This is a genomic window from Photobacterium arenosum (assembly GCF_014841115.1).
GTDB lineage: Bacteria > Pseudomonadota > Gammaproteobacteria > Enterobacterales > Vibrionaceae > Photobacterium > Photobacterium arenosum.
Genome location: NZ_JACYTP010000003.1, coordinates 346,029 through 403,699, shown reverse-complemented (window position 1 = coordinate 403,699; position 57,671 = coordinate 346,029). Strand labels below are relative to the sequence as shown.

Genomic DNA, 57,671 nt, shown 5'->3' with positions numbered 1-57,671 from the left:
CAGCGGTACTGAATTTGATTTGACAAGCAGCAGCCTGAGTTTAGTGTCACATGTGGCGGGGGCTTTGGCTGTCGGTGCAGTGCTCGGGCGTGGCGCTCGCTGGCTGCTGACTTTACTGCATGAGCGGCATTACACCTTAACAACCAATATCACGCTGGCATTGGCATATGGCAGTTTTGTGCTGGCAGAAGAAATGCATTTTTCCGGAATTCTGGCCGTGTTTGCCGCGGCACTGGCTTACGGTTACAAGCCTTATCAGGATGATGCCAATCATCTTGCGCATCAGGAGATCTGGGAGTATCTGGATTATGTTGCCAACGCGATGCTTTTCTTCCTGCTCGGTTCCAGCGTGTTTACCCTGCTATCTCCCGATACCCTGTCCGCCGTTATCATACTGTTATCCATAGTGCTGCTTTTTTCGGCGCGGTTTATTTCGCTTTGGCTGATGCTGCCTGTCCTGCGTATAGATTCGAAAAAACTGTCGCGGCTTGATTTCTGGTTGCTGAATTTCTCAGGTGCACGCGGTGCGGTATCCATTGCCCTGATCCTGATGCTGCCGGCAGACTTCAGCTACAAGCCTTTGTTTCTGACGATGGCAATCAGCATGATTCTGTTTTCTCTGATTGTTTATCCGGTTATTACCAAGCGTATGCTGGCACAGAGCAGCACCATCCGTGAGTCGGTGTCATAACACCCTCTTTACCACCGTCCGCCCCGCGAATGCGGAGAGGACGGCAGGTGGTGGTGTTGAGAGAATCAGCATGAAAGTACTAACCAGGCTGATTCTCTGGTTTAGCCCTCACGGCCCGGCAACGGGACGCTGTGGAATAAGCGATACAGCACAGGCACCACAATCAGAGTCAGTATGGTCGCAAAGCCCAGGCCGAACATGATGGTTACTGCCATCGGCTTAAAGAACACATCCGGCAAGAGCGGAATCATACCCAGAATAGTGGTGATCGCTGCCATACAGACTGGACGAACCCGGCTGACGGCGGCATCTACCACCGCCTGGTATTTGTCTTTACCGCTGCTGATTTCGATTTCGATCTGATCCAACAGCACGATACCGTTTTTCACCAGCATGCCTGACAAGCTCAAAAAGCCCAGCAGCGCCATAAAACCAAACGGGGTGTTCAGCAACAACAGGCCGGAAGCCACCCCAATCACCGCCAACGGCACAGTCGCCCACACAATCAGCGCTTCCTTCACCTTGTTAAACAGGAAGATAGTGATCAGGAACATCATCAGGTAGCCCATTGGCATCGAGCTGAACAACGACGCTTTCGCATCGCCGGATGACTCGTACTCCCCGCCCCACTCCAGCGCATAGCCCGGTGGCAAGTCCAGTGAATCAATCGCTGGCTGAATTCGCTTTTGCACCGTCGCGGCAGTTTCATCCCCGAGCGGATCGGGGTCAGCCATGACTGTCAGTACCCGCTTTCTGTCTTTACGCGCGATGAGCGGATCTTCCCAGCGCAGATTCACAGCCGAGACCACTTGCTGCAATGGCACATAGCCCTGTACCGCCGGACTCCAGATTTTCATACCTTCAATGGTACTGATATCAACACGCTCCTGCTCCGGCAGTCGGGCAACAATCGGCATCAGGGTAGTACCCTCGCGGTAGATACCTACCGACAGGCCGGAAAACGCCATTTGCAGCAGATCATCGACATCTTTTTTGGTGATACCGTAACGGCGGGCCTGACTTTCATTGAAGACCGGCTCCAGCACTTTGGTGCGCTCTCGCCAGTCATGACGTATGTTGGCTGTGCCTGCATCAGCCCGCATGATATCAGTGACTTCTTTAGCCAGACCGCGAAGCACAGTCGGATCGGGGCCGATCAGGCGGGCTTCAATTTTGGCGCCAGAAGACGGGCCAAGCATGATTTGCTTGAGCTTGTATTCGACATTCGGGAAACCCTTGCCAATGATCTCCTGAACCTGAGACATAGCCGGCAACACATCATCAAACTGCTTCACCCGAATAATCAGCTCACCGTATGCGGCATAACTTTTTTCGGGTGAATAGGTCAGCATAAAGCGCTGCGAGCCTTTACCCGCACTGGTGCTGACATAATCAATACTGTCATCTTGCTCAATTTGCTGCTGCAGTTGTTTCAGCGCATCATTCGTCGCCCGGATATCTGTCCCTTCTGGCAACCAGATATCCACCATGAACATAGGCGACGTTGAAGCGGGGAAGAAAGATTGCTTAATCAGTGTGAAGCCGTACAGGCTCACCCCCAGCATGACCACCAGCGATATCACAGTCAGCCAGGCGCGCCGCATACAAAGCTCAAGGAACTGTCGGTACAAGACAAAAAACTTGCCTTTGTACGGGTCGTCATTTTCTTCGTCACTTTCAGCCACTTTTTGCGATTTAAAGAACAGATCAGCGAAGAAAGGCGTCAGAGAAATAGCCGTGAACCAGCTCAGCATCAGAGAAATAAGCAGTACGGTAAACAAAGTACGGGTGTACTCACCGGTCGAATCCTGCGATAAACCGATGGGCGCAAACGCCATGACAGCAATTACGGTCGCGCCCAGGAGCGGCCACTTCGTTTGTGTGACTATGTCAGACGCCGCCTGCAGTCGGGTTCGCCCTTTCTGCAAACCAATCAGTATGCCTTCAACCACCACAATGGCATTATCAACCAGCATCCCCAGGGCAATGACCAGCGCCCCCAGTGAAATACGCTGCAAGTCGATAGCCATCCATTTCATAAACACAAAGGTGGCAAGCACGGTTAACAGCAGAATCAGTCCGATAAGGAGACCGGAGCGCAATCCCATGAAGAACAGCAGGACAACAATAACAATCACAACGGCCTGGCCCAGGCTCACCACAAAACCGCTGACCGATTTATCCACTTCTGTCGGCTGGCTGTACACCACGCCGATATCTATGCCCACCGGCTGCTGCACTTTCAGTTCAGCCAGGCGGCTCATTACACGCTTACCGCCTTCGACCACATTGATACCGGAAACAAAAGAGATCCCCAGGTTCAAGGCTTGCTTACCGTTATAGCTGACCAGGTTATCCGGGACTTCCTTGAATCCGCGTTCAATCGTGGCGACATCTCTGAGGTAAATCAGCCCCTGAGAGCCGGAATCTTTGATGATCAGATCGCCCAGCGCATCCACATTCTGGAATTCACCTGTGGTCTGAACACGGATATATTCATCCCCGACGCGAATGGCGCCGGCGCTGGTCACCAGATTCTGCTGCTGCAAGGTGCCATAAATCGTCTGCGGTGAGATACCCAGATTACTGAGCCGCTGCATGGAGATTTCGATAAATACCTGCTCCTGCTGCGTGCCCGTGACCTGTACTTTACCCACACCATCGACCAGCTCCAGCTCCCGGCGAAGGTAATCCACATAATCGTTTAACTCACGGTAGGTATAGCCCTCCCCGGTCACAGCCAGCAGAATACCGTACACATCACCAAAGTCATCCACCACTTTTGGGGTGCCGACACCGGGTGGCAGGCTGGGTTTCAGGTCATTAACCTTACGGCGCAGTTCATCCCAGATCTGCGGCAGATCGTCCGGACCATAATTATTTTTCATGGTCACTGTGATCTGAGACAGATCCCGGCTTGAAATGGAGTTCACTTCATCCACGTAAGGGAGCTGGCCGATGGCTTTCTCTATCGGATAGGTCACCTCTTCCTCAACCTGCTGTGCTGTCGCACCAGGATACGAAGTCACCACCATGGCATCTTTGATCGTGAATTCAGGGTCTTCCAGTCGGCCTAATTCCAGAAATGCCATTGTCCCGCCGATCAGAAAGATCAGGGTCAGCATCCAGCTGATGACTTTATTTTTAATAAAGTATGTAGCTATATCCTGTTTCATTATTTGGCTGCCTCCTGATCCACAACAGTCACATGCTGACCATCACGGAGGCGATTAACGCCTTCAGTCACAATCACGTCGCCTTCCTGTAATCCGGACACAATACGCACACCATCCGGGACGACTTTATCTGTCACAATCTGGCGCTTTGTCACTGTATTACCATCATTGACTATCCACACGAATTTATTGGCAGGGTTGATAGCATCGCCATCTTCATTGAACACGGCACTGAGCGGGATCACCGCTTCATCCGAGCGATAAATCTGCATTTTTTGTCCGTCCACTTTTACCTCAACCGAAGTGCCATCAAGAATGAATTGCTCTGTCGGCATAGGCATAGTGAGTGTCACCTTGAAAGAGCCCAGCTCTGGATCCGGCTCTGTCGTAAACTCTTTCAGATGCGCCGTGTATTCTGTCCCGTCATCCAGCGTGACTTTTATTCCTGGCTGCTTATGATGCACTTGCCTGGCGGTGTTTTTTGAATAAATCATGTCCGGAGCCTGGATCAGAATATCCACGTCAGTCGCGCTATGGATATTCATGACAGCCTCGCCCACCTGGACATTTTCAAACTGCTCAACAGGCACACGAGAAATCACCCCGCTGAAAGGGGCGTGTAATGTCGTAAAGGTCAGACGCAACTTGGCAAGATTGAGCTTTGCCAGCGCAATTTGCCTTTGAGCAGCCAGTTCATCGAACTGCGACTGGGCCAGATATCCCTGCTTAACCAATTTTGCCGAGCGGCGATACTGACTGTCCGCCAGACTGAATTTCGCCTGCGCATCATTGACTGTCAGCTGGTAATCAGTCGGATCAAGTTGCGCCAGCAACTGGCCTTTTTTCACAAACTCGCCTGGCTTCACGTTGACCTTGATCACTTCACCGGAGAGACGGAAAGACAACACAGATTTATCCGCAGCAGCAGCGACAGCCGGGAAAGATAAAATCGGTGAACTTTGTTCCAGTCCAACCTGATGGACACTCACAGACTGTGAAGCCTTAGACTCAGACTGCAACTCCTGACCACAACCAAAGAGTAACCACGGCAATACCCAGAAAGCTGAACGTAATAAGGTTCTTTTCATCTCAGAGACCCCGCTCCTTCACCCATTCACGTACAATCTGGCCTTCTTTTAGCTCAGTCACACCAGACGCCACAATAACCACTCCGTCTTCTAATCCACTGACTACACGGGATTGTTCATCCAGCACCACTTCAACTTTGCTGACTTTGCCACCGTCTGCCACCTGCCATACATAAGTACTGCCGTTTTCCCTCACAATCGCCCGCGCTGGTAATGAACCGGCACCTGTTTGCGGTAACGCGATTTTCACTTGCGCTGCCATGCCGGGAAGCAGGTTTTGATCAACGGGTTTTTCCATGGTAAGTGTGACCTGGTAACTGGAGGTTTTAGTGTCGGCTTCGGTGTCAATTTCCTTCAGGTTAGCCAGGAACACCTGATCCGGGATGGTATCGAAGATCACCTGAGCAGAGCGATCATCGCCGGATCGCATACGGTTAAGCAGTTGCTGGGGTAACTGGAAACTGACATTAAGCAACCCTTCGCTCTGAATATGCATCATAGGCTGCTTCGCTGAGACATACTCATAATTGTTGGCCATTGAAATAGAGACAACCCCATCGTATGGCGCAATCAGGGTGGCGTACTTCAGGTTTGCTTCCTGTTTGTCCAATTCTGCTTTGGCCTGATTTCTGGCTGCCGTTGACTGGTCAAAATCCAGTTCGGACACCACATTGGTTTTCAGCAATTCTGCATTTCGTTTGTACTGAACCTGAGCAAGGTTGTAATTGGCTTTGGCCTGTTCAACCAGCAAGGTCAGCTCATCGGTTTTCAGCTTCGCCAGACGCTGGCCTTTTTTCACCTCTTCGCCATCGCGTACATCCACACTTTCCAAAACTCCCGATACCCGGAATGCCAGCACCGCTTTATCGCCGGCTTCCACCTGGGCAGGAAATGTCCGGTAACTCTGACTGTCACCGACATCAACAGTTAACAATTTAACCGGTCGGGATACAGGTTCGGGCACAGATTTTGTTTCCTCACTGCAACCGGTGAGCATGCTCACCGACAGAGCCAGGACCAGCAGAGTGAACCTCATTCAATGCCTCTCCAATTCAATAGGTCTGATTTATTCAACATTTTGTATTTAGCTGCGCGTTAACATAGCAAAAAAGAACGTCATTTTATTGCTTACTTCCTTAATCAAAGGTTAAACCAGTGCAAAAAAAGGAGCCAAACGGCTCCTTTTTTTGCAAAGTATTTCAGCAGATAACACTGCAAGCGTGTTACGCATCCATTTCAGCAATTTTGACTTTCCAGATATCAGGGCCGGTCTGGTGCGCATTCACACCGTCTGAATCGACGGCGACCGTGACAGGCATATCCTGCACTTCAAATTCATAGATAGCTTCCATGCCCAGGTCTTCAAAGGCCACAACGCGCGATTTCTTGATCGCTTTCGCCACCAGGTACGCCGCGCCACCCACTGCCATTAAATACACTGCTTTATGATTTTTAATTGACTCAATAGCCACAGGACCGCGCTCTGCTTTACCTATCATGCCAATCAGGCCGGTTTCAGCCAGCATCATGTCGGTGAACTTATCCATACGGGTGGACGTTGTCGGGCCGGCCGGCCCCACAGCTTCGTCGCCCACTGCATCCACAGGACCTACGTAATAAATGAAGCGGTTATTGAAATCCACACCATCAGGCAGGCCCTGTCCGCTGTTCAGCATTTCCTGAATACGCTTATGGGCAGCATCACGACCTGTCAGGATTTTACCGGACAACAGGACAGTTTCGCCGGACTTCCATTGTTGAATTTCCGCTTTGGTGATGTTGTCAACATTGACACGACGCACATTCTGGCCCACTTCCCAGGTCACTTCCGGCCAGTCTTCCAGTTTAGGGGGAGTCAGCTCTGCCGGACCGCTGCCGTCCAGAGTGAAGTGCACATGGCGGGTTGCCGCACAGTTCGGGATCATGCAAACCGGTTTAGAGGCCGCATGCGTTGGTGCGGTCTTGATTTTGATATCCAGCACGGTCGTCATGCCGCCAAGGCCCTGAGCACCGATACCCAGCTTGTTGACACGATCATAAATATCCAGACGCAGTTTCTCTTCCGCATTTTGCGGACCGCGTTCTATCAGCTCATGAATATCAACTGCTTCCATCAGCGACTCTTTCGCCAGTACCGCGGCTTTTTCAGCCGTGCCGCCGATACCGATTCCCAGCATACCCGGCGGACACCAGCCTGCGCCCATCAGAGGAACCGTCTTTTCAACCCACTCGGCAATATCATCCGACGGGTTGAGCATCACCATTTTGGTTTTGTTCTCTGAGCCGCCACCTTTGGCTGCCAGCTGAATTTCCACTTCGTTGCCCGGTACCATGTCAATATGAACAACCGCAGGGGCGTTATCTTTGGTATTGATACGCGCTCCGGCAGGATCCGCGACAACCGATGCCCGCAGAGGGTTGATCGGGTTGTTATATGCCTGACGCACACCTTCATCGATCATTTCCTGAACGGTCAGATCGCTCTCCCACTGTACGTTCATACCAATTTTCACGAAACAGGTCACAATACCTGTGTCCTGGCAAATCGGGCGATGGCCTTCGGCGGACATACGAGAGTTAATCAGAATCTGTGCCATGGCATCTTTCGCGGCCTGGCTCTGCTCTTTGTGGTAAGCCTTTTCAAGAGCCTGCACAAAGTCCAGCGGATGATAGTAGGAAATGTATTGCAGCGCGTCTGCCACACTGCTGATCACATCTTCTTTACGGATGACGGTCATAGTTGCCCTCGTTGCTTATTGTCGTATACGCGCCTGCAAATTGACGGGCCTGACCCGGACCTTATGCATGGTAGGGTGTCAGAGGCAGACCGAAATCTTGAGCTGAATCATCAATGCACCGGAAAAGTCGCGATGCAGACGTCGTATTTGTTTCTATGATACTCTTGCCCGCAATCTCGCGCTATGCGCCAATCGAACACCTGTCACAAAAAAGAAAATGAAATATTCTGCTGTCTCTCAACTCCAGGTCATGCATCTGGACTATAGCCAGAATGCTGTTCTGGACTGGTTCGAACCTCTTTCTGCCTCCCCTTGGGCTATGCTGCTGCGTTCAGCGGCACAAGGCCACCCTGACAATCGTTATGACATTCTGGTTGCCAGCCCGCTGGCGACCATTGAAACCCGCGACGGTGTCAGTGTGATCACCCATACAAGCGGCCAGCAACACAGCTCAGAACAAGACCCGTTTTCATTACTGCACGCGCTGCAGTCGGAATTATTACCTGTCTGTCCGGCCATTGACGATCTGCCTTTTACCGGCGGTGCTGTGGGGTATTTTGCTTACGATCTTGGCCGGCGGGTCGAAAAGATACCGGCCTTGGCCATTCAGGATATCAAAGCGCCGGATATGGCGGTGGGCTTATATGACTGGGCGTTAATTGCTGACCACCATACCCGGCAACTTTCGCTGGTGTCGCCAGATACCTCAACGCGGTTGCACTGGCTGAAAGCGCAGCAGTCAACGCAATCTGACCCGACAAATACCTTCCGGCTAACCTCCGACTGGCAGGCCAATATGACGCTCGACAGCTATATCGGGAAATTTAATCAGGTTCAGGATTACCTGAATGCGGGCGACTGCTATCAGATTAACCTCGCACAGCGTTTCAACGCCGGTTATCAGGGCGATGAATGGCAGGCTTACCAGAAGCTGGAGAGCCATAATGGCGCGCCCTTTTCAGCCTTTATCCGTCTTGATCAGGCCGCGGTGCTGTCTGTGTCGCCGGAACGTTTTCTGAAACTCAAAGACAACAAGATTGAAACCAAGCCGATTAAAGGCACCCGCCCCCGTTCTGCCGATCCTGTCACCGATCAGGCCAGTGCCGATGATCTGAAACACGCCAGCAAAGACAGGGCGGAGAATTTGATGATAGTCGATTTGCTGCGCAATGACATCGGCCGCGTAGCATCACCGGGCACGGTGCGTGTCCCCAGCCTGTTTGCCATTGAAAGCTTCCCGGCCGTGCATCACTTAGTCAGCACAGTCACGGCCGACATGGATCCTGCTCACTATTGTGCAACGGATCTGCTTAGAGCTTGTTTTCCTGGCGGTTCTATTACGGGAGCGCCGAAAGTCCGCGCCATGGAAATTATCGAAGAACTGGAGCCGCACAGACGCAGCGTGTACTGCGGCAGTATAGGTTACATCAGTCGCTGCGGTCAGATGGATACCAGCATCACTATCCGAACCCTGATCGCGGTCGACAAGCAGATTTATGCCTGGGCCGGCGGCGGTGTAGTGGCCGATAGCGAAGCTCAGAGCGAATACCAGGAAACGCTGGACAAGCTGAGCAAAATTCTGCCAATCTTATAACATACCCTCAACAAATTGCCGGGAGGGGGCGCCATCGGGAATACCACATGATAGTCCAGCATCACATGCTCAGCCGCTTCCTGCTTGCGCAGCCGGGCCAGTATGATCGCAGCCATCAGAGACGTATCAAGCAGTTGCTGCCCAACAGCAGCCGCTTTAAACCCGCGGCAGTGATGATCCCTCTGGTGGCAAGGCCTGACGGTTACCATGTGATACTGACTAGGCGGGCAAACCACCTGAAACACCATCCGGGTCAGGTCGCATTCCCGGGCGGGCGCTTTGAAAGCGAAGACGTCGAACTTATTAATACCGCCATCCGGGAAACACAGGAAGAGATCGGCATTCTGTGTGATAAAAAAGACATTCTGGGCACATTGCCCGCCCTCCCGACTCTCAGCGGTTATATGGTTACACCGTTTTTAGCGACTGTTGCAGCCAACTACCGGCCCGTGCTCGATCCCAATGAAGTCGACAGCATATTTGAAGTCCCTGTTACCTTCTTGCTCAATCCCCGCAATATGCGCACCCAGCGTTTTACCTTCAAAGGTAAAGAGCACACCATTTATGCCATCCCTTACCAGGAATATTCCATTTGGGGCGCAACGGCTCAGATAGTCAAAGCCCTGTCACATCAAATCTGGGTAGACAATCGCTGAACCTTTCACCACCTGAGACACAAATGGCCATTCCTTTGGTGATCAAACTCTCATTTCCTTGCAACAAATGTTAAATAGTGAGCGAGTTTTTTCACAGATCATTTTTTCATGCCCTAAATAAGCGAAAATACCCAGATTCCTGTTCCCTATTAAATGTTGGACTAACTTATGCAAACGAAAACTGCATCTGTATCTGCTGCATCCGCTGCTGCCAAAAGCCGCTGGACTGCACAAGATACGACCTGGGTGCTTTCCCTTTTTGGTACGGCAGTTGGTGCCGGTATCCTGTTTCTGCCAATCAATGCGGGTATGAGTGGCTTCTGGCCACTGCTGGCGATGACACTGCTGATTGGCCCGATGACTTACTTCGCTCACCGCGGTCTGGCGCGTTTTGTCCTGTCTTCCGCGAAACCCGGCAGTGACATTACTGAAGTGGTGGAAGAACATTTTGGCGCCCGTGCCGGTAAATTAATCACCCTGCTCTACTTCTTTGCTATTTACCCGATTGTGCTGATTTATGGTGTCGGTATCACCAATACTGTCGATTCCTTCATGGTCAACCAGCTTGGTATGGCATCCATGCCACGGGCTTTACTGTCCATCATTTTGATTCTGGGCATGATGTCCGTCATGATTGCCGGTGAAAAACTGATGCTGAAAGTCACTCAGTTTCTGGTTTATCCTCTGGTAGGTATTTTGCTGTTTATGTCGGTATATCTGATCCCTGAGTGGAATCTGTCTTCCGTCAGCCTGAGCACCATGCCTTCACTGGGTGATTTTGCGGTCACCTTGTGGATTACCATTCCTGTACTGGTATTTTCGTTTAACCACAGTCCTATTATCTCGGCTTTCTCGCAGGCGCAAGCGCGCGAACATGGCGAGCTGGCAGAAGAGAAAGCGTCCCGTATTCTGGCGCGATCTGCCGTTATGCTGCTGGGCTTTGTGATGTTCTTCGTGTTCTCGTGCGTACTGAGCCTGAGCCCTCAGGATCTGGCGCAAGCAAAAGCGGAAAACCTGGCTATTCTGTCTTACCTGGCCAACAAGCATGACAGTCCATTTATTTCATATCTGGGCCCGGTTGTAGCATTTGTAGCTATCGTTTCATCTTTCTTCGGTCATTATCTGGGTGCGCGAGAAGGTCTGAATGGTCTAGTTTCTAAACAATTAAAGTCGGCTGGTAAGCAAGTTAACGAAAAGAATATTGACAAATTTACCGTTGTCTTCATGATTGCTACTATCTGGTTGGTCGCGACAGTTAATCCTAGTATTCTTGGGATGATTGAAACATTAGGCGGCCCGATTATTGCGACAATCTTGTTCCTGATGCCTATGTATGCCGTACATAAAGTACCGGCAATGCAGAAGTACAAGGGCGCGGTAAGCAACGTATTTGTCACACTCATGGGTCTGATCGCGATTTCAGCCATTATGTACGGGCTATTTTTCTAACATCTCGCCCGTATTGCATTACTGACAAAATACGTAAAAGAACCGATACTTAAGAGCAGGGGAGCTTTCAGCACCTGCTCTTTTGTTTTGACTATACTCGCCAAGGAAGGGGCGGGAGTTCATAAAAAGATAACAGTCACGGCCGAGGCAAGATCGCTTCCCCGACTGAGGTACTACGCATGATCAGTATTTTTGATATCTTCAAAATTGGTGTGGGTCCTTCCAGTTCACACACTGTAGGTCCGATGAAAGCAGGTAAAGAGTTTGTCGATAACCTGCGTGAAATGGGCAAAATCAATGATGTGACAAAAGTCACCGTTGATGTGTATGGCTCTCTGTCTCTGACAGGTAAAGGCCACCACACAGACATTGCCATTATCATGGGCCTGGCTGGCAACAGCCCTGAAACTGTTGATATCGACAGCATCCCTGGGTTTATCGCCAGCGTTGGTGAAACCGAGCGTCTTCCAATTGCAGGTAATATTCATACCGTTGATTTCCCACGTGATGGCGGGATGAATTTCCATAACACCAACCTTTCCCTGCACGAGAATGGCATGAGTATTCATGCATGGGCTGGTGAAGACAAAATTTACAGCAAGACCTATTACTCTATCGGTGGCGGCTTCATTGTTGATGAAGAAAACTTCGGTAAAGAAGAAGAGTCTGAAATCAAAGTCCCGTACCCGTTTACCTCGGCACAAGAACTGGTTCAGCACTGCAAAGAAAGCGGTCGCTCAATGAGCTCTATCGTCATGGCAAACCAACGTGCCATGAACACTGAAGACGAAATTAAAGATTACTTCGCCAAAATCTGGAAAACCATGCAGGACTGTATGGACCGTGGCATGAACGAAGAAGGCATTTTGCCTGGCCCACTGCGTGTGCCTCGCCGTGCTGCCGCACTTCGCCAGCAGCTCATCACCTCCGAGCGTACCAACACCGACCCGATGACAGTGGTTGACTGGGTTAACATGTACGCATTTGCAGTGAATGAAGAAAACGCAGCAGGCGGCCGGGTGGTCACCGCGCCAACTAACGGTGCTTGCGGTATTATCCCTGCAGTACTGGCTTACTATGATAAATTCATTCAGCCGGTCAGCGAGAAAGAATATATCCGTTACTTTGCCGCTTCTGGCGCAATCGGCGGTCTGTATAAGCGTAATGCTTCTATCTCTGGTGCTGAAGTAGGCTGTCAGGGTGAAGTGGGTGTCGCTTGTTCAATGGCCGCTGCCGGTCTGGCTGAGCTGATGGGCGCAAGCCCTGAGCAGGTCTGTATGGCCGCGGAAATCGCCATGGAACATAACCTGGGTCTAACATGCGACCCGGTGGCTGGCCAGGTGCAGGTACCTTGTATCGAACGAAACGGTATCGCAGCAGTTAAATCCATCAATGCTTCACGTATGGCTTTGCGTCGTGCTTCCGAACCTCGGGTCTCGCTGGATAAAGTAATCGAGACCATGCTGGAAACCGGTAAAGACATGAATGCCAAGTATCGCGAAACCTCCCAAGGCGGATTGGCGATTAAAGTGATCTGCTGATCCTAAAGGACAATCAGATTGATACATTAAAGGAGGCTTAAGCCTCCTTTTTTTATTCCCTGTATTCTCGGTCCTCTGCATTCCCGCTCTCAACAACCTGCCCATTAGCCTGCGTTCTTTAGCTTACAACACATTAAACCTGCCATTATTTCGCCTGCAGCCAGACTAAGGTCTCACCGCAGCCGGGCTAACGGCGTCCGGCTTTCTTCATCGCTGCGATGCAACACCAGCCAGCAACCCGCATAAAAAAACCCCGTACCTCACGGCACGGGGTAAGCAGTAAATATAGAGTTGAACTAAGTTATGCCGCTGCTTTCAGAGGCTCCACAGCAGCCACTTTACGCTCACCAATTGGCAGAACAGTACGGCCGAACTCATTGTTCAGTACCTGGGCCATCGCAAAATAAATCGCACTCGCGCCACAGATGATGCCTTCAAAACCCGCAATGGTACCAATCAGGGTACTGCCAGTGAAATCACGTGCAGCCAACAGGAAGAACAACACAGTCAAAGAAGCAAATACAAATTGTTTGGCGCGCGGATAATTGAGTGAACCAACAAACATAAAGGCAGTAAAGACGCCCCACAGCAGCAGATACCATGCCATGAACTCTGCAGGTGCAGCAGGCAGCCCCATGTACGGCATCACAATCAGACCAACCAGTGTCAGCCAGAACAGACCGTAAGAGGTGAAAGAGGTAGTACCGAATGTATCACCACGCTTAAAACACATCATGCCGACAAGGATCTGAGCCAGACCGCCATAAAAAATCCCCATAGCCAGAATCATAGAGTTCAGTGGAAAAAAGCCTGCATTGTGGATGTTCAGCAAAATGGTGGTCATACCAAAGCCCATCAATCCCAAAGGTGCTGGATTTGCAAAATTCGTAGACATTTTATTCCCCTACAGGAAAACTTAAATAAAAGTGATATTAATTAAAATAATTGCGCAATCTGGCGCGGCGCGAATTCTAATCTATGTCCTGAGGGAAAACAATGTCTCAGCCGTACAAAAACCAAGCACCAGACAAAAAAGCATGATTAACCATAAAAAAGTAAATACAAAAAATATGTCAAAACCCATGAAAGATGTAACACAATACATCAAAAGCTATCAGCAGCCTGTAGTCACTGGCCATTTTAACAGCGGCTCTATTGTAAATAGCGTATGAATAACGCAGCATAAACTCCTGTTTTTATAGTAAGAATCAGATAGCCTAGCAAAGAGAGTCATGGTGATATCAAACAATCACCGAAGAAATTGTGTACAAAAAAACCGCTGTCGCTGCAGCGGTTTTTTACTCAGATGTAACCGTATGACGAAGGCGCTACTGCATGACGGCAGATCCGGTTTCGCCAGTATCGCTCGGCGGCTCAGTTAAGGTGGCATTGGAGTCGGGTGCTTCGCTCGGCGCCGGTAAAGACACTGAAGGCAGCGTCTCCTTGCTAGCAGACAGTTTAGACTGCAACAGGCTTATCTGACGCTGCTGACTCATTACCAATGCATTAAGGTCGCGGATGTACTTATCTTTATCCTTCAGCACCTCATCTGCCGGCGGCTTGCTGGCTGTGGCCTCCCTTACATTGATAGCACCATCAATGATTAATCTGGCCTGTTCCTGAATGGGTTGATCACGCAAATCTTCCTCTTTCAAAGCTTTGGAGATTCTCAGCAGCTTATTTTCGAAATCCAGAATATAAGACTCGTAATCATCTTTACTTAAATCGCGTAAGCGCTGCACTTCCAGCGAAATATGCTGAGCATGGGCAAGCTCAAACTGTACCGCACTCGCCGCCTGCTGTATGGCATCAAAATCGCGGGGGGTACGCTCAATTAATGCTTTACCGGCTTCGATACGCTGCTCAATCTGTGCGTAGCTGTTTGGCGCATAGTCATTCACATCCTGACGACGCAGTTCAATCATCATGGCTTCCAGCGGCGCAATATAGATTTTTTTGATCGTTTTAACTTCCAGACTATGGCTGCGCGAAAGGAACTCGTCCTGCTCCTCTCTCGCATCACTCAACTCATCATCTTCTACCAGGGTAAACAAACTGGCATACAGGCGATGTAAGCGCGTGTACTCACTCCGGTAGTATTGTTTGGCGTCCAGAGAGTCCAGATACTGCATCTGGGTTATTGCTGGCGACAGCACATCATCGGCGACTTTCTGTAACTGCTTCAATTGATTCAAAGAGACTTCAACCTGATTCAGCTCTAACTGTATCTGCTGTAAATACGTGGTAGAAGAAAATAAAGAGTAACTTTTATACGCCGTCGACGGCGTTGCGGTGATCTCTTGATAAATTTTTTCTGCATTTTCCCAGCTGGTTATCATGAGCTGATAAGCATCCGGTGAATAAATGGCCAGTTCGCTGGTATGTTGCATTGACTGCTGCCAGTGCCGGTAAGCAGACAATACCCGCTGAAATTCTCCCTGTTCAGAGATAGCAGTATCCGACTCACTCATTTCAGGCGTGCTTGAGCAAGCACCCAGTAACACGGCAAAAAACACCATCAGGGCTGAAAGGCCCGTTCTTTTCATAAAAAATTCCGTAATAATTTGATTTTACAGCCAATCCACTCACAATTATGGAAAGCTATGTCTGTAAAGCGGCAGAAGTCCTACCAGTATGAAATGACACTCCCCCAGCATCAGCATGATAAGTACTCGTTTAGGCCACTTTCTTATTAAATTACAAGCAGAAAGTGGCCCTTTATACAAATCGGTAAGGCAAAAATGAGTGAATACTCAAATAGTTTAACTGATGCCTACCTGGTACTAAAGCCTTTACTGGTAAGGAAATCCTTCATAAAGGGCCGGGCTTCTTTGGTTAAAGTCGCGGTAATCTGTTCTGACCAGCTCATATCTTTATTGCCGCCAGTTCGCGACTGGTAATACTGGCGCACTTTTTCGTCATATTCTGCCAGCTGATGGCGATCCAGCTCCTGCTGATAGCTGTTTTGGTGAATGACCAACGACTGCGGCAGGCGCGGCTTAGATTCAGGATTTTGATCCGGATAGCCCAGGCACAGTCCAAAAACGGGCATGACATGCTTAGGCATATCAAGCAATGCAGCCACCTCTGCCGGATTATTTCTGATCCCGCCAATATAGACCCCACCCAAACCCAAAGATTCAGCCGCTAACAAACAATTTTGTGCCATGAGCGCAGCATCGACGGCACCAATCAGCGTCTGCTCAGTAAAACCAAGCTGTGCTTCAGGATGAATTTGCAAATGGCGGTGGAAATCCACACAGAACACTAAAAATTCTGCCGCTGAAGCAACATAGGGCTGATCACCGGTCAGATGGGCCATCTGAGTGCGTTTGTCTGTATCAACCACCCGTATCACGCTCACGCATTGGATGAAACTGGAAGACGAGGCTGCAATTGCGCAGTCAAGCAGGGTCGAAAGTACATCCGCCTGAATAGGTTCAGAGGTAAAACGTCGTATAGAACGGTGTGCCAGTATCGTATCAATTGTCTGATTCATTATTCTCTTCATCCTACGGTTCAGCTTGAAAACACCATCAATTGCTTACCAATAACAAAGATTATCTGGGGCAATTTATGCACTCTATCATAAACAACCAGATGATCTAGATTGCACACTATGACTGGCCGGTAAGCATGCAAGTGGAGTAATTCATTGATAAATAATGTTTCGCTTTCATCAAAGTGACTTTTGAACAACATTTTTTTGTCATATTCACCTTCTATCCTGCAGCCCATCAAAACAGCAATGAAGCACTTGATACCTACCTAGGGGAAAAAGAAATGAAAAAAACTGTTTTAGCATCGGCATTGATTACTGCTTTTGTTTCTGGCTCAGCTGCTGCTGCAAACGTTTATGACAAGGATGGGGCAACCGTTGATTTGTATGGCCGTGCAGTAGGTATGTACTACAGCTCGGATGACAACAGCGAAAAAGGCGATCAAAGCTACTTCCGCTTTGGTGCCAAAGCGAAGTCTGAAATTAACAGCAACCTTTACGGTGTCGGCCTGTACGAAACTGAAGTGAACGCCTCTTCTAAAGACGAAGGTCTTGAAACACGTAAAGCTTATGCCGGTCTGGGCGGTAACTTCGGTGAAGCCACCTACGGTCGTCAGGAAGGGTCGTTTACCCTGATTTCTGATTACACCGATACCCTGGAAGAATTCGGTGCAGATGCAAGTGGTACAGGTACCGACCGTTTCGGTACAGGTAAGACCAGCTCAGTGCTGAAATATGCTGGCGAATTCAGCGGCCTGACTGTTGAAGCAAGCTACCAGCTGGACAACAACGCCGTTCAGCAAGTAAACGGCGACACCTCAACCTCTTACGGTGTTGCTGCCTCTTACGCACTGCCTGTGGGTGTGAAATTTGGTGCCGGTTATAACTCAGGTGAAGGCCTGGATGGCACTGATGATGCAGAAGTGACTGCACTGTCTGTTGCGTACGACGCCAACAACATCTATGCCGCACTGCTGTACAGCATGGGTGAAAACTGGAAAGACAAGTCAGGCGCAGAAACCGGTACTGACTACGACGGCTACGAAGCCGTAGTGGGCTACAACTTTGGTAATGGCTTCTCTGCTCAGGCTGTCTACAACTATCTGGAAGCCGATACAGGCACCACGTCAGATGTTGAGGACTATTTTGTGCTTGGCGCCTACTACAAGTTCAACAAAAACCTGCGTACCTACGCAGAGTACAAAGCCGATCAAATCGACGGTAACGAAGACGTTCTGGCGATGGCTATTCGCTACGACTTCTAACTTCTTGCTCCACTGCCGCCCAAAGCCAGGTCTGTCCAGCCTGGCTTTTTTCATTGCCGCTACCTCAGACATAACAGGTTTACCGCTGATGTAAATAACGCTAACCATCGAAATTTTCTATTGATGCTACTGATAATTCCGACTTTCACCGCCGACAGACTCACGTTATAGTAGCCCCACAAGACAAAGGAGAAGCTCTATGTTCGTAGTAATTTTTGGTCGCCCTGGCTGCCCTTTCTGTGTTCGTGCAAAAGACTTGGCTGACAAGCTGAAAGAAGAACGTGATGATTTCAACTATCGTTATGTAGATATTCACGCAGAAGGCATTTCCAAGGCTGACCTGGAAAAAACCGTGGGTAAGCCCGTTGAAACGGTGCCACAAATCTTCGTTGATCAACAGCATATCGGTGGCTGCACAGAATTCGAAGCGTACGCAAAAGACAACCTTGGACTGTTTCAATAATCACAGTTCAATTGCGCAAATGTGACTCGTTGACAAAAAGGCTGTTTAATCAGCCTTTTTTTGTGTCGCGCACCTCGAATATCGGTATCGTATAGCAATAGTTTAAGATAAAATTCCGAACCATATCTTTAGTATATTGCGCTGACTTCGGAAAAATTTGTTGTGAACATCGACATTGCTGACCTGCTTCGCCAGAATGATATTCTGCTCCTCTTTGTAGTTCTCGCTGTGGGTCTTACTGTCGGAAAACTTCGTATCGCCAAGTTGCAGATTGGTAATTCCATTGGCGTACTCCTGACTGCGCTCCTCTTCGGTAACGCCGGTTTTACCTTTGATGCTGAAGCCCTCAATATTGGCTTCATGCTATTCATCTTCTGTGTGGGTATTCAGGCCGGGCCAAACTTCTTCGGTATTTTTTTCCGGGACGGTAAACATTATTTACTGCTGGCTTTAGTGGTGCTCTTATCAGCCATCACGATCACACTGACTATGTCACATTACCTGAATCTGGATCTGGGTCTGGCGACCGGCCTCATGGCGGGCTCTCTTACTGCTACGCCGGTTCTGGTCGGTGCCAAAGATGCATTAAGTGGCGGCTTATCGAATCTGTCTGATCCCATGATTGTTCAGGACCTGATTGACAGCCTGAGTGTCGGATACGCCATGTCTTACCTGATTGGCCTGATCAGCCTGATACTGCTGGCCAAGCTGATGCCCAAGCTGCAAAAGCAAGATCTGGCTGAATCCTCGCAACAGATTGCGAAAGAGCGTGGAATAGGTGGCGCCTCACAACGCAAAGTCTACTTACCTATCATACGTGCGTACCGTGTCGGACCTGAACTGATTGACTGGATCGATGGCCGTAACCTGCGTGAACTGGGCATCTATCGCCAGACGGGCTGCTACATTGAGCGTATCCGGCGCCATGGTATTCTTGCCAACCCGGATGGTGATGCCATCCTGCAGGAAGGCGACGAGATTGCCTTAGTGGGTTACCCCGACAGCCACGCACGACTGGATCCCAGCTTCCGCAACGGAAAAGAAGTGTTTGACCGTGATTTGCTCGATCTGCGCATTGTTGAAGAAGAGATCGTGGTCAAGAACGACAATATTGCCGGTAAGCGCTTATCAGAGCTGAATCTGGCCGAATATGGCTGCTTCCTCAACCGTGTGGTACGTGCTCAGATTGAAATGCCGATGGACCACAGTACCCTGCTCAATAAAGGTGACATCCTCCAGGTCAGCGGTGAGAAAAGCCGGGTGCTGGGGCTGGCCGAGCGCATTGGCTTTATCTCTATCCACAGTCAGATTGCTGATCTTCTGGCCTTTTGCTGCTTCTTTATTATGGGGCTGCTTTTCGGTTCCATTACCATGACCTTCGGCCAGATTACCTTTGGTCTGGGTAATGCCGCAGGTCTGTTGCTCGCCGGGATCTCCCTGGGTTTCCTGCGTGCCAATCACCCGACGTTCGGCTATGTTCCGCAGGGCGCACTCAATATGGCCAAAGATCTCGGTTTGATGGTGTTTATGGTTGGTATTGGCCTGAGTGCCGGTTCTAACCTGTTTGAATCGATTACGCAAATTGGTCCGAGCGTATTTTTAGTCAGCATGATGGTGAGCGTGATTCCCGTGATGCTTGCCTACCTTTTCGGCGCGTATGTACTGGATATGAACCGTGCACTGCTGTTTGGTGCCATTATCGGCGCCCGTACCTGCGCCCCGGCGATGGACATGATCAATGAGCATGCCCGCAGTACTATTCCTGCTCTGGGTTATGCAGGCACCTACGCCATAGCTAACGTTCTGCTCACAATAGCAGGTACGCTGATTATTATTCTCAGCTAGCACCTCCCCACACGGCTGACACTGGCATTTGGCAGAGTCAGCCGTTATTCAGATGATAGGTGGTATAATCTCTCACAATTAACCGGTGAAAATTGTACCCGCCAGCCCCCTTTGCTATAAAGCGTGCTTTCTGGTATTCGCAACTCTATTCCACAGTTTCAGGTAACTTTATTATGATGCGCATCCTGATAGTCGAAGACGATCCGATCCTGTGCCACCATCTGAAAACTCAGCTCAGTGAGCTGGGCAATCAAGTTCAGTGTGCCAATACGGCCGAAGAAGGCCTGTTCTATGCTGATAACTACCCCAATGATGTCGCTATCGTCGATATAGGTCTGCCCGACCGTGACGGTATCACTCTGATTCGTGAAATCCGTGATAAAGGCTTACGACTGCCAATCCTGATTCTGACAGCACGTTCTAACTGGCAGGATAAAGTCACGGGACTGGAAGCTGGTGCCGATGATTATCTGGTGAAACCTTTCCAGAGAGAAGAGCTGGTGGCCCGGCTGAGTGCGTTGGTTCGCCGTAGTGCAGGGTTTATAAAGCCCGAGATGATCGCCGGAGAAATCCGTGTCGACCTGCTGGCGAAACAGGTTTTTGTCAGTGAAAACCTGCTCGACCTCACCGCTTTTGAGTACGAACTGCTGGAATACCTGATGCGCCACAGCCGCCAGGTGGTCTCCAAGCAGCGACTGCTGGACGTGTTGTATGAAGATCAGGAAGGCGATCCTAATACCATCGAGGTCATGATCAGCCGTCTGCGCAAAAAAATCAGCCAGACCGGACAGGATAACCCCATTTCGACCATTCGCGGTCAGGGATACATCTTTGAGCTTACCGCGCAATGAATCTGGCTATTCTCCCGCGTTTGCGCCATCGGGTAATGATCACATCCATTGCGATCATTGCCCTGATTACCTCGGCCTTGGCCTGGGTGATCAATGAACTCTACAGCCAGAGTTACATGGCTGCCTATTCCACGGATCTTGTTGCACAAATGCCGTTAGTCGTTGCCCAGCTTAACCGGGCAGGATTAATCAAAGACGTTGATAAATGGATTGACTCCTTGGATCCATCCGCGACGGATTACATGTCGGTCCTTTGTGATCGCAATGATAATACGATGTGGTTGTCAGATGAGGCAAAAGCCGCGGGGCTGACCAGTATTTGCAGTAGCCTGCCGGATGCAATGCAAACCCCCACCCTGGTCAAAGCTGATAACACAAAGAGCTATATCGCTTACGATATCAGCCGTGACCGCGAGAATGGCAATGCTTACCAGCTGGTTGTCCTGCGCTCAGGTACGGCCTATGAACAGTCCCTGAGCCGGCTTCACAACCGAACCGCTCTGTATCTCGGCTTGTTTGTATTGATCGCCGTTGCCTTTCTCATCGCCGCATTTCACTGGAGCTTTCAGCCGTTGCGAAAACTGGCCACTCAGCTCAATCAGGTCACGGACGCCAAACGCGAGCAGCTGGACAGTGATTTTCCTACTGAGTTGCAGGACGTGACACAGTCACTTAATCGTCTCATCCGGATCAGTAACGACAAGACCGCCCGCTACCGCCACGCGATGGACGATCTGGCACACAGCCTGAAAACCCGTCTGGCCGCCGCCAATGCCTTGCTGGATGATCATTCCCTGCCCCGCTGCGATCTCAATCAGCGCATGCTGGAACAAATCAGTCAGATGGACGATCTGGTTCAGTATCAGTTAAAACGTGCTTTAATGGGACAACAAGGTCTGCAGAAAGATAAGACCCTGCTCAACCCAGTCGTGGAAAGCTTTGAGCGGATGCTGAAGAAGATTTACAGCACCAAACAGGTCACACTGAAACGCCAGTACAGCACGGGCTTGTGCCTCCCTCTGAACCGCACCGATTTGATGGAACTGCTGGGAAATCTGCTGGAAAACGCCTTCAGGTTCTGTATCAGTGAAATTCGCCTCAGCGCCGCGCAACAGCAGGGAAAATTGACTATCCGTATTGAGGATGACGGTCCCGGTGTCAGCGATGATATGCGGGAAGCCATTTTCCAACGGGGGATCCGGGCTGATCAGCGCAATCCGGGACAAGGTATTGGCCTGTCTGTGTGCCACGATATTGTTTCCTGTTACGGCGGTCGTATTTACGTGGAAAAAGCCAGCATTGAAGGAGCAGCCTTCGTGATTGAGCTGCCAGAAGACAAGAGCAGTTAACGCCCTTTAATTCATGCGCCGTTTATACGCTGTTTTCGCTGCGCGGAAATCTCAGCCATAAAAAAACCGCCAACATCGGCGGTTTTTTATCACAGCTTTTTTGTAATCACCATAAAGTGATCAGACATCCTGAACGTCGAACTCGACCACAGGATTGACTTCTGCATCATAGTCTACGCCATTCAGACCAAAGCCAAACAATTTCATGAACTCGTCTTTGTACATCTGATAATCTGTCACCTCGAACAAATTCTCATTTGTCACCTGTGGCCACAGCGTTGTGCAGTGCTCCTGGATATCTTCACGCAATTCCCAGTCATCCAAACGCAGGCGGTTGTCGCTGTCCAGCTCAGTGGCTGAACCATCGGCTTTATACAGGCGTTGTGAGAACATACGGAAGATTTGCTCCATACAGCCCTCGTGAACACCTTCTTCGCGCATTTTCTTGAAGACCATTGCAATATACAGTGGCATTACAGGAATCGCCGCACTGGCCTGAGTCACAACACTCTTAAGTACAGCAACGTTTGCCGTACCTTTAATAGCAGCCAGTTTACTGCTCAGCTCACTGGCAGCACGGTCCAGATCCATCTTGGCTTTACCCAGTGCACCATGCCAGTAGATTGGCCAGGTGATTTCAGTACCAATGTAGCTGTATGCAACCGTCTTACAACCTTCAGCCAGCACGCCGGCATCAGCCAGAGCATTGATCCACAGTTCCCAGTCCTGGCCGCCCATGACTTTCACTGTATCTTCAATTTCCTGCTCGCTGGCAGGCTCAATGCTCGCTTCAATCAGGACATCTTTGTTGGTATCAACTGCTGTCGCTGTGTAGGTCTCGCCCATTGGTTTAAGGCTGGAGCGAATCAGCTCGCCTGAATCCGGCATTTTACGCACTGGGGAAGCCAGTGAGTAGACCACCATGTCAATCTGACCCAGATCTTCTTTGATCAGCTCAATCACTTTCTGCTTCATTTCATGCGAGAAAGCATCACCGTTAAGGCTCTTGGAGTACAGACCTTCTGCTTTGGCGAATTTGTCAAACGCTGCAGAGTTATACCAGCCCGCTGAACCCGGCTTTTTCTCTGTACCTTGCTTTTCCAGGAACACGCCGATAGTCGCAGCGCCGGAGCCAAATGCTGCCGCGATACGAGAAGCCAGACCGTAGCCAGTGGAAGAGCCAACCACCAATACACGCTTAGGGCCATTTTCCAGCTTAGGCTGAGACTGGGTGTATTCGATTTGCTCTTTGACGTTTGCTTCACAACCCACTGGGTGAGTCGTTGTACAAATGAATCCACGAATTTTTGGTTTGATGATCATTTCGTTTTCTTCCTTTGTTCTGTTGCCCGTAGGATAAAAGGTTAGTCACTAATTCGCATCAGTTTTATGTTCGAAACCGCTAAAATCGACCAGTGGTTGGAGGTGTTAAGGCAGATTTTTTGATATTGAGCCATGAGTTGCTGAAGAAAACAGCACCCACAGACAATAAGGATACGTCTTAAAAGCCCAGGCCTCTTCAGGATAGCTGAGCCAGTGAAAAAAATGCCGCGCAAATGCGCGGCATATTTAACCACCAGGTTTATTCTTCATTAAGCAATATCATTGCTTATCAGGCGGCTTTCCCTGGCTGTAAGGCGCCCTTTTTAAACGCTTCGGGTGCGAAGCTGTCCACTTGTATCGCACGCGATCTCAACTGGTCAGCATTATGCACTTTCTCAACCTCAGCTTCTGTGATTACCCCCGCATCCAGGGCAATCTTCAGTTTTTCAGCTAATGGTGCCTTACGAGGCACAGTGCTGGCTTTCACCGCTTTCGCCAGTTTACGCTCAATATCGCGCACACCGTACATGGCAACGAAAGCACGCTCCATGATAGCCACAGGATCATTGTCTTTCTCACCGATATAGCAGTTGGTGGTCAGTCGGTCACGCGCGACCCCTGGAGTCATCAGCAATTTGGAAATCGCCAGTTTCAGCTCATCCTTTGGCGCTTCATAGTGAATTCCCAGCGGGAAGGTCAGTGTGCGCAGTACCCGGCCAACCCCTTTGCGCGGGAAGTTATTGAAGACTTCATCAAACGCAACACCGCACTTGTTCAGACAGTGCTGTAACGCGTAATGAACCAAAGGCAGATCTTCCTGCTGACGCCCTTCCATTTCATAACGCTTCAGCACAGCCGATGCCAGATACAGGTGGCTTAACACATCACCCAGACGGGCAGACACCATTTCACGGCGTTTCAGTTCTCCGCCCAGTGACAACATAGAGAAATCTGCCGCTACAGCCAGAGCACGGCTCATGCGGGACAAGTGACGATAGTAATACGCCGTTTCACCCGATACCGGTGTCCGGTTGAGTTTGGAGCCGGTGAAGGCATTGAGCAAGGCTTTGCTGACATTCCCCACCGCAAAACCAATGTGTTTGAACAGCAGTTGATCGAAGTCTTTCGCTGCCTGGTCTGCATCCGGATTCGCAGCGGCTTCCATTTCTTTCAGTACATAAGGGTGGCAACGGGTCGCCCCCTGACCAAAGATCATCAGGTTACGGGTCAGAATATTTGCCCCTTCAACGGTGATCGCCACAGGCATACCAATATACTGATTTGCCAGATAATTCATCGGCCCGGACTGAATTCCCCGCCCGGCGTGAATATCCATGGCGTCGTTCAGGATAGTACGGGCAATTTCCGTCATGTGGTACTTGGCAATTGCCGTCACTATGCCCGGTTTTTCTTTCATATCCAGAGAAGTGGTCGTCAGCGTACGGGCCGCTTCCAGCATATAAGTCATGCCGCCAATACGTCCCAGAGCTTCGGCAACACCTTCAAAGTGACCAATCGACATACCAAACTGCTTACGCACATAAGAATAGGCCCCGGTGCTGCGAGATGTCAGGTGGCCAATGGCCGTCCCCAACGCCGGCAGTGAGATACCACGGCCAGCTGACAGACATTCCACCAGCATACGCCAGCCACGCCCAGCATAGTCTTGACCGCCGATCACCCACTCCATAGGAATAAACACATCCTGACCACGGGTTGGACCATTCATGAAGGCACCACCCAGCGGGTCATGACGCTCACCAATTTCCACACCATCATGGCTGGTTGGAATCAGGGCACAGGTAATGCCGATATCTTTCTGATCACCAATCAGACCTTGCGGATCACGCAGTTTAAAGGCCAGTCCCAGCACAGTGGCAACAGGTGCCAGGGTAATATATCGCTTGTTCCAGCTTACGCGGATACCCAGTACTTCCTTACCTTCATGCTCGCCATAACAAACTTCACCCATATCCGGGATACCGCCGGCATCAGAGCCCGCCTCCGGACCGGTCAGTGCAAAACACGGGATATCTGTACCGTCAGCCAGACGCGGTAACCAGTAATTCTTCTGTTCTTCTGTACCATAGTGACTCAGTAGCTCACCCGGACCCAAAGAATTAGGTACCATGACAGACACGGCGGCGCTTTGGCTTCGGGTTGCAATACGCGTCACAATGGTCGAGTTGGCATGCGCAGAGAACTCGCGACCGCCATACTCTTTGCCAATGATCAATGAGAAGAATTTTTCTTTTCGCAGGTACTCCCACACCTCAGAAGGCAAATCACGATCTTCACGAACAATCTGATTGTCATCCAGCATTTTCAGCAGAGTTTCAAGCTCATTGTCAATAAAAGACTGTTCGTCGTCACTCAGCTTAGGCTTGGGATAATTCAGCAGGGTATTCCAGTCCGGCTTACCGGCGAAAAGCTGACCGTCCCACCAGACACTGCCTGCTTCCATGGCTTCCCGTTCGGTATCAGACAGTGGCGGTAAAACTTTCTTAAATACCTTGAAAGCAGGATCACTGATGTAGCGTTGTCTCAGACTTTTATTACTCATGGGTCACATCCTTTTGTCTTTCTGCCACGTCTTGGCGAGAGTTAACTGTTATATTTTTTTTTGCAGGGTTCAGTAAGAGTTCTCTGTCGCAGCTGATACTGGTGCAGGCATCTCTATCGGCGCGGCAACACCCGCAGCAAGATACGGCACCATGCGATCAATCAGATCGGCGGTCGACACAGTACATTTGAAATCATTTTCAGCAATTTCGCGCAGTGCGGTACTGGATGCCATCGTAAAAACGGACGCCCCTAAGGTAAAATGCAAGCGCCAGAACAGGGTTTCCGGATCTAATGACGGATTGGCGCGGCAAACCGCTTTCGTGAACAGGTTTAGCACCGGGTTATAACGCGTTACGATAAACCAGCGTAAGTGGCCCTGAACATCGGTATAACCGCGACCAATCAGGGACATGAAAATAGTGGCACCGCCAGAACGGAAATTGCCGAGCTTCAGCAAAGGTTGCTTGGTACAGCGGAAGACATCTTCCATGCTGAAATCATCTCGGGTCAGCAGCACTTCCAGCTCCTGCTTAAGCGCTGGCATGAATTCTTCCAGGTAGCGGCTCAGCACTGCCCGGATAAGCGTTTTCTTATCACCGTAGTGATAGTTAACAGAGGCCAGGTTGACTCCCGCTTTGCTGGTTATTGTTCGCAGCGACGTTTCTTTGAAGCCATGCTCTGCAAACAAGAGTTCAGCGGCGTCCAGAATGCGGCTTTTTGTATCAGCTTTGACTACCATGTTAAGTCACCCGTATTAAACACATGTTTAAACTCTACACCTTGCTAACAGATTTAACAAGCGATGAACAGTATTGAAACGGAGAAGAAAAGAAAAAAATTTAAATAATGCGAAGTACGGTGGGAACCAAGGCTGAATACCGGAGTCATACATAGTGCCACTGCTTTTTCTTAGAAGATTTTCTTCAAAGCCCGTTTTCGTCTGGAAACGGGTTTCTTTCATTTTCACCAGATGACAGACAACCTTGGCCTGAACGTTTCAGCAAGTGCGCGGTTGTTTAAAAAAACGGTTTATTTTGTCTTATAGATATCAATTGGTTAGAAAATATTTCAAAAAAAGCGGTGTGAAATCGGAACTAAGCGATGAGCGCTCGGTCATAACTAGTGACATTAAGATTAACGAAGTGATTGATAACCGGCCGCCAATGAATGGTTCACTGAACAGCTTTAATCGACAATGCCACTGCTGCTAAACTCCTAATTGTGTTAAGGATAAATTCCTCCCGCTGACTTTTCAGCGGGATTTTTTTTATCTGGCACTCGCAACACCGAGCCTACATGGTGAAGCGCTTGACCCCTCCTCAGAGCTCAGGAGCCAGAGTCATTATATCCTCATAACGCCAGTTCAGACCCAGAGCCTCAACGGTTGCGGATGCATTTATCCACTTCCCCTGCTCGCCACCAGGCTGAAACTCAGGCTGGGCTAATCCTGCCAAACGGGCCATTTCCCGATAATATATTTCCCTGCCGGGGTGCTGTGGCACAGACAAATGCAAAGTCGTCATTGTCGGCCAGCATTCTAAGATTGCTATAACGGCTGATATCACATCATCCAGATGCACCAGGTTGACTGGCGCCCCGCCATTGGCAATGCCTTGTCGTCCGGCCAGAAACTTCACCGGATGCCGTTGAGGGCCAATCAGGCCGGCTAAACGCAACACCACAAGATCATCACCCCATGACTGACGGAGTTGCTGTTCCAGATCAGCATGTACCCTGCCAGATTCTGTCGAAGGAGCAGGCTCGGTTAATTCAGTAACTTCTCCTTCGGCATCCCCGTAAACCGAGGTAGTGCTGATAAAAATCAACCTATGACAACCGGCCGCTTTCGCTGCCTCAGATAACGACAGGATTTTTGTGCTGTATTCATCTGCTGACGTTGTCTGTCTCCCGGGCGGTACATTCAGCACCATGACATCTGCCGCTAAAAATGCGTTAAGCGTCGGCGAGTGCGCCTCGAGCAGTAGCGGCAAACGAACCACAACACCTTTGATACCCTGGCGCTCCAATACTTCAGCGCCCTCTTGAGTCTGCTTTGAACCGAATGTTTCATAACCGGAATGATGCAGGCGCTTGGCCAAAGGCAAACCTAACCAACCGCAGCCACAGACACTGACACGCTTTGCTTTTTCCATCATTACTTCCTTTGAAATTTATTCGTTGTCTTTTTGTTGTACATTTAATTCAAACTGTAAATTAATTCCGGGCATTGAAAATAAATAACACAAAGCAGCTTAATACTCGGCATTTCATTGGTTTTTCCCCGTTAAAATCATTTCAAAACTGAAAGGGAAAGTAGATCGTGATCAAACTATAATAAAAAGGAAAAGTGATTTTCAGAGATTTGCTAGGAGGCCAGAAAAGAAAAGTAGTATAGTTTCATCATATTTGGCAGCGTCCCAACGAACTCGCCTATTTTGAAATTCAGCAACGAATCGCGGTTATCGTATGAATACCCTTGAAAAAATCCAAAACAATTTAGAAAACTTTAGTAAGTCAGAGCGTAAGGTTGCTGAAGTTATCATCGCTTCCCCGCAAACCGCCATTCACTCAAGCATTGCGACGCTGGCCAAAATGGCCGATGTCAGCGAGCCAACGGTCAACCGTTTCTGCCGTCGCCTTGATACCAAAGGTTTCCCGGATTTTAAACTCCATCTTGCTCAAAGCCTGGCGAACGGTACTCCCTATGTAAACCGTAACGTTGAAGAAGACGACAGCGCAGAAGCTTACACAGCCAAAATCTTCGAGTCCACCATGGCTTGTCTGGATGTTGCTAAGAGCAGTCTCGATCCGATGCAAGTTAACAGAGCAGTAGACTTGCTGACTCAGGCAAAACGCATTTCATTCTTTGGCTTGGGCGCATCAGCCTCGGTGGCCCATGATGCCATGAATAAGTTCTTCCGCTTCAACATCCCTATTGTCTGTTTTGATGACGTTGTGATGCAGCGTATGAGTGTGATTAACTGCACTGACAATGATGTTGTGGTACTGATCTCTCACACTGGCCGTACCAAGAATCTGGTAGAAATTGCTGAGATGGCACGTGAAAACGGTGCGACTGTTATTGGTATTACCGCCAAAGACTCGCCGCTGGATCGCGAATGCTCACTGTCTATCTGCCTCGATGTTCCAGAAGATACTGACATCTACATGCCTATGGCCAGCCGTGTGGTACAGATGACGGTCATTGATGTGCTCGCAACCGGCTTTACCTTGCGCCGTGGCCCGGGTTTCAGAGAGAACCTGAAACGCGTAAAAGAGACCATCAAAGATTCACGCATTGCAAAAGAAGGGTTATTTTAAACTCAACGACCTGTTTATGATTCTCAGGGTGGAAAAACATCAAAGCATGGTGATATAGCCATGCTTTTTTATACCCTCAGTATTCCCTCTGCGTTTAAAACGGACAATAATACCCGCTTAGCTGAGAATGAAAACGACCAACACGGACGACAAAGTCGTCAATTCATTGTCCTATGTCGCCTTTTTACTACAAGCACCTGTAATATAATTACAGATAATGCTAACACTATATACCCAAGTTATAACCCATCTCATCGTATCCTTTCGACTATATGGAGAGCTTCATGTCTCAAAGGTTAAGACGTACCAAAATCGTAACTACACTCGGCCCTGCTACCGATCGCGACAACAACCTCGAAGCCATTATTGCGGCCGGCGCCAACGTGGTACGCATGAACTTTTCGCACGGCAGCCCTGACGATCATATTCAACGCACTAAACAAGTCCGTGAAATCGCTGCTAAGCTTGGCCGCCACGTCGCTATACTTGGCGATCTGCAAGGCCCGAAAATCCGAATTTCTACCTTCAAAGACAGCAAAATCAAGCTGGCTATCGGTGACACGTTCACCCTCGACAGCGACTTACCTAAAGGTGAAGGTAATCAGCAAGCGGTTGGTCTGGATTATAAAGAGCTGCCAAAAGATGTCAGCCCTGGCGACTTACTGCTGCTTGATGATGGCCGTGTACAGCTTGAAGTCACGCATGTTGAAGGTAACAAAGTACACACAAAAGTGACTGTTGGTGGCCCTTTATCCAATAACAAAGGCATCAACAAGAAAGGGGGTGGCCTGTCCGCCGAAGCCCTGACTGAAAAAGATAAAGCCGATATCATCACGGCAGCGGCCATGAATGTGGATTATCTGGCGGTTTCGTTCCCCCGCAACGGCGAAGACATGCACTATGCGCGCCGTCTGGCAACCGATGCTGGCCTGAATGCCCGTCTGGTGGCGAAAGTAGAGCGTGCTGAAGCGGTTGCCAGCGAAGAAGCCATGGACGATATTATCATGGCCTCAGACGCTGTGATGGTTGCCCGTGGTGACCTGGGTGTGGAAATTGGTGACCCGGAACTGATCGGCGTGCAAAAGAAACTGATCCGCCGCGCTCGCAGCCTGAACCGTACTGTCATTACTGCCACTCAGATGATGGAATCCATGATCACCAGCCCGATGCCAACCCGTGCTGAGGTGATGGACGTGGCTAACGCCGTACTCGACGGTACGGATGCGGTAATGTTATCGGCTGAAACCGCTGCAGGTGATTATCCGGTTGAGACAGTCAAAGCCATGGCCAGCGTGTGTCTGGGTGCCGAGAAAGAGCACAGTGTGAACGTGTCTTCTCACCGCATGGACCGCACCTTTGATACCCCGGAAGAAACCATTGCGATGTCAACCATGTATGCCGCCAACCACATGGTCGGTGTCACTGCCATGATCACCCTGACCGAATCCGGTCGTACACCGCTGATGATGTCGCGTATTTCATCCGGCCTGCCAATCTTTGCGTTGTCGCGCAATGAGCAGACACTCAATCGCGCCGCACTGTATCGTGGTGTCACACCTGTCTTTTTCGACCGTGCCGGTGACGCAGGTCTGGATGTTGCCAAACATGCGATTCACGATCTGAAAGAGCTGAATCTGCTGAAAACAGGCGATCTGGTGATTATCACGCAAGGTGACATCATGGACACGGTCGGCAGTACCAACAACATGCGTATCCTGACTGTCGACTGATAAGTCAGAGCAACACGCTGAAACGAAAAAAGCTTGCGGAACTGAGCATACAGTAAACGCAAGCTTTTTTATTTCCGTTTTACCGGCCCACAGTTAATGCGCCCTGTAAACCGTTACTGCGAAGGTTGCGACCAGTCCGGGTTAATACGGGCCGTCAGTATATGATCTTCCCAGCGCCCATTGATTAACAAGTATTCACGAGCCACACCTTCCTGCTCGAAACCCGCCGATTTCAGTACTGCCGCACTGCGCTTATTGCGCGGTATATAAGCCGCCATCACCCGATGAAACTGCTGCACGTCAAACATCCAGCGTATAGCAGCATTCAACGCCCGCCGCATAATGCCCTTGCCCTGACATTTTTCATCCAGTGAATAACCGACATGGCAGGCGTAAAAAGGGTGGCGCACCAGGTTACTGAAATTAATGACACCGCAGACTTCTTCTGAGCCTTCCATGAAGATAACAAAATAATACGCCAACTGGTGTTTATGAAGTTCTGCCAGTTGTGTCAGACGGCGTTCCCAGCCTTCCACAGTAAAGAAAGCCGGATCCCGAAGCGGTTCCCAGGGCTGGAGAAACTGTTTGTTACGCTGATAATATGACGCTATCTGACGCGCATCTTTATTTGTCACCAGACGCACTGTCAGTTCATCAACTTTTAAGGTTGATGAACGCTGCATGATTGAATGAAACAAGCTGACCTCTGCATACTATACTTTCACTTTAACGCTACCGGCATTTGAGGCGTTCCCCTGTGCCTGGCTGAAGGTAGCCGTTAAGACTCTCTGACCGGTGAAGGCAATTATGTACTACGACCTGATCAACACTGAGCTTGGTCTGATTTATCTGCAGGCCGACGACCAGGGGCTGAAACTGATCACCATTGCCAGTGACGGCTATCAGCCTCCCCCCTGCTGGGTTCATCACCCTAAAAAATTACAAGAGTACACCCTTCAGCTCAAACAATACCTGGAAGGACAGCGTCAGCAATTTTCATTGCGTTTAGCGCCCGATGGCACAGCTTTTCAGCATCAGGTCTGGCAGGCTATCCAGGCCATTCCCTATGGCGAAACACGCACCAGTCAGGAACTGGCTGCCCAGCTCGGTAATAAACAAGCTCATCAGGCGGTGGCACTGGCTAAAAATGTGAATCCCATCCCTATACTCATACCCTGTCACCGCGTGATCTGCCAGAATCCGAGAATCAGTTGCCGTTTTGGGCTGGATTTGATCAACCTTTTACGGGCCCTTGAAAATGGCCACATCCAGTCCAAAATCAGGCCACTTTAGCTGAGTGGCCTTCCGGGTGATTGACGTAGCACAGCAAGCAGGTTACGGCTTACTGATACCATACTCGCGTAATTTATTCGCCACTGCAGTGTGAGACACCCCTAATCGTTTTGCCAATTTACGCGTAGAAGGGTAACTCCGGTACAGGTTTGTCAGGATGCCGGTTTCATAGCGCTTCATGATGTCATCCAACGAGCCATCGAGTGTCTCTTCGTTGATCACGCTGGCCGATTCATTCTCTGGCAGCTGAATATCATCGACCGTCATTTCGGCGCTTTCAAGCTGCGTCATGGCCCGGAACAGAACATTGCGCAGCTGGCGGATATTGCCCGGCCACGCATACTGGCTCAGCATCTGGGACAGTTTATCTGACATCACAGGTTTCGCCTGCTGCAGCTCCTGGGCAAACTGAGACACAAAAAGTTCAGCCAGGGGCACTATATCTGCCGCACGTTCCCGCAACGGCGGAACCACCAGAGATAACACATTCAGGCGGTAGTACAAATCTTCGCGGAATTGCCCCGCGGCAACCAGATCCGGCAATCGTTTCTGTGTGGAGCAAATAACCCGGACATCGACCCGCACTTCTTTCTCTTCGCCGACCCGGCGGAAAGTGCCATCCTGCAGGAAGCGTAACAGTTTCACCTGCAAATGAGAGGACATCTCACCAATCTCATACAGGAACACCGTACCGCCGCTGGCCTGTTCGAAAATGCCTTTCTTACCGGATTCACCACCGGTACCGGCCACCCCGAACAACTCGGTTTCGGCGGCGTTATCCGGCATAGACACGCAATTGACCAGCAGGAATGGTTTTTCCCGCCGCAGTGAACGCTGGTGACAGGCTCTGGCCAGCATTTCTTTACCCGTCCCGGTTTCACCCTGAATCAGCAAAGGTGCATCGAGCAGGGCCAGTTTTTTCGCCTGTGCAATCAAATGCCGGAAACGGGAAGATTGCCCGACCAGATGCTCAAAACCATTGTCACCGCTGATCTTGCGCATCGCCAGCGGCATTTTGGCCTCAGACAGGGACTTCAGCAAAATCACTGCACTGGCCAGCACTTCATTATCAGATTCATCGGCCACGTAGACCGGCATGACTTCCATCAGATAATCCAGGCCGGACAACACCACCATTTCGCTGTAATGCTTGGCGCTGTCTTTCTCCAGCCAGCGATGGAAATTGAAACCCAGCACACTGTGGACGGTTTCTCCCAGCACAGCTTCGCGGGTTTTGCCTAATAACTGCTCTGCCGGCTGATTAGCCAGATCAATTTTTCCCTGCAGATTGACAGAGAAAAAGGGATCCGGCAGTGCTTCCAGCAAGGCTTTCAATTCTTTGTGTTCACGCTCGCTCGGCATGAACTGTATTTTACGCACATCCGTGACTCCGTCTAACTGACGGATTTGAAACATTAACTGACGAAACTCTTCAAATTCGATTTCCGGACAATTGAGATAAATAATACCGCTGCGGTCGATTTCGATTCCCCGCAGATCCAGTTCCCGGCTCGCCAGAATATCCAGCAGTTCACGGGTCATCCCAAGCCGATCGACACAAAAGACTTGTAGTCTCATAGTGGTTGCCTTTTCGCTCCAGACAAAACTGTCAACAATTCGTGACACGAAAAGAAGTGTGCGCGGAAGTCGGTGTGTCGTCAAGACGGCAATGCCCGAAGGTGAGAGCTATATCGTGATGAAATGGCAGCAGAAAATACTTTTTGTTTCTAAACGCCGTTAATCGGATAAAAAACGACCAGCATGTTACGGCTGGTCGTTGTAATTCAGGGCATCAGTCTGCCGGTTTTTCTGCTTTATCCCCGCCCAGTCGGCTGAGTAAGTCACGACGAATATCACTCAATGCCGGGGCTTGTTCCGGTTGCCAGGGTAACGGACGCATCAGATTCATGGCCTTAAGGCCAAGACGGCCCGTCAACAAACCCACACCCAATCCTTGCGCGGCTCTGGCAGACAGTCGACCGGCAAGATGCACAGACAAGATATCCATGCTGCTGTCGGTGATAAGCTCACTGGCACCGGCTATGGCCATATTTTTCAATACCAGCTTGAACAACTGAATACGCGACCAGTAGCCGAGCTCGATACCATAGACTGCCGCTATCTGATCAATCAGACGAAAATTCCGCCAGGCGACCAGCAACACATCAGCAATCGCTAACGGGCTGACCGCGACCATCAGGGCGGCTTCCCGCGCATATTTAACCACCAGCTTTTTGGCTTGCTTATCCTGCTGACTGAGCACCAGCTGGTCATACATGGCCAGCACTTCCGCATCATTATGTGTTGCCGCCAAAGACGCCTGCCAACGGCTGTAACCCGGGTTCTCAGCCGAAATTGCACCTTGCTTGGCCAGGCGGATACAAAATGCTTTCCCCTGCCCGATGCCCTCGGCGGCCAGTAACATTTCAGCCTGCTCGCGTTCTGTCTGGCGATCTTTGAGGCGGCGCAGCCTGAGCCATTCACGGCCAAGCACACCGATACCCGTTGCAGCTACCGAGGCCACCAGCACACTCCAGCCCAGTGACAACCAGTCACCGCTCAGATAGGCGCTGGCAACATAATCAACGCTCTGCCACATCGTCAGTCCGATGCCGCCCAGCAGCAAGGTTTTCAGCCAGCGTCCCCGGGAAGACGATTTTCCCAGCGTTTTCTCCAATTGCGCTTCGGCCTGCGAATCAGATTCCTCTTCGGCTGCGGCGGGCAAAAAGCTGTCCTGCCCGGCAAATTCCAGCCGACTTTTCAGATCCGGGCCTGGCGGCTCGGCGTCCTTCTCATCAAATACAATTTTGCTTTGATACGGCTTAGTCATCGCAGTTTATCTCCCAGCAAAAACGCCAATGTTTTATCCATACGAATGTGCGGCAAGGGCTCATCGCTTTGTTGTGGCAGCGGACGGAAACTGACAAAGTCAAACCCCTGCGCCTGCCAGAAAGCATCATCCGGCAGTCTGCGTGGCACTTCGCCAGGAAACACTGTCTGTGCCTGTCCTGACAAGGTGTGCCCCCGCAGTGCCGGCACCTGCTTGCCCTGATGATCCACAAAGCCCGGCTCCGTGGCCTGAATGGCAGCCAGACTGGTACAGCTCATGTTAATGCCCTCAAAAGAAGCCGTTTGCCAGGCTTCATTGACCATTTGCTGTAACAGGCTGACCAGATTCGGATGTTGCTCCGGGGTAATGTGATCGGCCTTGGTCGCCGCAAACAGCACTTTATCGATACGAGGCGAAAACAAGCGGCGTAACAAGGAGCTTCTGCCGTAATGAAAACTCTGCATCAGTTGATTGAGTGCATGGCGCATATCATTAAACGATTCGCGGCCGGCATTGAGCGGTTGCAGGCAATCGACCAGAATGATCTGTCGGTCGAAACGGGAAAAGTGCTCCCGGTAAAAGCCTTTCACCACGTGCTGCTGATAATACTTGTAGCGGCGTTTCAGCAAGCCGATATTGGTGTCGTCACCCGCTTCATTTAACTGGGCTTCGGTGTATTTTTCCAGCCACATAAACGGGAAAAACTGCAACACCGGTGCCCCTGCCAGTTCACCGGGTAACACAAAACGTCCCGGTTGAACCCAGTGCAACCCGGCTTCTGCTTTACACTTGAACAGATAGTCGGTGAAGGTCGCCGCCAGAAGCGCCAATGCTTGTTCGTCAGCCGGCGCGAAGGGATCCAGTGTCTCGCCTGCAGCAAGCCAGTCACTTGCCAGCTGTTGACGGCGGCCAGTCATCAACCGAGCCTGCTGTTTTGACCAGGCCAGGTAATCCATTTCCAGTAACGGCAGATCCAGCAGCCACTCACCAGGATAATCAATGATATCCAGATACAGAGTGGCGGTATCCTGCAGCAGTTTTAACGGGCCTTTCTGCGGTTTAAAGCGCAGCGCCATACGTATCTGACTGACGTCCCGGGTCGGTTCCGGCCAGTGCGGGGGCGATTGCAGCAAAGCCTGCATGCCTTCTTCGTAACCAAAAGCCGGTACATGCATATCAACCTGAGGGACACGGCGCGCGCCCAGCAGATGACCGTCACTGACGGCCGGAAACAGTGGCAGCCGCGGGTTGGTGCTGACATGCTGCAGCTGATTCACCAGCGAAGTAATAAAGGCCGTTTTACCGGCTCGGGACAATCCTGTCACCGCCAGACGCACATGCCTGTCCAGGCCACGGTTTACCAGTTTGTTGAGCTCTTGCCCCAAATGAATCATATCCTGCCCTTTTGGTTGGTATTGGCTGATACGCAACAGAAAAGCAGGCCACTGCCTGCTTTTCGTAACACTTGACCGATAAATTAAAGCTGTTTGAACGCTTTTTCTACATTGAAGGCCGATGAGGTGACATAGGCTTCCATGTCGCGGAGCTTGCCTTCCATCTGATCAAACTCATTTTCAATATTATCCAATAGCTGCGACGGCGACTGTCCCGACTGCCAGGGTTTCTGTTTCACTGTGTGCTCTTTATAAGCATGCTGCTGAATCTGACGCTCTTCCGGCATCTTGTCGAGAAACAGACAAGCTGCGATATAAGCCAGTGTCACAAAGAACCCGATACCCAGCAGAAAGGCAGACACGGTCAGAATACGGACAACCCAGGCCTCCACCCCGAAGTATTCGGCGATCCCGGCGCAAACCCCGCCCAGCTTGCCGTTCTTCGGATCACGGTATAAGGTTTTCGTCATGGCTTCTGCCTCCAGTGTGGCGCTTCCGCATCAAGTATTTTTTCCAGTGTCACAATACGTTGCTGCATTTGCTCAGCACGGACCACCAGCCCTTGTAATTTGTCAGTATCTTCACCTGACAGCCCCTGTGCCGTCTGACGCTTACTGCGGTAATGCAAAATCAGCCACAGTGGCGCAACAAACACCAGAAAGACAATCAACGGCCCTACAATAAATCCCATGGACATGCACACTCTCCTTCTGAGACGTTATTCTTTGTCTTTCATGCCCGCTTTCAGGCGTTCCAGCTCTTTTTCAATGTCATCCTGCGCCTGCAGGTCTGCAAATTCCTGCTCCAGGCTTTTGCCCCGGCCTATATTATAGCTGTCAGCTTCTGCTTCCATTTCATCAATGCGGCGTTCGTACTGCTCGAATTTAGACAAGGCTTCTTCCACTTTACCGGTATCAAGCTGGCGGCGGACTTCACGACGATTATCTGCAGCCTGATGACGCACCACCAGGCTTTGCTGACGGGCGCGGGTTTCCTGCAGCTTACGCTCCAGTTCAGCCACTTCTGTTGCCAGCTTTTCGATGGTTTCTTCCACCAGCTTATATTCTTCCTGCAGCGTCAGTACCACATCGCTGATTTTCTGTTTTTCAATCAGCGCAGCGCGTGCCAGATCTTCACGGCTCTTCTGCAGTGCCAGTGTAGCTTTGTTCTGCCAGTCTTCAGACTGTGATTGCAGACTGTTAATACGACGATACAGCTCTTTTTTATCTGCCATCGCTTTGGCCGAAGAAGTACGGACTTCCACCAGCGTGTCTTCCATTTCCTGAATGATCAGGCGGATCATTTTTTGCGGATCTTCAGCTTTGTCCAACAGCGAATTCACGTTGGCGTTTACAATGTCCGCAAAACGAGAAAAAATACCCATTATGTCTCTCCTTTCATCGCTGCAACCACACATGTCGGGTTGCAAGCATTGTGATATGTCATTTCACCAGATAGCAATCTGCCTGTAACTCTTATTACAAGAGCCGTGCCAACTTTTAAAAAGCCGTAATTTCAGACATTTACCTTTGCAGATACAGATTCTCGCTGCTATCTTATGAGTGTTTACACCAAGAGTTGGTGAAATTCACCACACCAGTATTGTGCCTCCCGGCAACCTCTCGCCAGTTGGGCATATATTCATTTTCTACACAGTAACGGATAACCTGATGCAAAAAACAGACAATCTGATCGGTGAATCTGAACCCTTTCTGGCAGCCCTGGATCATGCATCCCGTCTGGCTCCGCTTGAACGCCCTTTACTGATTCTTGGTGAACGCGGGACAGGCAAAGAGCTGATTGCCCAGCGTATCCACTATTTATCAAAGCGCTGGGATCAGCCTCTGGTATCGTTAAACTGTGCCGCACTGAGTGACGGCATCATTGACTCTGAATTATTCGGCCATGAAGCCGGCTCCTTTACCGGCGCCAAAGGCCGCCATCAGGGCAGGTTCGAGCGGGCGGAAGGAGGAACGCTGTTTCTGGATGAGCTGGCCACTTCTCCGATGGGCATTCAGGAAAAACTGCTCCGTGTCATTGAATACGGGGAATACGAACGGGTGGGAGGAAGCAAAACCTGCCAGGCAAATGTCCGTTTGATTTGTGCCACCAATGCCGATCTGCCGGCGATGGCCGAAGCCGGCCAATTCAGAGCGGATCTGTTGGACAGACTCGCCTTCGATATCATACATCTTCCGCCACTTCGTGAACGCCAGGAAGACATTCTGCCACTGGCTGAATACTATGCCGTGCGCATGTGCCGGGAAATGGGATTCAGCTACTTTGCCGGATTCAGTCAGCAAGCCCAGCGCACTTTACTGGCTTACCAATGGCCCGGTAACGTCAGAGAGTTGAAAAATACCGTAGAGCGTTCCGTGTTCCGCCAGTCAAATGAGGATCTTCCAATACAGGATATTGTACTGGACCCGTTTCAGTCACCCTGGTCAGCTAATGACTCTGATCAAGAAAACAACGACTCAGAAAACAGTACTCAGTCCGTTAATGCTCTGCCTGTGTTACCGCTGGATTTACGCCAGTATCAGACCGAACAGGAAATTGCGTTAATTAACCATGCTCTGGCGCAAGCCAAGTACAACCAGCGAAAAGGCGCACAACTGTTGGGATTAAGCTACCATCAACTCAGGGGCTTACTGCGTAAACATAATATGGTGGGCAGTAATCTGGAAGAATAGAAAAAGGACCTTCGGATAAAAACACACTGGATATTGAAGGAGATACCTTGGTGCTTGGCACGGAAAGTGGTAAATTTAGCCACTTGTTTTTTCTCGACACCATTTAGATAAGAGCGTTGTTATGAACGCCTGTTTCCGATTGCTGCTCACCTGTGCCGGATTGCTGGGTTTGACGGCCTGTTCACAGCCACAACACGATAACACCATACGCCAATGGGGGTTTATTTATTGTGGTCAGGATACACCCTGGACCTTTAACCCGCAGTTAACCGATGGCGGACATACCGCAGACAGTCTGGCCGCTCAGGTTTTTGACCGTCTGCTCCAGCTTGATCCTATCAGTCATCTGCCGCAACCTGCGCTTGCCAGCAGCTGGAGCGTCAGTGAGGACGGTCTGGAGTACACCTTCACTCTCAGAAAAGATGTGCGCTTTCAGCAGACCGCAAATTTTGCACCTTCCAGGCACTTTAATGCCGAAGACGTGGTATTCAGCTTTAAGCGGGTAATCGACCCCAAGCACCCTTATCATTCTGTCTCTGGCGGTCATTATCCCTGGTTCGAAAGTCAGTCATTCGGCCAGCTGATTGACAGTATAGATAGCCTTGATACCAGCACAGTGAGATTCACTCTCACCCGGCCTGACAATGCCTTTTTATCTACCCTGTCGAGTTCGTATGCGGCCATTCATTCAGCAGAATACGCTGATCAGCTGCTGCGTGAAGGCCATCCTGACTACATTGATACCAAACCGGTAGGCACTGGCCCATTCTATCTGGCTGAATATCATCCGCATGATTTGATCCGGCTGAAACGTAATGCTTTTTACTGGCGTGGTGCGCCTTTCATGAATCAGGTGGTGTTTGATATTTCGTCTCGCGGCACAGGATCACTGGCCAAGCTTCTCAATCATGAGTGTGATGTTCTCTCCTCGCCGGTTGCCAGTCAGTTACCTGTGATTAAAAATAACCCGGACTTCGAACTGATTGCCCAGACAGCCATGAACGTTGCTTTTCTGGCCATCAATAATAATATCCCCGCTTTGCAGGATGTTCGGGTACGTCAGGCGCTCAATCTGGCCATTAACCGTGAGAACCTGCTTGATTCTGTCTACTACGGCACGGGTACCAAGGCCAAAACATTGCTGCCACCCATGTCCTGGGCACATGATGCTCATCTGACAGACGTCAATTATGACCCGGACACAGCCATGGCATTGCTGAAAGAGGCTGGCTACAGTAATAACCTGCACCTGATCCTTGCCGTTCCAATGGAACCCAGGCCTTACAACCCCAGCCCGCGCAAAACGGCCGAGTTAATCCAGGCTGACTTACGGGCAGTGGGGGTTGATGTCACCTTACTGTTACAGGACAGACCGCTCCGGCCAGGTTCGGTGGCCCAGAAAGGCATAGATCTGACCCTGACTGGCTGGGTGGCGGATAATGGCGATCCGGATAACTTCCTGCGCCCGCTGCTGTCGTGCAGCGCCAAGCAAGCTGGCCTGAATGTCGCTAACTGGTGCAACCTTCAGTTTGATAACCTGCTGGAACTGGCGTCACGCACCACTAAGCTGGATCAACGCATGGACTACTACCAATATGCTCAGGGAATATTACGCGACGAAGTGCCGATTATTCCGCTGGCGCACGGTATTCATTATCAGATCCACCATAAATCTCTGCACGGGCTGCATCTGAGTCCGTTCGGTACTCGCTCATTCTCTAATGTGTACCGGAGCGAATAACTGATGTTTATCTATACCATTCGCCGATTGAATCTGTTTCTGATCACCCTGTTCATACTCACCTTGATCGGCTACAGCATTTTACGTATTGAGCCGTCCAGCTACTGGAATCTTCACGAATTTTGGCCCGGCTGGCTGCTGTATCTCGATAACCTGATGGTGGGTAACCTCGGGCTGAATCAGGAAGGGCAACCTATTCTGTCAGAGATTCTCCAGGTGTTCCCTGCCACACTGGAGCTGTGCTTTTTCGCCTTTATTCTGTCGCTGATTGTTGGCATCCCGCTTGGCACACTGGCAGGCGTCAAGCGTGGCCGTTGGGTGGATACCTGCATTTCATCCCTGACACTGGTGGGTTATTCCCTGCCGTTATTCTGGCTGGCCATGCTGTTTATTATGCTGTTTTCGCTCAAGCTTGGCTGGCTGCCTGTTGCCGGGCGCTATAACTTGCTCTACCAGATTGATTCCGTGACAGGTTTTGCCCTGATCGATGTGTTTCTGTCTGACGTGAGCTATCGTTCAGCCGCACTGATCGATGTCATCCGCCATCTGGTATTACCGACATTAGTGCTGGCCATAGCACCAACGACCGAAGTGATACGTCTGACCCGTGCTTCTGTTGCCGATGTCATGCAGCAAAACTTCATTAGGGTTGCGCAAACCAAAGGGTTGTCAATGTGGGAGATCATCATCCGGCATGCCCTGAAAAATGCCATTCCGCCAATTATCCCCAAACTGGGGATGCAGTTTTCAACCATGATGACCTTCGCCATGCTAACAGAGTCCATTTTCAACTGGCCCGGTATAGGCCGCTGGTTGCTGGACGCCATTGCCACACAAAACTATGTAGCTATTCAGGCCGGTGTGATTACTGTCGGTGGATTCATTCTGTTCGCGAACATTCTTTCTGACCTGGCGGGCGCTATGGTGAACCCACTGACCCGTAAGGAATGGTATGCCATCAAATAATATATATCAGGAACATAAGATTCCGACGCAATGGGAACGGGCCTGGCAAAATTATCAGGCCAATTCTCTGGCGGTGTTTGGATTGTGGTGCCTTGGCTTCCTGCTGCTGATAACAATCTTCGCCCCGTTAATGGTTGCCTACGGGCCGGGAGAGCAAGTGGGCGAGTTTCTGATGCCCCCTTCCTGGGACGCCAGTGGACATGTGGAATTTTTCTTCGGTACTGATGATCTGGGCCGCGATCTCTTCACCCGAATTCTGCTGGGAAGCCAGCTGACCTTTGGCTACGCGCTGCTTGTGGCACTGGCTTCGGCGATCCTGGGCATAATCATAGGCGTACTGGCAGGTATGACTCGCGGGCTGAAGTCCAGTATCCTTAACCACGTACTGGATACTGTGTTGTCGATACCGTCGCTGCTGCTTGCCATTATCATCATTGCCTACATGGGTACCGGCATGACCAGTATTCTGCTGGCAATCTGGCTGGCGCTGATCCCGCGTTTTATCCGTGCGATATACTCTGCTGTCCACGATGAGATGGAAAAAGAGTACATCATTGCAGCGCGGCTAGACGGTGCGAACAGTTTCTACTTGCTGTACTACTCTGTTTTGCCAAATATTCAGCCCGTTATTATCAGCGAGCTGACCCGGGCGATCTCTATCGCCATGATAGATATCGCGGCGCTGGGCTTTCTGGGGCTGGGGGCACAGTCTCCGTCACCGGAATGGGGCGCCATGCTGGGTGATTCCATCGAATTGATCTATCTGGCACCCTGGACAGTGACCCTGCCCGGCCTGGCCATCACCTTCAGCATCTTAGTGGTAAACTTAGTAGGAGAAGGTCTCCGTCAGGCAATTAATGCAGGAGTCGACTGATGCCACTGCTCGATATACGAAACCTCACCATTGAAATTGAAACGCCTCAGGGCATGGTCAAAGCCGTTGAGCGCATGAGCCTGACACTGAATGAAGGTGAAATTCGCGGACTGGTTGGCGAGTCAGGGTCAGGTAAGAGTCTGGTCGCGAAGGCTATCGCCGGTGTCACTAAAGACAACTGGCGGGTCAGTGCCGACCGCTTACGCCTTGGCGATATTGATCTTCAGGCACTGTCTCCGCGCGAACGCCGCAAAGTGGTGGGCCGCGAAATTGCGATGATCTTTCAGGAACCCTCTTCCTGCCTTGATCCCTCTGAGCATGTGGGCCAGCAGTTGGAAGAAGCCATTCCGCGCAGCTCTTTCAATGGTACCTTCTGGCAGCGCTTCCACTGGCGTCAGAAACAGGCGATAGCCCTGCTGCACAAGGTCGGCATAAAAGACCATAAACGCGTTATGAGCAGTTATCCCTATCAGTTGACTGACGGTGAGTGCCAGAAAATCATGATAGCGATGGCCATTGCCAACCGGCCACGGTTATTGATTGCCGATGAGCCCACCAACGATCTGGACCCCATCACACAGGCGCAGATTTTCCGTTTACTGAGCCGGATGAACCAGCTCAATAACACCACTATACTGCTGGTCAGCCACGACCTGACAACGGTCACCCAGTGGGCCGACCGGATCACAGTGATGTACTGCGGACAGGCGGTTGAATCCGGCAGCCGTAAACAGTTACTGACCACGCCGCACCACCCTTATACGATCGCCTTGCTGCAGGCCATGCCGGATTTCAGCCAGGATATTCCGCATAAGAGTAAACTCACCACGCTGCCCGGCTCGATTCCACCGTTGCAGCATTTGCCTATCGGTTGCCGGCTGGGACCGCGCTGCCCCTATGCACAGCGTAAGTGTGTGGAAATCCCTAAGCGCAAGAAAGTCAAAAACCATAAATACAGCTGCCATTTCCCGCTGAATATGCCGGAGCCTAAATCATGAGTGCCCTATTGGAAGTGACTGACCTGAGAAAAGAATACCACCACCGTTCCGGCTTTTTCCGCCGCCGCAGCTCAGAAGCTGTCAAACCGGTATCTTTCAACCTGGAGGTGGGTGAAACCCTGGCTCTGATCGGTGAAAATGGTTCAGGTAAATCGACTCTGGCTAAGATGCTGGCAGGCGTTGTCGACCCCTCGGGTGGTGAAATCAGGGTCAACGACGAGCCATTGGCTTTCGAGGATTACAAAACCCGCTGTAAGCTGATTCGCATGATATTTCAGGATCCGAATACCTCGCTGAATCCAAGGATTCAAATTGGTCAGCTCCTGGAAGGGCCACTGAAACGAAATACCAGCATGACGCCGCAGGAGCGTGAGAACCGTATCAAGGCCACTTTGCTGCGCGTCGGCTTGCTGCCGGAACATGCCTATTTCTACCCGCAAATGCTGGCAACCGGTCAGAAACAGCGGGTATCACTGGCTCGCGCGCTGATTCTGCAGCCTTGTATTATCGTGGCAGACGAAGCACTCAATGGGCTGGACATGTCAGTACGCTCTCAGATCATTAACCTGCTGCTCGATCTCCAGCAGGAAATGGGGCTGTCGTACATCTATGTTTCTCAGCATATGGGCGTGATTAAGCATTTCAGCGATAAGCTGATGGTGATGCAAAAAGGAGAAGTAGTGGAACAGGGTGCAACGCAGGAGGTGTTCAGTGCGCCACAGCACCCGTTGACTCAGAAGCTGCTGGACAGTCACTTTACGGCGCCGTCGCACGATCGCAGCACCCGGACCAGCAGCCGCTCAGCGAAGATTCATGTTTAACTAAGAGTCAGTAATGTTCAGATCAACAGCCGAATAAATGCCCGCCTGATGACCAATCAGCCCTCGCAGAAAGCCGGCCAATGAACAGGTCCGAATGCACGCTGCCCTTCTTGTTGATTACTGGTTAGCCAGTCATGCTGCAAACCAACGATCACCCCTATCAATATGGCAACCCCAACCAACCGCCAGAGTGGAGATTGCCAGTCCAGCACATGCTCTCTACGGCTTTATTATCTGTACTTACAAGTAAAAGTGTAAGAAACATCCTGAAGTGCTGTAAAAACAACCCCGCCGGAGCGAGGATGACATAGAGAGACAGAGGCAGTATAGGAAGAGAAAATTACGCCAGAAGAGAACGGTTGATCTCGGCCAGCACTGCAGCCGGATCGTCAGCCTGAGTGATAGGACGACCGATGACCAGATAATCTGACCCTGCTTTCACCGCTTCTGCAGGGGTCATCACACGGCGCTGATCACCCGCGGCACTGCCGGCAGGGCGAATTCCCGGCGTCACCAGTTTAAATTCAGCACCCAGATTTGCCTTCAGCAGACTCGCTTCCTGTGCTGAACATACCACGCCATCCAGCCCACTGTTCTTGGTCAGAGTCGCAAGATTCAGTACGTGTTCTTCTGGTGAGCAGGAGATACCCACCCCGGCCAAGTCCTGTGCTTCCATGCTGGTCAGCACAGTGACGGCAATCAACAGCGGCCTGTCTTTACCGTAAGGCTCCAGAATCTCACGAGAGGCGCTCATCATGCGCTCACCACCACTGGCGTGTACATTCACCATCCACACCCCGAGTTCGGCCGCCGCTTTCACCGCACGGGAACAGGTATTCGGGATATCGTGAAACTTAAGATCCAAAAAGACGGAATGGCCTTTGTCGTGTAACTTACGCACAAAGTCCGGCCCAAACAAAGTAAACATTTCTTTGCCTACTTTCAGTCGGCAACTGCCTGGCTCAATGCGGTCAACAAAGGCCAGTGCCGCATCCTGAGTAGGGTAATCCAGTGCCACTATCACTTTTGGGTCTAACATGCTTTCTCCTAGACTTCTGTTCTGCATTGCTATCTTCAAAAGAAAGGGCCAGCACGCACAGTGATCAGCCCTTTCAAATTTACATTCTCTTTGTCGCCATTACTCCCCATCCAGTCCTCGAATGGGTTTCACTGCCCCCCACCCTTTGCAGGACGGGCATTGCCAGTAAAGTGAATGACTTTCAAAACCGCACTTACCGCAACGATAATGTGGTTTCATTTTCAATTGTTCACCGACCAGGCTGCGCAACGTGGACAAACTGTCCTTGGCGCGGCCTTCTTCTGCTTCATCAAGATGATAATCCATCAACTGATAGAAGCCTTTCATCGTTGGGTTCTTCAGCAGTTGTCGCGTCATAAAGGATTGCGCCATGATAGCGCCTTCATGACGAGCAATCTCATCCGCAAGCATCAGTTCAGCGGTCGCCCCGGCATGGTTGTCAACACAGTGGTGAAGATACTTTATCCAGCCATCCTCATTGTGAGTCGCTTCATAGCATTCCAGCAACATTGGCAGGGTTTCACTAATGTAATCCACATCCTGCTCGGCGACTTTTTCCAGCTGCTGCGCTGCAGATTTATAATTCTTTTCAGCGATAAGAATCCGGGCGGTGCTGATTGAGGCACGTACACAGTGTTTGTCGGCAGACAGTGCTTTCTTCAGCAGTTGCTTGGCTTTTTCTGAATTATGCGCGCTCAGTTCCAGCATGGCCAGCTCACACCAATAATGCGCTATATCATGCCTGAGCTTATTTTTACCCATCTTGACCAACTGACTGGCCATTTCGATCGCTTTATCCCATTCTCGGGTTTGCTGATAAATCGTCAGTAACTGCTGCAACGCCCCTTCTCTGTGATCAGGCTCGTCCAGCAACTGCTCAAAGATTTTTTCTGCGCGATCGAAGAACCCGGCAGCCATATAGTCTTTAGCCAATTGTTGCAATGCCAGGTTACGTTGGTCAATAGTCAGGTTCGGGCGGGCAATCAGGTTTTGGTGAATGCGAATAGCGCGATCAACTTCACCCCGGCTACGGAACAGGTTCCCCAGGGCAAGGTGAGTATCTATCGTTTCACTATCAACCTGTAATAATTCAATAAACAAATCGACAGCTTTATCAGACTGATCAGAGAGCAGCAGGTTCAGGCCTGTCACATATTGGCGTGACAGGTGATGAGACTTTTCCTGCCGCTTATTACTCGCGCTTCTGTTACCCATGTACCAGCCATATGCTGCGGCAATAGGAAGTAACAGAAACAACAGCTCTAGCATGAAGTGATTATTCCTTGGCGGTCTCTACAGAACGCAACTGCTCTAGTTCTTTTTCTTGTTTGGCGACTTTTTTTGTTAAACGATTTTTTGTGAAGCGGGCTTTCAGATACATAGAGCCACAAATCAACCAACCAATTGCAAATCCAATACCGAAGGTCGCACCTAAAAGCGTAGATAGCTGAAATTGTCCTTTGGCTATCAGAAAATCGAAGTCAACCATCACCTGATTCTGCGCACCCAGCGCCAGCGTTAGTAAAAAACACGCTATCAAGATAATAATGCCTACTATTTTCATCGTGAATCCTCTCACTAGATCAAAAACTTGATGATTAGATTATGCAGTAAAACGACTCATCAGACCATGATCAACAGACATAAAAAAACGGCATACTTACAGCATGCCGTTTTTTCGTGCTAAATACGATTATCCTGCATTCGGTGCATTCACGCGGTCACGTAACTCTTTACCAGGTTTAAAGTGAGGAACGTACTTGCCGTCCAATTCCACTTTATCACCGGTTTTCGGGTTACGCCCTACGCGCGGTGCACGGTAATGCAAAGAGAAACTACCAAAGCCACGGATTTCAATACGGTCCCCTTCAGCAAGGGTTGTTGCCATATGCTCAAGGATTTCCTTGATCGCATCTTCTACCTGTTTGGCAGAAAGATGAGTTTGTTGGCTGCACAGCCTTTCGATCAATTCAGACTTTGTCATAATCACCCCGTTTTTAGTATGTTTCTCAATAGTATAACCGTTAAGGGGGAAAATGCTTCCCCCCTTGGGGCAAATTATTCGCCTTTAGCCGCTTTAAACGCGTCAGCCATAGCATTACCGAATGCAGATTCGTCCTGCTGGTTCAGGCTAGCCATTGCTTCTTGCTCTTCGTCTTCGTCTTTCGCACGTACAGACAGGTTGATAACGCGGTTCTTACGGTCAACACCGGTGAACTTCGCTTCAACTGAATCGCCTTCAGACAGAACCAGAGTTGCGTCTTCTACGCGGTCACGAGAAGCTTCAGATGCACGCAGGTAACCTTCTACGCCTTCAGCCAGCTCAATGGTTGCGCCTTTAGCATCAACGGCAAGCACTTTACCGTTTATCAGAGTACCTTTCTTGTTCAGAGCTACGAAGCTGTTGAACGGGTCTTCTTCGATTTGCTTAACGCCCAGAGAGATACGCTCACGCTCAGCATCAACAGCCAGAACAACTGCTGAAATCTCGTCGCCTTTCTTGAAGTCACGAACAGCGTCTTCGCCTGCAACATTCCAAGAAATGTCAGACAGGTGAACCAGACCGTCAATGCCACCGTCCAGACCGATGAAGATACCGAAGTCAGTGATAGACTTGATCTTACCAGTTACACGGTCGCCTTTAGCTTGTGCTTCAGCGAACTGCTGCCAAGGGTTAGCTTTACATTGCTTCAGACCCAGGCTGATACGACGACGTTCTTCGTCGATGTCCAGAACCATAACTTCAACTTCGTCACCCACGTTAACCACTTTAGATGGGTGGATGTTCTTGTTGGTCCAGTCCATTTCAGACACGTGTACCAGACCTTCAACGCCTTCTTCGATTTCAACGAAGCAGCCGTAGTCAGTCAGGTTAGTTACGCGACCAGACAGCTTAGTGCCTTCTGGGTAACGCTTAGCGATAGCAACCCATGGATCTTCACCCAGTTGCTTCAGACCCAGAGATACGCGAGTACGCTCACGGTCGAACTTCAGAACTTTAACGTTGATTTCGTCACCAACATTAACGATTTCTGATGGATGCTTAACGCGTTTCCAAGCCATGTCAGTGATGTGCAGCAGGCCGTCAACACCGCCCAGATCTACGAATGCACCGTAGTCAGTCAGGTTCTTAACGATACCTTTAACTTCCATGCCTTCTTGCAGAGAAGCCAGCAGCTCATCACGCTCAACGCTGTTTTCAGATTCGATAACAGCACGACGAGAAACAACAACGTTGTTGCGCTTCTGGTCCAGCTTGATAACTTTGAACTCTAGCTCTTTGCCTTCCAGGTGAGCAGTGTCACGTACTGGACGAACGTCAACCAGAGAACCAGGCAGGAACGCACGGATGCCGTTCAGCTCAACAGTGAAGCCACCTTTAACTTTACCGTTGATGATACCAATAACGGTTTCAGCATCTTCGTAAGCTTTCTCAAGCTGGATCCAAGCTTCGTGACGCTTCGCTTTCTCACGAGAAAGTTGAGTTTCACCGAAACCGTCTTCAATCGCGTCCAGAGCTACGTCAACTTCAACGCCAACTTCGATTTCCAGCTCACCAGCAGCATTTTTGAACTGCTCAGCAGGAATAGCTGACTCAGATTTCAGGCCAGCGTCAACCAGAACGAAACCGTTCTCAATGGCAACTACAGTACCTTTAACGATCGCGCCAGGGCGTGTTTCGATTTCTTTTAGAGACTCTTCAAAGAGTTGAGCAAAAGATTCAGTCATTTAAATAATCTTCAGTATATGAACAACCATGGGTATCCTACCGCATGGGGTTGAAAACAAAGTCAGTTATCATTCCTTGACACCGACATACCATCAGGCCGATTTCTCAGCCGACAATTTTTCTTCAATGTGAGCCAGCGCCAGTTCGGTCACTTGCTCAATCAACAGATGCGTAGAGTCTAGCACTAAAGCATCTGCTGCGGGGCGTAATGGCGCAACAGCACGGTTGCGGTCGCGATCATCACGCTCCTGAATTTCGCTTAAAAGACTGTCAAAGTTAACACTTAAGCCTTTTTGTTGCAACTGGTTCATGCGGCGTTTGGCGCGCTCTTCGGCGCTGGCATCCAGGAAAATTTTTACTTCAGCGTTAGGAAAAACCACTGTACCCATATCACGTCCATCCGCAACCAGGCCAGGCTCTCCGCTAAATGCACGCTGGCGGCGTAACAATGCTTCACGCACCCGAGGTAATGCCGCAACTTTTGACGCTGCATTGCCAACGTCTTCAGTACGTAATGTGGTAGAGACGTCCTCTCCTTCCAGAATCACTTTCACCAGTTCGCCTTCTGCAAGGAACTGCACATCCAGATGCGCAGCCAGTGGAACCAATGCGGCTTCAGAGTCCAGTTCTACACCATGATGAATTGCTGCCAGTGCCAGTACTCGGTAAATAGCACCAGAATCCAGTAAATTCCAGCCCAGCTTATCTGCCAACAGCATGCAAAGTGTTCCTTTACCGGCTCCACTTGGCCCATCAACAGTGATCACTGGTGCGTTTGTAGACATAGAATTCTCCGAATTTGTTAAACCTTCAGCAAACTTGCTGTTTCAACGCGGGCCGTATTATACGGTAAATTTGCCCTGGAGGCACTTCCAGTCGGGAAAAAAATCACCCAGCCTTAAGCTGGGTGACAGGGACAAATCTGAGGAAGTGGATCAATGGCTTAATGCGGCCAGTTTCTCAAAGTAATCCGGGAACGTTTTTGAGGTACACTTGGGATCATTAATCGTCACCGGTGTATCTTCGCTCAGCGCAACTAACGAAAAACACATCGCCATGCGGTGATCGTCGTAGGTGTCGATGGCAGCATGCTGCAACTGCGCCGGAGGTGTGATGATAATGTAATCTTCGCCTTCCTCGACTGTCGCGCCCACTTTACGCAGCTCAGTTGCCATGGCGGATAAACGATCCGTTTCTTTTACACGCCAGTTATAGACATTACGGATAGCCGTCGTCCCTTCAGCAAACAATGCCGTTGTGGCAATGGTCATGGCCGCATCCGGGATATGGTTAAAATCCATATCCACACCATGAAGCGTACCGCGACGGGCGATGACATAGTTATCACCCCACTCTATCTCAGCACCCATAGCCGCCAGTGCTTCAGCAAACTGGGTATCGCCCTGGATACTGGATTTACCAATTCCGGTAACTTTCACAGTACCGCCTTTAATGGCTGCGGCAGCAAGAAAATATGAAGCGGAAGAAGCATCTCCTTCTACCATAAAATCACCCGGTGCCTGGTACTGCTGGCCACCTTTTACGATAAAGCGCTGATAGTTGTCGTTCTCGACCTGTACCCCAAATTGCGCCATGATGTGCAGGGTAATATCAATGTAGGGTTTAGAAACCAGCTCACCTTTGATACGGATCACTGTCTCTTCTGACGCCAGAGGTGCGGTCATCAGAAATGCAGTCAGAAACTGGCTGGAAATTGAGCCATCAATCTCTACTTCACCGCCTTTGAGGTCGGCTCCCTTAATGTTCAGCGGCGGGAAACCTTCATTTTCGAGGTAAGTAATATCCGCACCGGCACTGCGCAGTGCGTCGACCAAATGGCCAATCGGGCGCTCTTTCATCCGCGGCTCTCCGGTCAGCACATACTCACCCGAACCTAAACTCAAGGCCGCAGCTAACGGACGCATAGCCGTACCCGCGTTGCCCAGAAACAGCTCAAGCGGCTGTTTGGCATGAAATGCCTGACCCAGTCCCTGTACTTCACAGACGGTTTTATCCTCTGAAAGCTGATACGAAACGCCCAGCTTGGTGAGAGCATTGAGCATGTGACGGATATCGTCACTGTCGAGCAGATTCGTCAGACGCGTCGTGCCGTTCGCCAGTGCTGCCAGCAAGAGCGCCCGGTTAGACACACTTTTGGAACCTGGCAGGTTCACTTCCCCGTCAATACGCTGAATTGGCTGTAAAGTTAAACTCTCCATTGGGTGATTTTTCTATCCTGTTGTATTTGCGTTTCCGCAGAGTAACCAATATTTCGAAGTGATGCTAGTCATCCCAGGGCTCAAAACGCGCCATCCCGCGCCAGACTGAGCCTGACAGGGGATAAACCCTGCTTGCGAAACCTTGTGACAGGGTCATTTACACTGGCTGACGGCCGAGCCATCAAAATAACATTCCAACTCAACCCACTGCCCGTCCGAGGAGGCTTTCGTCAAACCGTCCTCCAGGCGAACCATTGAGATCATCAGCAATTCAACGCCATTCACAGACAGCGAGCCATTAACATACTGCGCTGTCCCTTCAACTGAACCGAACCGTTGCGATCTGAGAAGAAGACTGTTCAAAGTCCACTTCCACGGCGCTCAGCTGACCTTCAGCGGCAATCGCCAGACATAAACAAACAAGCCGCCTTATCAGGCGGCTTGACGGCAGAGGTTCTTTACTCAGGCATTGTCGCGTTCGAATACCGCCATGAAGTCGACCAGCGCCTGCACGCCTTCAATCGGCATCGCGTTATAAATAGAGGCCCGCATACCGCCAACCACACGGTGACCAGCCAAGGCTTTCAAACCCGCGGCATCCGCCTGTTGCAAGAAGGCTTTATCCAGTTCCGCATTTTTCAGCTGGAAAGGAACATTCATCAATGAACGGTTAGCCTGATGCACCTCATTGCGATAAAAATCAGACTGATCAATAAAATCATAAAGCAATTTCGCTTTCGCTTCATTGCGCGCCTGCATCACTTCTACGCCACCGATGGCTTTCAGCCACTTGAACACTTCACCAGCCAGATACCAGGCAAAGGTAGGTGGTGTATTAAACATAGATTCTTTCTCTGCCAGCACTTTGTAATCCAGTATGCTTGGCAGGATGTCTTTGGCCAGACCCAGTAAATCATCACGAACAATCACGATTGTCAGGCCAGCAGGGCCGATATTTTTCTGCGCCCCGGCGTAGATCACCCCGTACTGTGACACATCGATTTTGCGCGACAAAATGGTAGAAGACATATCGGCAACAATCGGCTTGTCCGTCTGTGGCAAGTCACGGATCTCAATACCGTCGATAGTCTCATTCGGGCAGAAATGCACATAGGCCGCCTGTTCAGTCAGCGCCCAGTCACTCGCCGGCAGAACCGCTTTTTTGCCATCACGCTCGCAAGTGATATCGATAACATTCGGCTGGCAATATTTCTGGGCTTCGTCGACAGCACTCTGTGCCCAGTAACCGCCATCAATGTAATCCGCCGTGGTGGCATCGCCCAGCAGGTTCATCGGCACGGCAGCAAATTGTGCCCGTGCACCACCGTGGCAGAAAAGAACATGATAGTTGTCAGGAATAGCCAGCAGGTCACGTAAATCGCGCTCAGACTGTTCTGCTACAGCGATAAAGTCTTTACTTCGGTGGCTGATCTCCATGACCGAGGTTCCCAGACCATTCCAGTTCACCAATTCCTGTTGGGCTTTTACCAACACTTCTGCTGGCATCATTGCTGGACCTGCACAAAAGTTATAAACCTTATCCATGATGAGAAACATGCTCCTGCTTTGCGAAAATGTGGTGACCCTGTTATCAACATCATGAATAACCGGATCTGTGTTTTATTTTTTTACACCTTTCATTCGTTGCTGAAAACCTTTTTTGTTGAGTAAACAATAAAAAATACCGATAAACGCCAGCGAAACAAACAAGAGAGGCATTTTGCTAAAAAAATGTTATAAAAAAACGCAGCTCTGAGCTGCGTTTTTTAGGTTAAGCTAACAATCAGTCTTCGCTGCTGTCTTTGGCTTCATCGCCTTCTTCAGGCAATACCGTATCGGTATCCGTTGTCACTTCCGCCACAACTTCTTCGCCGTCAACTTGCAGCAACTCGTCATCCTCAGGTTCCTCAATTCGCTGAAGACCAACAACTTGTTCATCTTCTGCTGTACGGATAAGGGTAACCCCCTGAGTATTTCGACCTACGCGGCTGACTTCTGCGACACGGGTACGCACCAGAGTACCGGCATTGGTGATCATCATGAATTCATCACCCTCCTGTACCTGAACTGCACCGACCACAGAGCCATTACGCTCGGAGACTTTGATGGAAACAACACCCTGAGTTGCACGGCTCTTCGCTGGGTACTCTTCCAGGCTGGTACGCTTACCGTAACCGTTTTCAGTCACAGTCAGCACATCGCCTTCATTGCCAGGTACGATGAGCGACACCACTTTGTCGTCATTGGCCAGCTTGATACCGCGGACACCTGCCGCCGTACGGCCCATGCCACGCACTTGTTCTTCAGAGAAGCGCACCACTTTACCGGCGGCAGAGAACAACATAATGTCATTGCTGCTGTCAGTGATATTCACACCAATCAGTGAGTCACCTTCACGCAGGTTCACGGCAATAATACCGGCGCTGCGAGGACGGCTGAAATCAGTCAGCGGTGTTTTCTTAACCGTACCGTCGGCCGTTGCCATGAAGATAAACTTATCTTCTTCATATTCTTTCACCGGCAGAATTGCGGTAATACGCTCATTCTCTTCCAGCGGCAGAATATTCACAATCGGCTTGCCACGTGCTGTCCGGCTAGCCTGCGGCAACTGATAAACCTTCAGCCAGTACATCCGGCCGCGGCTTGAGAAGCACAGGATAGTATCGTGGGTATTGGCAACCAGCAGACGCTCAATGAAGTCTTCATCCTTCATACGCGTTGCTGCTCGGCCTTTACCACCGCGACGCTGTGCTTCGTAATCAGCCAGCAGCTGATATTTCACATAGCCATGGTGAGACAAAGTCACCACCACGTCTTCCTGAGTGATCAGATCTTCCAGATCGATATCGTGGCTGGCCGCTGTGATTTCGGTACGGCGAACATCATTGAACTGCTCTCGGGCAAGCTCAAGTTCACCACGAATCACTTCCATCAAGCGCTCAGCACTGCTCAGGATCAGCATCAGCTCTTCGATCTGAGTCAACAGACCTTTGTACTCGTCGAGAATCTTCTCGTGTTCCAGACCGGTCAGCTTGTGCAAACGCAGATCCAGAATTGCCTGTGCCTGTTGTTCCGTCAGGTAGTACATACCATCACGAACACCCAGCTCAGCAGCCAGCCACTCAGGGCGAGCCGCATCCACACCGGCACGTTCCAGCATGGCTGCTACGTCACCCAATTGCCATGGACGGGCCAACAGGCCTTCACGGGCAATTTGCGGCGTCGCCGCCTGACGGATCAGATCGATGATTTCATCAATATTGACCAGTGCAATCGCCAGACCTTCCAGAATATGTGCACGCTCACGCGCTTTACGCAGTTCAAAGATGGTACGACGTGTCACAACTTCACGGCGGTGGTTAACAAAGCTTTCCAGCATCTCTTTCAGATTGAAAAGCTTAGGCTGGCCATTTTTATCCAGCGCCACCATGTTGATACCGAACGTAGTCTGCAGCTGAGTCTGTGCATACAGGTTATTCAGTACCACCTCAGCTACAGCGTCACGACGACACTCAATAACAATGCGCATACCGTCTTTATCAGACTCATCACGCAGTGCACTGATGCCCTCGACTTTTTTCTCTTTGACCAGTTCAGCGATTTTTTCAATCAGACGCGCTTTGTTGACCTGATAGGGAATCTCGGTGACAACGATGGTTTCTTTACCATTTTTGTCTGATTCAATATCGGCTTTAGAGCGCATGTAAACTTTACCGCGCCCCGTTTTATAAGCGTCAATAATACCTTTACGACCACTGATCATCGCCGCTGTCGGGAAATCGGGGCCAGGTATATATTCCATCAGCTGGTCGATGGTAATTTGATCGTTGTCCATAAATGCCAGACAGCCGTCAATCACCTCACCCAAATTATGCGGTGGAATATTGGTCGCCATACCTACGGCAATACCGGACGCACCGTTAACCAGCAGGTTAGGAATTTTGGTTGGCAACACAGCAGGAATACGCTCTGTGCCATCGTAGTTGTCAACAAAGTCGACAGTTTCTTTATCCAGGTCGGCCAGCAGTTCGTGAGCAATTTTGCTCATCCGCACTTCGGTATAACGCATTGCTGCGGCTGAGTCGCCATCAATGGAACCGAAGTTACCCTGGCCGTCAACCAGCATATAACGAAGGGAGAAAGGTTGTGCCATACGAACAATGGTGTCGTATACCGCACTATCACCATGAGGGTGATATTTACCGATCACGTCGCCCACAACACGGGCAGATTTTTTGTATGGTTTATTCCAGTCATTACCGAGTACGTTCATCGCGAATAGTACGCGGCGATGTACCGGCTTCAGGCCATCACGCACATCAGGAAGAGCACGACCCACGATGACTGACATCGCGTAGTCGAGGTATGAGCCTTTCAGCTCCTCTTCAATGTTTACCGGCGTGATCTCTTTTGCAAGATCGCTCATGGAGCCACTATCCCTCAGGTAGATTCTGTCGTATTTTTATACGTGCAAGGTGCGGGAATATAGCATATTTCCCACTTAATAGGCACACCTTTCAGTGCCTTTCTTGTGAGTAATTTTGCGAATTGAAAATAAACTCTTGTCCTTCTGTGCAATCCTTGGGCCATCCTCCGACATCAAGTGAAGGTTTTTAATACAGAAAAACAGCGACAGGCCAAAGATTCACCAGCATCACTGTATTTTCTTGCGACAAAGCTAGGTTAGGCAAACAAGCATTTCATGTCAGCCGTCTTTCGCTATAATGCCCGCTCTGACATCAATGGAAATGGCGAGCAATAATGACCAAGCAGTTAAATGTCGATCCGGCAGAAATCAGTAAATTTGAAGAAATGGCATCACGCTGGTGGGATCTGGAAGGCGAGTTTAAGCCTCTGCACCAGATTAACCCACTGCGCTTAAACTATGTGATCGACCATGCCGGCGGACTGTTTGGCAAAAAAATCCTCGATGTGGGCTGCGGCGGCGGCATTCTGGCCGAAAGTATGGCCAGAGAAGGCGCGGATGTTACGGGCCTAGACATGGGTAAAGAGCCATTAACTGTGGCTCGTCTGCATGCTTTGGAAACCGGCACTAAGCTGGACTACATCCAGCAGACGGTTGAAGAACATGCTGAACAGCACCCCGGACTGTACGACGTCGTCACTTGTATGGAAATGCTGGAACATGTGCCGGATCCCGCCTCTGTGATTGCATCCTGTGCCAGATTGGTGAAGCCTGGCGGCCATGTGTTCTTTTCAACCCTGAACCGGAACATGAAATCCTATTTATTTGCGATTGTCGGAGCCGAGCAGGTCATGAAACTGGTCCCAAAAGGTACGCATGATCACAAAAAGTTTATTCGTCCGTCAGAATTGATGGCGATGGTTGATCTGACTGCGCTCGAAGACCGCCATATTACCGGTTTGCACTACAACCCACTTACTGACACCTACAAGCTGGGCCGTAACGTGGACGTGAATTATATCCTGCACACAGTGAAACCAGAATAAGTAACCTGTCTCACCGCAGCCAGGCTGGTCATTCTGGTCTGGCTGACCTCACCTTTCTGCCTCGTTTGATCCAATACCCGGATTATGCCCATAATCCTACGACTTCGCCTTTTTGCTGATATGCTTTAAGCACATTCATTGCACACGTTTTATCAGCCTTTGAGATAAGGACACGGCCTATGTTGGGGTATCGGATTGACGCTGTACTTTTTGACTTGGACGGCACCTTGCTTGATACCGCTCCGGATATGGCAAGAGCGGCTAACAGAGTGCTTGCAGATTATGATGTTCAGCCACTGACCGCAGCGCAAATCCAGGCGAATACCAGTTACGGTGCCAATGGCTTGATAAAAGCGGGATTTGGCACAATACCCGCGCATCTGAACCCCACGCACCTCAGACAACAGTTCCTTGATTACTACCATGATGAAATTTGTTTAAAAACATCAATGTATAG

At 50.2% G+C, this 57,671-nt stretch carries 49 protein-coding genes (2 of these 49 cut by a window edge); 21 read left to right on the top strand and 28 right to left on the bottom strand.

Annotation, left to right across the window (positions count from 1 at the left end; all coding sequences use genetic code 11):
• On the top strand, window positions 1-691 hold the 3' portion of the coding sequence (locus IFO68_RS07755; protein ID WP_192015354.1) for a cation:proton antiporter domain-containing protein. Its footprint begins 545 nt before the window's first position; 691 of the gene's 1,236 nt are visible here — the last part of the coding sequence; its start codon lies beyond the left edge, outside the window; its stop codon occupies window positions 689-691.
• Window positions 692-792: 101 nt separating this feature from the next.
• Here IFO68_RS07755 and IFO68_RS07750 read toward each other — a convergent pair whose 3' ends face one another.
• From IFO68_RS07750 to IFO68_RS07735, 4 genes are all read right to left on the bottom strand, one after another.
• Window positions 793-3,867 carry an efflux RND transporter permease subunit gene (locus IFO68_RS07750; RefSeq protein WP_192015353.1) on the bottom strand — a complete coding sequence of 1,025 codons (3,075 nt, stop codon included), beginning with the start codon at window positions 3,865-3,867 and terminating at the stop codon, window positions 793-795.
• Window positions 3,867-4,955, bottom strand: coding sequence for an efflux RND transporter periplasmic adaptor subunit (locus IFO68_RS07745; RefSeq protein ID WP_192015352.1), 1,089 nt, complete (start codon window positions 4,953-4,955; stop codon window positions 3,867-3,869). The genes IFO68_RS07750 and IFO68_RS07745 overlap by 1 nt, the downstream gene beginning before the upstream one ends.
• Window position 4,956: 1 nt before the next feature.
• Window positions 4,957-5,991, bottom strand: a complete 1,035-nt coding sequence (locus IFO68_RS07740; RefSeq protein ID WP_192015351.1) for an efflux RND transporter periplasmic adaptor subunit — start codon at window positions 5,989-5,991, stop codon at window positions 4,957-4,959.
• Window positions 5,992-6,178: 187 nt separating this feature from the next.
• A complete protein-coding gene (locus IFO68_RS07735; protein WP_192015350.1) occupies window positions 6,179-7,693 on the bottom strand; it encodes a fumarate hydratase in 1,515 nt (504 codons plus the stop codon).
• Between the two features lie 217 nt (window positions 7,694-7,910).
• Between IFO68_RS07735 and pabB the strand changes: the two genes are divergently transcribed.
• From pabB to IFO68_RS07715, 4 genes are all read left to right on the top strand, one after another.
• The gene (gene pabB / locus IFO68_RS07730; RefSeq protein ID WP_192015349.1) at window positions 7,911-9,287 is read left to right on the top strand and encodes an aminodeoxychorismate synthase component 1; all 1,377 of its coding nucleotides are present in this window, start codon (window positions 7,911-7,913) and stop codon (window positions 9,285-9,287) included.
• A 47-nt stretch (window positions 9,288-9,334) separates the two neighbouring features.
• Window positions 9,335-9,943 carry a CoA pyrophosphatase gene (locus IFO68_RS07725; RefSeq protein ID WP_192015348.1) on the top strand — a complete coding sequence of 203 codons (609 nt, stop codon included), beginning with the start codon at window positions 9,335-9,337 and terminating at the stop codon, window positions 9,941-9,943.
• Window positions 9,944-10,111: 168 nt separating this feature from the next.
• The gene (locus IFO68_RS07720; protein ID WP_192015347.1) at window positions 10,112-11,392 is read left to right on the top strand and encodes a serine/threonine transporter; all 1,281 of its coding nucleotides are present in this window, start codon (window positions 10,112-10,114) and stop codon (window positions 11,390-11,392) included.
• Between the two features lie 179 nt (window positions 11,393-11,571).
• Window positions 11,572-12,933, top strand: coding sequence for an L-serine ammonia-lyase (locus IFO68_RS07715; protein WP_120511151.1), 1,362 nt, complete (start codon window positions 11,572-11,574; stop codon window positions 12,931-12,933).
• Between the two features lie 301 nt (window positions 12,934-13,234).
• On the opposite strand, the gene IFO68_RS07710 is transcribed toward IFO68_RS07715, so the two are convergent.
• From IFO68_RS07710 to nfsA, 3 genes are all read right to left on the bottom strand, one after another.
• Window positions 13,235-13,828 carry an acetate uptake transporter gene (locus IFO68_RS07710; protein WP_192015346.1) on the bottom strand — a complete coding sequence of 198 codons (594 nt, stop codon included), beginning with the start codon at window positions 13,826-13,828 and terminating at the stop codon, window positions 13,235-13,237.
• 433 nt (window positions 13,829-14,261) lie between these two features.
• Window positions 14,262-15,479 (bottom strand): hypothetical protein, encoded by a 1,218-nt coding sequence (locus tag IFO68_RS07705; RefSeq protein WP_192015345.1) that lies wholly within the window; start codon window positions 15,477-15,479, stop codon window positions 14,262-14,264.
• 227 nt (window positions 15,480-15,706) lie between these two features.
• Window positions 15,707-16,432, bottom strand: a complete 726-nt coding sequence (gene nfsA, locus IFO68_RS07700) for an oxygen-insensitive NADPH nitroreductase (RefSeq protein WP_192015344.1) — start codon at window positions 16,430-16,432, stop codon at window positions 15,707-15,709.
• Window positions 16,433-16,716: 284 nt separating this feature from the next.
• On the opposite strand from nfsA, the gene IFO68_RS07695 reads away from it, so the two are divergent.
• The 5 genes from IFO68_RS07695 (at window position 16,717) to IFO68_RS07675 (ending at window position 22,205) form a co-directional block, all read left to right on the top strand.
• Complete coding sequence (locus IFO68_RS07695; protein WP_192015343.1) at window positions 16,717-17,697, top strand: porin; 981 nt, start codon at window positions 16,717-16,719, stop codon at window positions 17,695-17,697.
• 199 nt (window positions 17,698-17,896) lie between these two features.
• Entirely contained in the window at window positions 17,897-18,160 is a 264-nt protein-coding gene (locus tag IFO68_RS07690) for a GrxA family glutaredoxin (protein WP_192015342.1), read from the top strand.
• A 162-nt stretch (window positions 18,161-18,322) separates the two neighbouring features.
• On the top strand, window positions 18,323-20,005 hold the full coding sequence (locus IFO68_RS07685; protein WP_192015341.1) for an aspartate:alanine antiporter: 1,683 nt from the start codon (window positions 18,323-18,325) through the stop codon (window positions 20,003-20,005).
• Window positions 20,006-20,181: 176 nt separating this feature from the next.
• Window positions 20,182-20,856, top strand: coding sequence for a response regulator (locus IFO68_RS07680; RefSeq protein WP_192015385.1), 675 nt, complete (start codon window positions 20,182-20,184; stop codon window positions 20,854-20,856).
• On the top strand, window positions 20,853-22,205 hold the full coding sequence (locus tag IFO68_RS07675; RefSeq protein WP_192015340.1) for an ATP-binding protein: 1,353 nt from the start codon (window positions 20,853-20,855) through the stop codon (window positions 22,203-22,205). The genes IFO68_RS07680 and IFO68_RS07675 overlap by 4 nt, the downstream gene beginning before the upstream one ends.
• 120 nt (window positions 22,206-22,325) lie before the next feature.
• Here IFO68_RS07675 and fabV read toward each other — a convergent pair whose 3' ends face one another.
• The 4 genes from fabV to IFO68_RS07655 all read right to left on the bottom strand — a co-directional run bounded on the left by fabV (window position 22,326) and on the right by IFO68_RS07655 (window position 28,249).
• Window positions 22,326-23,528 (bottom strand): enoyl-ACP reductase FabV, encoded by a 1,203-nt coding sequence (fabV, locus tag IFO68_RS07670; RefSeq protein ID WP_192015339.1) that lies wholly within the window; start codon window positions 23,526-23,528, stop codon window positions 22,326-22,328.
• Window positions 23,529-23,817: 289 nt separating this feature from the next.
• The gene (locus IFO68_RS07665) at window positions 23,818-26,091 is read right to left on the bottom strand and encodes an acyl-CoA dehydrogenase (RefSeq protein ID WP_192015338.1); all 2,274 of its coding nucleotides are present in this window, start codon (window positions 26,089-26,091) and stop codon (window positions 23,818-23,820) included.
• A 69-nt stretch (window positions 26,092-26,160) separates the two neighbouring features.
• Window positions 26,161-26,832 carry a TetR family transcriptional repressor PsrA gene (gene psrA, locus IFO68_RS07660; protein WP_192015337.1) on the bottom strand — a complete coding sequence of 224 codons (672 nt, stop codon included), beginning with the start codon at window positions 26,830-26,832 and terminating at the stop codon, window positions 26,161-26,163.
• A gap of 580 nt (window positions 26,833-27,412) precedes the next feature.
• Window positions 27,413-28,249 (bottom strand): NAD-dependent epimerase/dehydratase family protein, encoded by an 837-nt coding sequence (locus IFO68_RS07655; RefSeq protein WP_225445109.1) that lies wholly within the window; start codon window positions 28,247-28,249, stop codon window positions 27,413-27,415.
• Window positions 28,250-28,559: 310 nt separating this feature from the next.
• On the opposite strand from IFO68_RS07655, the gene IFO68_RS07650 reads away from it, so the two are divergent.
• Window positions 28,560-29,414 carry a MurR/RpiR family transcriptional regulator gene (locus IFO68_RS07650; protein WP_046219713.1) on the top strand — a complete coding sequence of 285 codons (855 nt, stop codon included), beginning with the start codon at window positions 28,560-28,562 and terminating at the stop codon, window positions 29,412-29,414.
• Between the two features lie 284 nt (window positions 29,415-29,698).
• Window positions 29,699-31,144, top strand: a complete 1,446-nt coding sequence (gene pyk, locus IFO68_RS07645) for a pyruvate kinase (protein ID WP_192015336.1) — start codon at window positions 29,699-29,701, stop codon at window positions 31,142-31,144.
• A 113-nt stretch (window positions 31,145-31,257) separates the two neighbouring features.
• On the opposite strand, the gene rimJ is transcribed toward pyk, so the two are convergent.
• Window positions 31,258-31,842 (bottom strand): ribosomal protein S5-alanine N-acetyltransferase, encoded by a 585-nt coding sequence (rimJ, locus tag IFO68_RS07640; protein WP_225445108.1) that lies wholly within the window; start codon window positions 31,840-31,842, stop codon window positions 31,258-31,260.
• Window positions 31,843-31,951: 109 nt separating this feature from the next.
• Here rimJ and IFO68_RS07635 point away from each other — a divergent pair, with 109 nt between their 5' ends.
• Window positions 31,952-32,437, top strand: a complete 486-nt coding sequence (locus IFO68_RS07635) for a methylated-DNA--[protein]-cysteine S-methyltransferase (protein WP_192015335.1) — start codon at window positions 31,952-31,954, stop codon at window positions 32,435-32,437.
• 42 nt (window positions 32,438-32,479) lie between these two features.
• Here IFO68_RS07635 and tyrR read toward each other — a convergent pair whose 3' ends face one another.
• The 6 genes from tyrR to pspA form a co-directional block, all read right to left on the bottom strand.
• Entirely contained in the window at window positions 32,480-34,015 is a 1,536-nt protein-coding gene (gene tyrR, locus IFO68_RS07630; protein WP_192015334.1) for a transcriptional regulator TyrR, read from the bottom strand.
• Between the two features lie 214 nt (window positions 34,016-34,229).
• Complete coding sequence (locus IFO68_RS07625) at window positions 34,230-35,267, bottom strand: YcjF family protein (protein WP_192015333.1); 1,038 nt, start codon at window positions 35,265-35,267, stop codon at window positions 34,230-34,232.
• On the bottom strand, window positions 35,264-36,661 hold the full coding sequence (locus IFO68_RS07620) for a YcjX family GTP-binding protein (protein ID WP_192015332.1): 1,398 nt from the start codon (window positions 36,659-36,661) through the stop codon (window positions 35,264-35,266). Before IFO68_RS07620 ends, IFO68_RS07625 begins: the two co-directional genes overlap by 4 nt.
• Window positions 36,662-36,744: 83 nt before the next feature.
• A complete protein-coding gene (gene pspC / locus IFO68_RS07615) occupies window positions 36,745-37,131 on the bottom strand; it encodes an envelope stress response membrane protein PspC (RefSeq protein ID WP_192015331.1) in 387 nt (128 codons plus the stop codon).
• Window positions 37,128-37,358 carry an envelope stress response membrane protein PspB gene (pspB, locus tag IFO68_RS07610; RefSeq protein ID WP_027253354.1) on the bottom strand — a complete coding sequence of 77 codons (231 nt, stop codon included), beginning with the start codon at window positions 37,356-37,358 and terminating at the stop codon, window positions 37,128-37,130. The genes pspC and pspB overlap by 4 nt, the downstream gene beginning before the upstream one ends.
• Window positions 37,359-37,379: 21 nt before the next feature.
• Window positions 37,380-38,045, bottom strand: a complete 666-nt coding sequence (gene pspA / locus IFO68_RS07605; RefSeq protein ID WP_192015330.1) for a phage shock protein PspA — start codon at window positions 38,043-38,045, stop codon at window positions 37,380-37,382.
• A gap of 286 nt (window positions 38,046-38,331) precedes the next feature.
• On the opposite strand from pspA, the gene pspF reads away from it, so the two are divergent.
• From pspF to IFO68_RS07575, 6 genes are all read left to right on the top strand, one after another.
• On the top strand, window positions 38,332-39,354 hold the full coding sequence (gene pspF, locus IFO68_RS07600; protein WP_192015329.1) for a phage shock protein operon transcriptional activator: 1,023 nt from the start codon (window positions 38,332-38,334) through the stop codon (window positions 39,352-39,354).
• Between the two features lie 121 nt (window positions 39,355-39,475).
• On the top strand, window positions 39,476-41,095 hold the full coding sequence (gene sapA, locus IFO68_RS07595) for an ABC transporter substrate-binding protein SapA (RefSeq protein ID WP_192015328.1): 1,620 nt from the start codon (window positions 39,476-39,478) through the stop codon (window positions 41,093-41,095).
• A 3-nt stretch (window positions 41,096-41,098) separates the two neighbouring features.
• Window positions 41,099-42,061, top strand: a complete 963-nt coding sequence (locus IFO68_RS07590) for an ABC transporter permease (protein ID WP_192015327.1) — start codon at window positions 41,099-41,101, stop codon at window positions 42,059-42,061.
• Window positions 42,048-42,935, top strand: coding sequence for a putrescine export ABC transporter permease SapC (gene sapC, locus IFO68_RS07585; RefSeq protein ID WP_192015326.1), 888 nt, complete (start codon window positions 42,048-42,050; stop codon window positions 42,933-42,935). Before IFO68_RS07590 ends, sapC begins: the two co-directional genes overlap by 14 nt.
• Window positions 42,935-43,933, top strand: coding sequence for a peptide ABC transporter ATP-binding protein (locus tag IFO68_RS07580; protein ID WP_192015325.1), 999 nt, complete (start codon window positions 42,935-42,937; stop codon window positions 43,931-43,933). The genes sapC and IFO68_RS07580 overlap by 1 nt, the downstream gene beginning before the upstream one ends.
• Complete coding sequence (locus tag IFO68_RS07575) at window positions 43,930-44,754, top strand: peptide ABC transporter ATP-binding protein (RefSeq protein ID WP_192015324.1); 825 nt, start codon at window positions 43,930-43,932, stop codon at window positions 44,752-44,754. Before IFO68_RS07580 ends, IFO68_RS07575 begins: the two co-directional genes overlap by 4 nt.
• Before the next feature lie 340 nt (window positions 44,755-45,094).
• On the opposite strand, the gene pyrF is transcribed toward IFO68_RS07575, so the two are convergent.
• The 10 genes from pyrF to gyrA all read right to left on the bottom strand — a co-directional run bounded on the left by pyrF (window position 45,095) and on the right by gyrA (window position 56,168).
• A complete protein-coding gene (gene pyrF, locus IFO68_RS07570) occupies window positions 45,095-45,793 on the bottom strand; it encodes an orotidine-5'-phosphate decarboxylase (protein WP_192015323.1) in 699 nt (232 codons plus the stop codon).
• Window positions 45,794-45,892: 99 nt separating this feature from the next.
• Window positions 45,893-47,062, bottom strand: coding sequence for a lipopolysaccharide assembly protein LapB (gene lapB / locus IFO68_RS07565; RefSeq protein WP_192015322.1), 1,170 nt, complete (start codon window positions 47,060-47,062; stop codon window positions 45,893-45,895).
• 7 nt (window positions 47,063-47,069) lie between these two features.
• Window positions 47,070-47,357 (bottom strand): LapA family protein, encoded by a 288-nt coding sequence (locus IFO68_RS07560; RefSeq protein ID WP_046219696.1) that lies wholly within the window; start codon window positions 47,355-47,357, stop codon window positions 47,070-47,072.
• Between the two features lie 129 nt (window positions 47,358-47,486).
• Entirely contained in the window at window positions 47,487-47,777 is a 291-nt protein-coding gene (gene ihfB, locus IFO68_RS07555) for an integration host factor subunit beta (protein WP_027253366.1), read from the bottom strand.
• A gap of 74 nt (window positions 47,778-47,851) precedes the next feature.
• Window positions 47,852-49,522 (bottom strand): 30S ribosomal protein S1, encoded by a 1,671-nt coding sequence (gene rpsA, locus IFO68_RS07550; protein WP_192015321.1) that lies wholly within the window; start codon window positions 49,520-49,522, stop codon window positions 47,852-47,854.
• 93 nt (window positions 49,523-49,615) lie between these two features.
• The gene (gene cmk / locus IFO68_RS07545) at window positions 49,616-50,308 is read right to left on the bottom strand and encodes a (d)CMP kinase (RefSeq protein ID WP_192015320.1); all 693 of its coding nucleotides are present in this window, start codon (window positions 50,306-50,308) and stop codon (window positions 49,616-49,618) included.
• Window positions 50,309-50,458: 150 nt separating this feature from the next.
• On the bottom strand, window positions 50,459-51,742 hold the full coding sequence (aroA, locus tag IFO68_RS07540; protein ID WP_192015319.1) for a 3-phosphoshikimate 1-carboxyvinyltransferase: 1,284 nt from the start codon (window positions 51,740-51,742) through the stop codon (window positions 50,459-50,461).
• A 153-nt stretch (window positions 51,743-51,895) separates the two neighbouring features.
• A complete protein-coding gene (locus IFO68_RS07535; RefSeq protein WP_192015318.1) occupies window positions 51,896-52,105 on the bottom strand; it encodes a hypothetical protein in 210 nt (69 codons plus the stop codon).
• Window positions 52,106-52,204: 99 nt separating this feature from the next.
• The gene (gene serC / locus IFO68_RS07530) at window positions 52,205-53,287 is read right to left on the bottom strand and encodes a 3-phosphoserine/phosphohydroxythreonine transaminase (protein ID WP_192015317.1); all 1,083 of its coding nucleotides are present in this window, start codon (window positions 53,285-53,287) and stop codon (window positions 52,205-52,207) included.
• Window positions 53,288-53,525: 238 nt separating this feature from the next.
• A complete protein-coding gene (gene gyrA, locus IFO68_RS07525) occupies window positions 53,526-56,168 on the bottom strand; it encodes a DNA topoisomerase (ATP-hydrolyzing) subunit A (protein WP_192015316.1) in 2,643 nt (880 codons plus the stop codon).
• Window positions 56,169-56,503: 335 nt separating this feature from the next.
• Between gyrA and ubiG the strand changes: the two genes are divergently transcribed.
• Both ubiG and IFO68_RS07515 read left to right on the top strand, forming a co-directional pair.
• Window positions 56,504-57,214, top strand: coding sequence for a bifunctional 2-polyprenyl-6-hydroxyphenol methylase/3-demethylubiquinol 3-O-methyltransferase UbiG (gene ubiG / locus IFO68_RS07520; protein ID WP_192015315.1), 711 nt, complete (start codon window positions 56,504-56,506; stop codon window positions 57,212-57,214).
• A 179-nt stretch (window positions 57,215-57,393) separates the two neighbouring features.
• Window positions 57,394-57,671, top strand: the beginning of a protein-coding gene (locus tag IFO68_RS07515; RefSeq protein ID WP_225445107.1) for an HAD family hydrolase. The gene runs 439 nt beyond the window's last position; 278 of the gene's 717 nt are visible here — the first part of the coding sequence; its start codon is at window positions 57,394-57,396; the stop codon falls past the right edge of the window.

What these genes read in the sequence shown, in the direction of transcription:
- IFO68_RS07750 (WP_192015353.1), bottom strand. Translation starts at nt 3,867, where the DNA reads ATGAAACAGGATATAGCTACATACTTTATTAAAAATAAAGTCATCAGC.
- IFO68_RS07745 (WP_192015352.1), bottom strand. Translation starts at nt 4,955, where the DNA reads ATGAAAAGAACCTTATTACGTTCAGCTTTCTGGGTATTGCCGTGGTTA.
- IFO68_RS07740 (WP_192015351.1), bottom strand. Translation starts at nt 5,991, where the DNA reads ATGAGGTTCACTCTGCTGGTCCTGGCTCTGTCGGTGAGCATGCTCACC.
- IFO68_RS07735 (WP_192015350.1), bottom strand. Translation starts at nt 7,693, where the DNA reads ATGACCGTCATCCGTAAAGAAGATGTGATCAGCAGTGTGGCAGACGCG.
- pabB (WP_192015349.1), top strand. Translation starts at nt 7,911, where the DNA reads ATGAAATATTCTGCTGTCTCTCAACTCCAGGTCATGCATCTGGACTAT.
- IFO68_RS07725 (WP_192015348.1), top strand. Translation starts at nt 9,335, where the DNA reads ATGATAGTCCAGCATCACATGCTCAGCCGCTTCCTGCTTGCGCAGCCG.
- IFO68_RS07720 (WP_192015347.1), top strand. Translation starts at nt 10,112, where the DNA reads ATGCAAACGAAAACTGCATCTGTATCTGCTGCATCCGCTGCTGCCAAA.
- IFO68_RS07715 (WP_120511151.1), top strand. Translation starts at nt 11,572, where the DNA reads ATGATCAGTATTTTTGATATCTTCAAAATTGGTGTGGGTCCTTCCAGT.
- IFO68_RS07710 (WP_192015346.1), bottom strand. Translation starts at nt 13,828, where the DNA reads ATGTCTACGAATTTTGCAAATCCAGCACCTTTGGGATTGATGGGCTTT.
- IFO68_RS07705 (WP_192015345.1), bottom strand. Translation starts at nt 15,479, where the DNA reads ATGAAAAGAACGGGCCTTTCAGCCCTGATGGTGTTTTTTGCCGTGTTA.
- nfsA (WP_192015344.1), bottom strand. Translation starts at nt 16,432, where the DNA reads ATGAATCAGACAATTGATACGATACTGGCACACCGTTCTATACGACGT.
- IFO68_RS07695 (WP_192015343.1), top strand. Translation starts at nt 16,717, where the DNA reads ATGAAAAAAACTGTTTTAGCATCGGCATTGATTACTGCTTTTGTTTCT.
- IFO68_RS07690 (WP_192015342.1), top strand. Translation starts at nt 17,897, where the DNA reads ATGTTCGTAGTAATTTTTGGTCGCCCTGGCTGCCCTTTCTGTGTTCGT.
- IFO68_RS07680 (WP_192015385.1), top strand. Translation starts at nt 20,182, where the DNA reads ATGCGCATCCTGATAGTCGAAGACGATCCGATCCTGTGCCACCATCTG.
- IFO68_RS07675 (WP_192015340.1), top strand. Translation starts at nt 20,853, where the DNA reads ATGAATCTGGCTATTCTCCCGCGTTTGCGCCATCGGGTAATGATCACA.
- fabV (WP_192015339.1), bottom strand. Translation starts at nt 23,528, where the DNA reads ATGATCATCAAACCAAAAATTCGTGGATTCATTTGTACAACGACTCAC.
- IFO68_RS07665 (WP_192015338.1), bottom strand. Translation starts at nt 26,091, where the DNA reads ATGAGTAATAAAAGTCTGAGACAACGCTACATCAGTGATCCTGCTTTC.
- psrA (WP_192015337.1), bottom strand. Translation starts at nt 26,832, where the DNA reads ATGGTAGTCAAAGCTGATACAAAAAGCCGCATTCTGGACGCCGCTGAA.
- IFO68_RS07655 (WP_225445109.1), bottom strand. Translation starts at nt 28,249, where the DNA reads ATGATGGAAAAAGCAAAGCGTGTCAGTGTCTGTGGCTGCGGTTGGTTA.
- IFO68_RS07650 (WP_046219713.1), top strand. Translation starts at nt 28,560, where the DNA reads ATGAATACCCTTGAAAAAATCCAAAACAATTTAGAAAACTTTAGTAAG.
- pyk (WP_192015336.1), top strand. Translation starts at nt 29,699, where the DNA reads ATGTCTCAAAGGTTAAGACGTACCAAAATCGTAACTACACTCGGCCCT.
- IFO68_RS07635 (WP_192015335.1), top strand. Translation starts at nt 31,952, where the DNA reads ATGTACTACGACCTGATCAACACTGAGCTTGGTCTGATTTATCTGCAG.
- tyrR (WP_192015334.1), bottom strand. Translation starts at nt 34,015, where the DNA reads ATGAGACTACAAGTCTTTTGTGTCGATCGGCTTGGGATGACCCGTGAA.
- IFO68_RS07625 (WP_192015333.1), bottom strand. Translation starts at nt 35,267, where the DNA reads ATGACTAAGCCGTATCAAAGCAAAATTGTATTTGATGAGAAGGACGCC.
- IFO68_RS07620 (WP_192015332.1), bottom strand. Translation starts at nt 36,661, where the DNA reads ATGATTCATTTGGGGCAAGAGCTCAACAAACTGGTAAACCGTGGCCTG.
- pspC (WP_192015331.1), bottom strand. Translation starts at nt 37,131, where the DNA reads ATGACGAAAACCTTATACCGTGATCCGAAGAACGGCAAGCTGGGCGGG.
- pspB (WP_027253354.1), bottom strand. Translation starts at nt 37,358, where the DNA reads ATGTCCATGGGATTTATTGTAGGGCCGTTGATTGTCTTTCTGGTGTTT.
- pspA (WP_192015330.1), bottom strand. Translation starts at nt 38,045, where the DNA reads ATGGGTATTTTTTCTCGTTTTGCGGACATTGTAAACGCCAACGTGAAT.
- pspF (WP_192015329.1), top strand. Translation starts at nt 38,332, where the DNA reads ATGCAAAAAACAGACAATCTGATCGGTGAATCTGAACCCTTTCTGGCA.
- sapA (WP_192015328.1), top strand. Translation starts at nt 39,476, where the DNA reads ATGAACGCCTGTTTCCGATTGCTGCTCACCTGTGCCGGATTGCTGGGT.
- IFO68_RS07590 (WP_192015327.1), top strand. Translation starts at nt 41,099, where the DNA reads ATGTTTATCTATACCATTCGCCGATTGAATCTGTTTCTGATCACCCTG.
- sapC (WP_192015326.1), top strand. Translation starts at nt 42,048, where the DNA reads ATGCCATCAAATAATATATATCAGGAACATAAGATTCCGACGCAATGG.
- IFO68_RS07580 (WP_192015325.1), top strand. Translation starts at nt 42,935, where the DNA reads ATGCCACTGCTCGATATACGAAACCTCACCATTGAAATTGAAACGCCT.
- IFO68_RS07575 (WP_192015324.1), top strand. Translation starts at nt 43,930, where the DNA reads ATGAGTGCCCTATTGGAAGTGACTGACCTGAGAAAAGAATACCACCAC.
- pyrF (WP_192015323.1), bottom strand. Translation starts at nt 45,793, where the DNA reads ATGTTAGACCCAAAAGTGATAGTGGCACTGGATTACCCTACTCAGGAT.
- lapB (WP_192015322.1), bottom strand. Translation starts at nt 47,062, where the DNA reads ATGCTAGAGCTGTTGTTTCTGTTACTTCCTATTGCCGCAGCATATGGC.
- IFO68_RS07560 (WP_046219696.1), bottom strand. Translation starts at nt 47,357, where the DNA reads ATGAAAATAGTAGGCATTATTATCTTGATAGCGTGTTTTTTACTAACG.
- ihfB (WP_027253366.1), bottom strand. Translation starts at nt 47,777, where the DNA reads ATGACAAAGTCTGAATTGATCGAAAGGCTGTGCAGCCAACAAACTCAT.
- rpsA (WP_192015321.1), bottom strand. Translation starts at nt 49,522, where the DNA reads ATGACTGAATCTTTTGCTCAACTCTTTGAAGAGTCTCTAAAAGAAATC.
- cmk (WP_192015320.1), bottom strand. Translation starts at nt 50,308, where the DNA reads ATGTCTACAAACGCACCAGTGATCACTGTTGATGGGCCAAGTGGAGCC.
- aroA (WP_192015319.1), bottom strand. Translation starts at nt 51,742, where the DNA reads ATGGAGAGTTTAACTTTACAGCCAATTCAGCGTATTGACGGGGAAGTG.
- serC (WP_192015317.1), bottom strand. Translation starts at nt 53,287, where the DNA reads ATGGATAAGGTTTATAACTTTTGTGCAGGTCCAGCAATGATGCCAGCA.
- gyrA (WP_192015316.1), bottom strand. Translation starts at nt 56,168, where the DNA reads ATGAGCGATCTTGCAAAAGAGATCACGCCGGTAAACATTGAAGAGGAG.
- ubiG (WP_192015315.1), top strand. Translation starts at nt 56,504, where the DNA reads ATGACCAAGCAGTTAAATGTCGATCCGGCAGAAATCAGTAAATTTGAA.